The organism is Sulfurimonas sp., from assembly GCF_023229105.1.
Taxonomy (GTDB): Bacteria; Campylobacterota; Campylobacteria; order Campylobacterales; family Sulfurimonadaceae; genus Sulfurimonas.
This window is the reverse complement of sequence record NZ_JALNZY010000010.1, coordinates 1-43,079: the sequence shown is the minus strand read 5'-3', so window position 1 is coordinate 43,079 and position 43,079 is coordinate 1. Positions and strand designations below refer to the sequence as shown.

Here is a 43,079-nt window from a genome sequence, read left to right as displayed (position 1 = left end):
ACTCCTCCATTTTCAAGCTGCTTAAGGGCAAAAAACTCCGTAATGTTTTGTGACTCTTTATAAAAAGGCACGCTTCTTTGGAGCATATCATCAAAGACGGCAGCAACCTCTTCATCAAATTCAAACTGTTTTTTTATTGGCTTTGTAAATACTTTATCATTCATTTTTCATTTCCTAGGCTGAAATTTTAACCAAAATATTATGATACTATTCCTATAATTCATCAAAAAACTAAAAGGATAAATATATGGGCATCTCAACATCATCACTTATGCTGATATTTTTTATACTACTTTTTGTAGTTAGCTTTTGGAAAATATATGCATTTTTACCAAACAAACAGCTAGAAGATGACGACACAACAAAAGAGGCTCAAGAACAACTTCAACATCTAATGATAAAAGCTATAAAACAAAAGAGTGGAGATTTGGACAGCAAAGAGCTATATGAGCTTATAATCGCTGATGAAGAGTTTGATAAAAGACGGTTTTGGAGATTCAATCAAAACAGATTAAACAAGCTGCTTGCCCTGTTTTTTTTGCAAAATCCGCATCTCAAAAATATCAAGGATATATATAAGAGCGGAAATTAAAATATAATATGCAGGAGTCTGTGCATATTATAAATTTTAGTTTCTGCCTATCGCGTTAAGATCTGAGAATGCAACCTCTACTCTATTTACCAAAGTAAGCTGTCCAGCTCTTAACCATTTTCTTGGATCATAGTAGTTTTTATTAGGCTTATCTTCCCCCTGAGGATTTCCAATTTGCCCCTGAAGATACTCCCTATTTTTCTCATAATACTCTTTAACGCCTATCCATGTAGCCCACTGTGTGTCGGTATCGATATTCATCTTTATTACGCCATAACTTATTGCCTCACGTATCTCCTGCAGAGTCGAACCAGAGCCTCCGTGAAATACGAAATTAACGGGCTTTGCGCTAGTGCCGAATTTGTCTTGAATATATTTTTGAGAGTTATCTAAGATTTTTGGAGTAAGCACGACATTTCCTGGTTTGTAAACGCCGTGAACATTGCCAAAAGATGCGGCGATAGTAAAACGCGGAGACACTTCGCTCAACTCTTTGTAAGCATATGCCACATCCTCCGGTTGAGTGTAAAGAAGCGAGTTGTCAATGCTTGAGTTATCTACTCCATCCTCTTCCCCTCCAGTAACGCCCAGCTCTATCTCTATGCTTATATCGATTTTACTCATTCTTTGGAGATACTTTTTACAAATAGCAACATTCTCCACTAAAGGCTCTTCAGAGAGATCTAACATGTGAGAGGAGTAGAGAGGTCTATTATGCGTTTTGTAATGTTTTTCACTCTCTTCAAGAAGCGCATCTATCCAAGGAAGAAGTTTTTTCGCCGCATGGTCAGTATGGAGGATAACGGGTACGCCGTAGCTTTGTGCCATCAAATGCACATGCATTGCACCTGAAACTGCACCTGCAATCGCTGCTTTTTCCCCTTCGTTACTTAAGCCTTTTCCCGCATAGTATGAAGCTCCGCCATTACTAAACTGGATAATTACGGGAGATTTTACTTTAGCCGCAGCCTCTAACACCGCATTTATAGAGTCAGTTGATACAACATTGATTGCGGGAATAGCAAACCCACTTTCTTTAGCATATTGATAAACTTTTTGCACATCATCACCAAATAACACACCCGGCTTTACAATATCTAAAATACCCATTATTAAACTCTTTTTATAAAATTTGTTCTGAATTATATTATAGGCTTCATTTAAAATAACTTTCATAAAAACTTTATTATGCTAAAATATCTAAAAAATGATCGGAAATTCAGATGAGACTAACAGTAGATGAATATTGTAAACATTTTAAGATGTCTAAAGAGATGCTCAACTCGAAGATTAGAGCAAAAAAACTAAATTATGTTATTGAAGAGGGTAAAACTTACCTCATAGTAACAGATAGCTCTCTTAAGAGAGATGCAAAAGAAGAGATTTATGAAGAGACAAAGAGCGCTGCACCTGAGAAAAACCAGATAGCAAAGCCAAAGACAACAGTGGCAATTGTTTTAGCACTCTATCAAAAAGAGAATAACTTTTTAAAAAACAAAATAGTGCAACTTGAGGCTAAAATAGATAGACTTATAGATGATAAAGAGCAGATGCTCCGTGCTGAGAGGGATAAAATAGAACATATTTACAGCTCGAAAGATGAGCAGCTAAAAAATATTTTAGAACTTGTAAATAAAAAGATACAATTTGAGCAAGAAGCAACTACTGTTCATACCATCCATGAAATTGAGAGCTTTGAGCATCAAGACAAAATTAAAGCTCCACACAATCTTGAAGTAGTAGAATTAAAAGAGTATTTAAAGCTTCTAAATCTTAAGTCATCGCAGAGAAAAATAATAAAAAAACGATTTTTAGATGCTTATGACAATGACATAAGAGTGATACATAAAGATGGCAAACTCTACTTAGACTTCTCAAAATACGACTATAGTGATTTGCTTGCTTATTAAAAAATTTAAAACAAAAAATATCAGCGCTACTATAAATAAGTTTGCCGCAGAAAACGACCGTTCTGCACTTGAGTTCTCATTTAACCTCAATGGTGTAGAGACCTATATAAAAACAGTTTCTGATGAGAGTTTTGTGCTCTACAACGAAGATATACGCAACTACTACAAAAACCATGACAAGATGGTAGATGAGCATGTTAGGATTAAACAGTTATATATCATAACAGTAAAACAGACTCCAAAAAAAATAGTAAAATTAAACTACAGTATAAACTTTTCCGACAACAACGTCTCTGCTGAAATCATTCTGCATCCAGAGTCGCAGATTCCTTATAAAAAATATCAGCCAAAAGAGATTTATCTGCTTTTGCTTAAGGAATTAAACAACATAAAAGCCATGAACGGTATTTTAATAAATATTTTTGACACGCAAATGAAAGGAAAACTAAAAGCCTTTGTTAAATATCTCTATGGCGGCAGATTTGTCAAAAAAGTAAAGATTCCTCTTTTTAACGGACTTGAACCTGAAATAAGAAGAAACAGCAAACTTATTATGCGCTTTTTGCAAAAAGAGACAAAACATCAATTTATAGAAGTTGATGAGGGGGAGGTTTTAGTCCAGTTTATAAAACCTATTTTTGGAAAAAACGGGCTTAATGTATTTGGCGAAATCATAAACAATACCTACGAAAAAAACAACGAAGATTTAAAGTGCCCTGTAGATGAAAATAGTATAGAGATTATTGAAGATGATGATAGAAAAATTTATAAAAGCAAGCTAAAGGGTTATGTCCATTTTAATGAAGATAGCTTTCGTGTCGATAACAAAATTAAAATGCAATTTCTCTCTCGTGTCCAAGAGAGCGTAGTAAAAGATGAAGCCAACAACATAGAAGTTATAATCTCTCAAAATGATACCTCTCTAGACAGTCTAGGAGAAGGTGTCATACTTACATCAGAGACAATTCATATAAATGGACATGTAGGCGCAAAATCGACCCTTAGGGCAGTCCATTTGACGATAGAAGGTGCGACACACAAAGACTCTACTCAAGAAGCAAAGTTCGCGACAATAAACAGGCACAAGGGAAAGCTCAGATGCAATAGCGCAAAAATAAAACTTTTAGAAGGCGGGGAGGTTCACGCTACAAACGTTGAGATAGAAAATTCTCTCGGCGGAACGATTTATGCAGAGAATGTAACTATAGATCATGTAAAGAGCAACCTAAAAGTTTATGCTTCCAACTCCATTACTATAAAGCGTGTTAGTGGAGAGGATAATCTATTTAAGATAAGTTACAAAGAGATTCCCACTTTAAGCAGTAGATATAATTTTATTACTCAAGAGATGGAAGATTTAAAATATAAACTAGAGGGGGCTTTAAAACACTCCCCTTTGGAAGTTCCTGTACTAAAAGAGGAGATTGATAAACTAAAAACTAAACAAGATAAGATTATAAACTGTACAAAAAATGCAAGAATAAGCGTTAAAGAACCTTTTAAAGGTTTAAATACTATCGCTTTTGTTTTTGCTAACGGCAATGAACTTATCTATAAAACGCAAGAGAAAGCTTATGAACCATTTTATATAGTTGAGTCAGAAAACTATATTACTCTTCATCCTACAAACAAAAGAATTGCCCTAGAATCATAAATTTTTTTCCTCTTTTTTAGTTTTTTCACTAAATTAGAGGATTTTTTTTAATAATATTATACGTAAAACCGTGTGTTTTAAGAATTATATATATTTTTATGTCTTATTTAATAGATACAATATCCTTTAATCTACGCGTAATACAAATTTATATGTATATTAACAATGATTAAATTTATAATTAAGTATTTTTTTCGTACAATCTTTCATGCAAATCAATGACCTATTTAATATTCTTCATAACTCATTAGAGTCTCAGAACAATGGAAAAAAGATATCTCTTAAAGATATGGCAAATTCATTAGGGATATCTATGCGTACATATCAAGATTGGAAACTAGGACGCGCCAAGCCGCAAGCTGCTATTACGGTTATGCAAATGTTAGGCAGACTGGAAGATGATGAAATCATTAGAACAGTAAGAAAAATAAATAAACTTAAGGATTGAACTTATGGGTACGCTTAGTAAACAGGAAAAAGATGCTTTAGAGGATGTGTTTTTATCTATACATATAGGCAAAAACAGATATGAAAAGGTAAAAGAGTTATCGCCTTTTATTATAGCTAGTGGTATCAGTAGCGTTGTTTCTAAACTACTCAAGCGTGCAAAATTCGGACTAAAAGAGAAGAAATATATGAGTTTTTTCTCTTTTTTTGATAAAAAGAAGAAATATTTAAGCAAATAAACTATAAAGTGTCTATAGCTGAATTACTTAACTTGTTAAATTGTATTTTTAAGTTTTGTAGTTTCGGAAAATCTTTATAAATTCAAGGGTAGATTTATGAATAAAGCTCAATTCGTTGAACTAGTACAAGCAAGCGGTAATTACAAAACTAAAGTTGAAGCTGAAGCAGCTATCAAAGCATTCACAGATGCAGTAGCGTCTGCATTAGTAAAAAAAGAAGATGTTTCTCTTGTTGGTTTTGGAAGTTTTAGCGCTTCCCTACAAAAAGGGAAAAGCGGTAAAGTTCCTGGTACCGACAAAACTTATACTACAAAAGATAAGATGGTTCCTAAATTTAAAGCTGGCAAAGGTCTTAAAGACCGCGTTGCTGCTGGAAAATAAAACTTCATTTTGTCGCAAATTTTTTGCGACAAAATTCTTCATAAAATAAACTTTCCTTTTATTTAAAATAATACTATTTTTTTTCAAAACAAAATCCTTGAGATTATTTATAATTTCAATAAAAATAGGTACAATATAATTATTATAACTAGGAGATAGAATGAAAAAAAATCTACTTATATTGTTAATACTTTTTTCCATAAATATTAATGCACAAAGCAGTGAGTCTTATGTTGTGCTAGAGACAACTCAAGGAGTAATTGAACTTGAGATGCTTCCTGATGTTGCTCCCCTAGCGGTAGAAAATTTTATGACACATGTAAAAAATGGCTACTATAACGGTGTTATTTTTCATCGTATTATCAAAGATTTTATGATTCAAAGCGGAGATCCTACCGGAACCGGCAGGGGCGGAGAGAGTATTTGGAAAAAAGATTTTAAAGATGAGTTTACGAACAAAACATTTCAAAAAGCAGGCATCCTCGCTATGGCAAACAGAGGTCCGCATACAAATGGCAGTCAGTTTTTCATAACAACGGCTCCAACCCCTTGGCTAAACGGCAGACACACAATATTTGGTCAAGTAAGCACACAATCACTAGGTATCATAAATAAGCTTCAAAATGTTGCTACAGCAGCAGATAGACCGATAGAGGAGCAAAAAATTATAAAAGCATATATAAAAGAGTAGCACTTATGCTACTAAATGATAGTTTATAATTAGTTTTACTATATAATCGCACCAACAAAAAAAGGTATTTAATGGAAATTCGTACTGTCGATAAAATTCAAAAGAAGGCACTAAAAAAGAGTGCTACAGATTTTACGAGGCTTGGATTTGCTCTCTTTTTTATGATAGGTGTTTTAACATTTAGTTTTTTAAGTAACGGTGGTGTTCCTAACAACCTGTTTCTTGCTGTAGCTGCGCTTATCGGCGCTTATATGGCAATGAATATAGGGGCAAATGATGTTGCAAATAATGTCGGTCCTGCAGTTGGGGCAAAAGCACTTACTCTTACTGCAGCAATTATAATAGCTGCAGTCTTTGAGACTGCCGGTGCACTTATTGCCGGTGGTGACGTTGTTAAAACAATTAAAAATGGAATTATTGACATCTCTGCTTTTGGTGGAAATGCAGATCAATTTATCTGGGCTATGATGGCAGCTCTTCTCTCCGCAGCACTATGGTTAAATTTTGCAACAATGATGCGAGCACCAGTCTCCACTACCCACTCAATCGTAGGTGGCGTAATGGGTGCGGGAGTCGCAGCAGCAGGATTCAGTATTGTCAACTGGACAACTATGGGAAGTATAGTCGCTTCATGGGTTATCTCTCCTGTTTTGGGCGGGGTTATTGCAGCAGTTTTTCTTTTTGCAATCAAAAAATCAATTATCTTTAAAGAGGATAAAATCAGCGCTGCTACGACCTATGTGCCGATTTTTGTTGCAATTATGTCTTGGGCATTTGTTACCTATATTATATTAAAAGGCGTAAAGCATATATGGCCTAATATATTGGGATTTCTTAACACTCTCCCCTTAATCTCGCTAGAGATAACAAATAAGCCATCTTTTGTTACTACTTTTACAATTGCTTTATTAGTGGCTATATCTGTTTATCTTTTTGTAAAAAAAAGAGTCTCCTCCAACACGACTGCTCTGCAAAACACAAGAGAATCTGTTAACACACTTTTTACAATTCCGCTTATTTTTGCAGCTGCTCTTCTTAGTTTTGCCCACGGTGCTAATGATGTTGCAAATGCCATCGGTCCTTTAGCCGCAATTAATGACGCTATTGTTAACGGCGGAGTCTCATCTGATGCTTCTATACCACTTTGGGTTATGGCTGTAGGCGCTGTTGGAATATCTTTAGGCTTAGCGCTGTATGGTCCTGGATTAATTAAAACGGTTGGCAGTGAAATAACAGACCTAGATCAGATAAGAGCCTTTTCTATTGCTATGGCAGCTTCTATTACAGTTATCATCGCTTCACAACTAGGCTTACCTGTAAGCTCTACGCATATAGCAATAGGCGGAGTATTTGGCGTTGGTTTTTTAAGAGAGTGGCTTTACATTAAAGATGAGAACAACCACACAGTTGAAGATGATATACTTAGTATTGAAGATGAAAAATTGACTAAAAGCGCATATGAACATGAGCTAAAAGCAGTAGAAGAGAAAGATGAGAAATCTCAAAATGATTACACTAGAATTGCTGAACTTTATAAGCTTATTGCAAATGAAAAAAAGATAATAAAATCAACTAAAAAGAGCATCAAAAAAGCTAAGAAAATACAGTATGTTAGAAGAGATGCAATTAAAAAAATTGTTGCTGCATGGCTTATCACAGTACCGGCTGCCGCAGTGCTCGCAGGGATGTTGTTCTTTACAATCAAAGGTATTATGATTTAGAAAAATGAAGTAAATTATAGGGATAGTAATGAAGCATAAATTTGTAAAATATTTTAAAGAGATACTCTTTTTTATTTTAGTTATGACTATTTTTGCTAACCTTTTAAGTTTCTATAGAAGTAGTGAAGTAAACAAAGAGCCTCTTTATTTGTCCAGCGTAACGCTTCTAAACAATACTCCATACAAACTTCCTGAAAACGAACCCGTTCTTATCTATTTTTGGGCCACTTGGTGCCCTGTATGTAAGGCTCAAGCTCAAAATATCCAAACAATTTCAGAAAATTACAATGTTTTAACCATTGCTCTTAAATCAGGAAGCGATGCAGAGATAAGTGAATATTTAAGAAGCCGTAACTTAGACTTTAAGGTTATAAATGATTTTAATGCTCAAATAACGCAAAAATATTCTGTTTTTGTTTTTCCTACTACTATTATATATGACAAGAATGGAGATGAATTTTTTAGTGATGTAGGTTATACAAGCACTTTTGGATTGCGCCTTAGGATGTGGTGGGCAACTCTATAAGAGTTTATAAATAAAAGGTAAGTAAAAAAGCCAGCCCCTTCTGGGGCCTATAGGCTTATTTAGTGATTTTAACTGTGTATGCCTCACGAGTCAGAGGCACCCAAGGACGTTTTACATGAAGAGGACGACGAAGCGTAGAGTTGTCATCTAACCCACGAGTAAGTTCATCTCTCCACCCTTCATAAACTTTGAAGTTATTATCATAATTTACAAAGATATCCCCTATCTTGTCGCCAGCTTGAGCAGGTTCTAAGATAACTTTTTGATGCCAACAATGCATACCTGAAATAGGGTCAGGATGTGCAGCAGCAACAGCATTTTGCCAAGAGCCACTTAAACCATCCCACCAGATATTTCCACTGTCTCTGTTGTAATCAGCAAAACGCTTAGCATGAAAAGGCTTGATGCCCTCTATATATTTGAGTTTACCGACCTTACCATCCATTTGAAGCTCTGCAGTTGGAACACCAAAGCTATTTATTCCGCCCGTTCCGTCATAATCTTCAATTTTAATCTGCCCTGCTGCCGTACCAACATTTTCAGGTGAGTGAGCCATAAATTTAGGGTCATTCATATTTCTCACAACAGGCTGAGAATCTACTTTACCGTCCGTTACGCCGTTTGGAATAGACACAGCATTTACAAGTTTCCAGCGACCGCCATGGTGCGAACAAGCTAATGTACCTGGCAAAACACCCTCTGTTGGAACTGCCATTGCCACAAAGTAACCAGACTCTAGTCCAGTTACACTATCTACAATCTTAACCCGGATAGCATCACCTCGTTTAAACCCTTGACGCGCTGCATCTTGAGTTGATATCCAGATAGGGTCATGGTTTTGCGAAATCTCCATCAAATGTTTAGAGTTTGCAGAACGTGTATGAATATTGTACGGTAATCTAAATACTGTATTTAACGCATACGAATTTTCTTCAGTCATATAAGAGTGGTTTACATGCGATACGATATGAACCATCTTCTTCTTTTCCTCTTCATTTCTTGGATAAAAAGGAATAGCATACTCTGGCCATTTCCAATCATCCGCCATCCACTCAGCAAAAAAGTCAAGTTTTTTATCAAGCGTTGCAAAACCTTCCATCTTCTTACCGTCAATTTCAATACCAATAGCTTTTTTATCGCCATGAGACTCAGCTGTCATAACGCCTGTGCGTTTGTTAATACTAACATGCTTTTTATCATATTTATGACCATGTGAAATATAATTTTCACCGTCATCTTTGACCTCACGCTCTTGTGGAGAGTAGATATGATTCTCTTCCATCCAAGCACCATGATCCCTCATATACTCATAAACAGGAAACTCTGAGTTTTTATATCTATCATCTGATGTTGCTGTCGCTTTAAGATTTGGTAAGTTATCGCCAAACGCCGCATCATACCACTCAGATATAGTAACCGGCTTTCCAGGATTCTTTTTAGATTCCCACATTGATTTTATGCTCTTTGTTTTTGCAGCATCTAAGAAAATATCACCTTTTGGATCAATATAGTTTACACACATATCAAACCAAAACTCATTCTCTTCCCATACTTCCCCAAGACCGGCTTTTATATGCGCTTCAAGCGTAGCACGATTAGGGTTATTAGGCTTCCATCCCATTTTTTCTAGAGCAACTCTCATAACCGGTTGGCGAAAAGATGTCCAACGAGCCGGCATAGTAGCTTCCGAGTGTTGGTCATGTCTCTCACCTGCAAGTCCAACAGGCAAGATATAATCTACATACCAATTAGTCTCACTCCACACTGGAGATAAGTTCATAGTAAGTTCCATTTTAGACTCATCTTTTAAAGTCTCTATCCATCTAAACCCGTCTGGGTTAATCCACACTGGATTATACATACGAGGAATATAAACAGATAGTTTTTGCGGAACACTAAAACCTTTGTCTATCCACTTTTTCTGCCATTTAGTATCTGAAAGAAGGTGAGGTAAAAGAAATGACATCTCATAACTTGACAAAGGCCACTCTGGCGGATATGTAAGTTCATTATATACATCTATTTTAGGAATATCAGCACCTCGTTTACCTTGACCAACCGTTGAACTTCCACCTTTACCAGCAACAGAGATAACATGCCAATGATGGAAAAATGTACCGCCCTCTGGTCCAATTGCACCGCGAAGAGCAAGTGAAAAATATCCTGTACGACCTGCCGTCCAGCCACCTCTATTTCCTGCAGCCGATGCTCTCCAAAAATATGTAGAAATAGCAGTTCCTGCCCATATAAACATATCATAGAGTTTTTCAAGTTTATAGGCAGGTACATGTGTCTCTTTAACGGCAAAATCAAGAGTATAAGGAGCATAAAGCTCTTTTAAGAGATCCATAAAATCTTCAAACTCATTACCTGCAGGAAGTTTTGATATATACCCTTTACTAACCATAAATTCAAGATATTTTCTATTATCTAAAAAAACTTCCCAATTTATCCATTTTTTGACAAAATCTTTATCTACTTTGTCTTCATTTAAAATTCTTTGCGTCAAATAAAGATAGATAGCAGGCTCCGTTCCTGGCCATACGGCAATCCAGAGATCTGCCATTCCCGCAGAATTAGATAAACGAGGGTCCATAACTACAAGCTTTGCTCCTTTTTTTCTTGCATCTGCTATAAATGATGCGGACTGTTGAAAGTAGTGCCCTGCATCAGCGGCGTGCGAAGAGTTTAAGAATATAAGTTTAGCATTTGCCCAGTCTGGAGAAGTTCTATCATCATTTGCGAAGTTAATCGTACCCGTACGACCATTTGCTGAACAAATATTAGTATGAGAGTTATAAGCATCAAGCCCTAGTGTATGCCAGATAGCAGGAACAAAACCATTTTCATTTGGTCTTCCGACATGAAACATTACTGATTTTTTTGAAACTTCATCCCCGTTTCTTATGGTATCGCCCATCTTCTTACCGATAGTTGTCATAGCTTCGTCCCAAGTAGTACGAATCCACTTACCCTCACCACGAGCAGAACCCGGAGCACGTTTAAGCGGGAATGCTATACGATCTGGGTCATACATTTGTGACTGAGAAGCATAACCTTTAGCACAGTTGCGTCCACGAGAAGCAGGATGAAGAGGATTACCCATATACTTTTTAACGGTAAATGATTTTTTATCAATCCAAGCTGTCAATCCACAAGAAGCCTCACAGTTTGAACATGCAGTCGGTACTATTGCATAATCATTAACTTCTATACCTTCAGGATTTGAAGCACTTCTAACACCATGACGATCTATACCGCCTCTTTTCCAGTCATTTCCATCTAGCTCTTTAAAATCATCCCACTCACTCATAGGAGGATAAAATGATAAGGAATCTGGAGTATTTGTAAACTTACTGTCGCTGATTGAATCTGCTATAACATCAGTCGTAAATACACCTTTTGCAATTGAGGCGCCTGCCACGGTAAATGCGGCACCTTTTAAAAATGTTCTTCTACTTTGTAAATACATTAAAATCTTCTCCCTAACTCATTGGTAATAATTGTGGAATCATCAGCCATACATGTTTGACCATAGCTAGACCCACCAACGCTAAAATAGCTGCAAGTTTTAAAATACTTTCACTTTTGCTAACTCTGCTTAACAGAATAAGAAGCATTGGTAAAAGATAAGCTATCCATTGACCTAGCCAGAACATAACCGTATATTGCCCATCGCCTTTGACATAATCAAGAACAGCAGCAACCTCTTCTGCTTTCATAGGTCCAAATATATACTCTGACATATATATAATAAATGCCATTAAAGCACTAAGTCCTAATACAACGCCTAATGTATTTTTAGCTTCACTGCTTAACTTATCTCCGCCAAGTAAAATCATAGTCGCAGAACCCGCTAGAAGTGCTGCTAGTATCATTTGAGCCGCTTCTGTAGGCATTTGCCATAGTTCACGAGCTGTACATTGAGCCATCAGAGCAGCTGTATAAAGAGTAACCGGGATTGCAAGGATTGCTACCCATAGTAGTAATTTATCATAAGCTTCATCATTTTTCTTCCATGCAAAAAACATAAGAAGGGTAAGAAGACCTAAGAATATTGTTGCCATCCATGCACCGACAGTAATTGACGATGTCAAATGAGAGTGAACAAATATATGCCACATTCTAAACGGTTGATGCAGGTCTGCAAGCGTAAAGAGTAAGAAAATATTAATAAAAATAAACGCAACTATAGCAGTTGAGAGTCTTAAGCTTTTAGCAGATTCCGGATGCATTCTAAGAAGCATAAAAAGCATAAATATTACGCCCGTACCTATACTTTTTGCCCACATATTTACTGTAACAAGCCAAGGCCATACGATTCCAGGAAGCGCTACGTCTAAAGTAACTACAGCATTTGTAGCTGCCAATGTTTCATGTACCATTAGTGGTGTCCTCCTACTGGAAGTGTTGTAATTTTAGTAAATAATGAGTGTCCGTCTATTCTGTGAGAAGCTAAAGGATTCAATGTGACATTACCGCCGCCAACATAGTAATGATGCGGATTTGTCCCTTTTTCAGGCTTACGAACTTGAATTCCGCCTTGATGCACTTGAATATACTTAGAAATATTTGAAGTTGGATCTTCTAAATCCCCGAAAATATTTGCCTGAACAGGACAAGCAACAACACATGCAGGCATCATACTTGAAGCAACGCGATGCGCACAATATGTACACTTATCTGCTGTTTGCGTTTGCGGGTCAATATAGATTGCCCCATAAGGACATGCCATAACACAACCTGAACAACCTATACAGCGCTCTTTGTCAATATTAACAATACCATTTTCAAGATAGTGAAGCGCACTAACAGGACATATTCTCTCACATGGTGCATTTTCACAATGATTACATCTAAGCGGTGTAAATGTTCTTCTTGTTTCAGGAAAAGTCCCCACATCTACATATTTAACACGAAGTCTCCATGTGCTAAGTGGAACTTCATTTTCCACTTTACATGCGATTTCACACCCTTTACATCCCATACACAGATGTAAATCAACCAGGAAACCTAATTGCATATACCCTCCTCAATAGTCTTTAAATAGACAAATATTTAGTAATTATAACTATGGTTAATCTTTATAACAAGACCTTCTTATCTTTAATAAAAAGGAGTTCTTACTACGAATATACTATCTATAAAAAGCTTAAATTAGTTATAAAAATGTGATAATATTATAATATTTTCTATAATTGGGAATATTTGAGAACTAAAAATTGGGCAGCACTTTTACTTCCTTAGTCTTACTCTGACTGACTGCTCATGTGCACTTAACCCTTCCGTTTTAGCAATTAGAGCACACTCTTCACCTATCTCATTTATTGCTCTTTGGCTAAAGGAGATTATTGAAGATTTTTTCATAAAATTTTCAACTCCAAGAGGGGAGTAAAATTTAGCCGTTCCTCCTGTTGGAAGTGTATGATTTGGACCTGCTACATAATCGCCTATCGCTTCTGGCGTATTATGCCCTAAGAAAATTGCTCCTGCATGTTTTATGCTAGCTAGCAGTTCAAAAGGGGACATTGTTGCAACTTCTAAGTGTTCGGGTGCTATCTCATTCATTAGCTCCACTGCTTCATCCATATCAGACGTTACAATAATTGCTCCGCGCTCCTCAATCGACTTTCTTGCAATCTCCTGACGAGAAAGCTTTTTTAACCAATTCTCCAGCTCAATCTTAACCTCGTCTGCTAATTTTTGCGACGGGGTTATTAGGATTGAACTTGCCATCTCATCATGTTCTGCTTGTGATAACATGTCAATCGCTATATGTGAAGGATTTGCGCTATCATCCGCCAAAATTCCAATCTCACTAGGACCTGCTATCATGTCTATGTTAACCTCGCCAAAAACCATCTTTTTTGCAGTTGCTACAAAAATATTACCCGGTCCCGTAATAACATCTACTTTGGGGATGCTTTGTGTTCCATACGCCATAGCCGCTATTGCACTCGCACCTCCAACTTTGTAAACTTCACTTACTCCGCATAGATGACATGCCGCAAGAAGAAGCTCATTTGGCTCATTATCCGGTGTCGGTGTACAGATGACTATATTTTTAACTCCAGCAACCTGCGCGGGAATAACATTCATAAGAAGTGATGAGGGATAAGCTGCCTTTCCTCCAGGTATATAAAGACCTGCGCTATCAACAGGAGTAACCTTTTGACCTAAAATAGTTCCGTTTTCTTCGGTATCAAACCAGGATTTAGGTTTTTGTTTTTCATGATACTTTTTTATTCTATCGTATGAGAGATGCAGAGCATTTTTTAACTTTTCATCAATATCGTTATACGCTTTTTCCATAGACTCAACAGATATTTTTAAATCTTCGTCGCTCTTTGGAGTCCATTTGTCAAATTTAATAACATGGCGCTTAATTGCATCATTTTTATCACTTTTTATTTCGGCAATGATACCTCCGACTATAGCAGTAACGGACTCTATATCCATTTTGCCTCGTCCAAGAAGTTCGCTAAAATCTGCTTTAAAACTACTGCTCTTTGAGTTTGTAAGAATCATTTTTCGCTCTTTTGTTTCTTAAACTCTTCTTCAACAACAAGGAGCGCTTTTAAAAAATTCTCAGCATTCATAGCACCCATAAGCGGTTGGTACATCGGTTCTTCACTTGGCATTAAAAACCAAATAGCAGGAGTTCCAGGTTGCCATAACTCACGCGGCATATAATCATTTTCATCGCTATAGGATATGATAGAGATGAAGTTTTTATTTAACTGCTCTATCACTCTTGCATCTTTAAATGTAGTTTCATCTAAAATAACACAATATTTGCACGAGTGTCTTGAGGAGACAAAAAGTACGGGTTTTTGCTTTTCTTGTGCATTTTTAATACCCTCATTATAATCTTTCGCCCAATTAATCTCTGCACCAAATAGATTAACCACAACACCAAACACTAAAATTATAAAAATATTACGCATGTTTTTTTACCTTTTCTAAAAGTTCCTTAGCACACTCAAGTGCGCTCTTATCAGTCACGTCAATCACAATATCAGCAACAGCCATATACTCCGGCAAACGCTCCTTATAGAGCTCCCTTGCCTTTTTCAAATCCTTTAACAGCGGTCTTTTTTTAAGTTTTTTTGACGCATTTGGATGATTTTTTATCCGTTTGAGTATTTTATCAAAAGAGGAGTTTAGAAAAACAACAACTCCTATATCTTTGAGATTATTCTGCTTAAAAAATCCACCACCTGTTGAAATAAGAGTATTTTCTACACAATTCTCAAGCCAATATGAGATTTTTTTCTCTAAATTTCTAAAATATACTTCACCCTCTTGCTCAAATATCTTCTTAATGGTTCTATTTTCCATACTCTCTATCAAGTCATCCGTATCTACCGATATATAATCAGATATTTTTATAACCTCACGGGCAACGCTGCCCTTGCCGACACCCATAAAGCCTATTAGAATAATATTTTTACGACTCGGCACTTAACGCCTCCTTACATTTAACTTTTAGAAGTGCTAACCAATGGCACTTTGCACTTTGAATTCTTATCACTTTTAGTTTTCTACTTTCATAGCAAACATACTCATGTCAAAATCAGGTTTGGTTTTGATAGTTTTTAGATATATCAAAGCCGCAATAACGATATTGTACTCTAATATTAACATGCTTGTTATAAAGCTAAGAGCAAAAAGCGGTAAAAGATATGGCACAAAAAAGGAGAAAATAAAGCCGATAAGGGAGACTATAAAGAGCATAAATTGTGCTTTTGCAAGTTTTTTATTTATCATCTCGTTCATTGTAGGAATACTCATGTATCCCTTTGCATTAAGATGAAACCAGATTAAAAACGGAACTATTTTGTAGAGCATCCCCGACATTATAGAGAAGATAAATCCTCCGCCTATAAAAATGGAGACAAGCACTATATATTTTTCATTGAAAAAGTCATCTATAACCCATGAGAAAGTACCCAGAGTCATAAAAATAGCCGCACTTCTCCAATACCAAATTGTTATGTCGCTTACTTTTCTACGGCGAGCGTTTAGCTTTATATATACGGTTGTAGCAAATGCCCAAAAAAATGTAGCTATCCAGATCTTAGCCACCACCGCATATGAATCAAAAAAGAGGTTAAGCAGCAGCCAGAGAAGTAGTCCCGTGCTTATAAGCCAGGCAACTTTCTGCTTACAAAATCTTTTAAACTTCGGTGCAACATAAAACATAGGCAAAATATGAAAAGCGACCCCGATTATTAAAACTCCCGCAAAACCAAAAATTGCCCAAACGCTATGAATATTTGCAAGAAGCAGATGTGAAGCAGAAAAATTTCCAACTCCATAGGATGCCAAAAGATGCACTCCCATAAATGTTATAAAAAGAGCAAAAATAAGAGCGGTAATCATGGCTCTTATGCTTGCAGTAAAATTTATAACATTTCTAAGGGCAATCAGCATGGAGATAATTATTGTTAAAAAACCGACACCGAGCAAGGCAGATGCACTCAACAACAAGGTAGCTATATTGAACCATAACCCAAAAATCATGCAAAGAGTGCCTGTTGCCAATAATATATATGATATTTTAGAGATTATAGTTACTTTTGTTATTTTAACTCCGGCTAAAACCGGCAACATCTGCATCAGAGCTCCAAACATCACAAAACTTAAAAAACCGATAGTTACTGCATGCGTAATTGCAATTGTCTGCATAGAGTATCTGCTTGTAAGAGTAGCGGCATCACTAAAGAGGATTAAAAACCCTGCTAAAATGGCAAAAAGTGGTGCCGTTAGAAAAAATGTAAGAGGTGCCCATATCGGCGGTGCTTGATCTACAGAGAGTCCGTCAAAATCCAAATCTGTATCTTTTTATCTACTGCACAATCATAGAGCGCATCATATCTATAATACGCTCAGACTCTGCACTTAGATGCTGCTGTGCCATGATGTAGAGCATCTGCTCCTCTTTCATGTTGTGCTGCTGCATTAAAATCATCAATGTTTCGCTGATGCCAAAAAATTTATCTTTATCTTTAGCATCAATTGCTTTACCCATGTCTGAGATTAGGTTTCTCATCTGCGTGTGCTCATGTCTCATCATAGCGGTTGGGCCTTGCGTCATTCCTGTTTTTTGTTCAAACTCCAAAAACATAATTCGCTCCTCCATCTGGAAGTGTCTCTCTGTCCGTTTTGCAAACTCCTCATAAGAGGCTTTTGCGCTACCTATATCTTTTGTTACAGCATCTTCCATGCTTGCAAACAGTTCATCGCAATGACCATGATCTGCGCTTAAATACTCTTTTATCGTACTCATTATTTATATGCCCTAATTATTTAAATTTTTCGTATTATATTAAAAATAATTTAAATATAAATTACTCTACATCAATTTTGCACACGTTGTTATTTAAACAGCTTTTTACTATAATGTCCTTTTTAATTGACATAGGAAAAATAATGAAAAACAAAAAGTTACTTACTCTTGGTTTTGCCTCTGTAACGGTTGCGTTAGCTTTGCTGTTTTCTACAAATCTTCTTGCTTTTTCTGAGGAGAAAAACCAGAGCAAAGAGTCCTCTAGACTAGAGTCTTTAGCAAAGTTTACAAAAGTTATAAGTATTGTTGAGCAGTACAATGTAGATAATGTAAATATTGAAGAGCTTATAGACAAGGCACTTGCGGGGATGATGAATAACCTAGACGCGCACTCAAGCTATCTATCACAAAAAGATTATAAAAATTTAAAAGTTCAAACAAACGGTGAGTTTGGCGGTCTTGGTATCACAGTGGGTGTACGAGACGGTGCGCTTACGGTTATTGCACCGATTGAAGGCACTCCGGCAGACAAAGCAGGCATAAAAGCAGGCGATATTATTTTAAAAATAGACAAAAAATCCACTCTTAATATAACGATTGATGAAGCAGTATCAATCATGAGAGGCAAAGTCGGTACTCCTATTGAGTTAATGGTTGTTAGAGAGGGGGAGAATAAGCCTCTGACAATTAAGATAGTAAGAGGAATTATTACAATAGAGTCTGTATATGCAAAATCAATAGGCAATGATATACAGTATATCCGCGTAACGAGCTTTGATAAAAAAGTCGTTGAAGAAGTCGCAAAAGCTATTAAAAAAAGAAAGTCCTCAACAAAAGGTATTGTTCTTGATTTAAGAAACAACCCTGGAGGGCTTCTTGATCAAGCTGTTGGACTTGTGGATATCTTTGTCAATAAAGGAGATATAGTCTCTCAAAAAGGCAGAAACAAAGCTGATGATGAGATATACTCTGCAAAAAGTGAAAATACTCTAACAAACGTCCCTTTAGTAGTGCTTGTAAACGGGGGAAGTGCAAGTGCGAGTGAAATTGTAAGCGGATCACTTCAAGACCATAAGCGAGCTATTGTCGTGGGGCAAAACACATTCGGAAAGGGAAGCGTTCAAGTAGTGCTTCCTATAACCGAGGAGGAGGCTATCAAGTTAACGATTGCTAGATACTACCTTCCAAGTGGACGAACGATTCAAGCTCTTGGAGTAAAACCGGACATAGAGGTTTTTCCGGGTGATGTCACTACAAACAAAAATGAATTTGCAATAAAAGAGGCTGACTTAAAGAAACACCTAGAAGAAGAACTGGAAAAAGTTGACGGTAAAGAGAAGAAGCAAGAGGCGCAAAAAGACTCAAAACATATCATAACAGATGAGATGATAAACAAAGACATGCAGCTAAAAGTTGGCATTGACATTGTAAAAGCATTAATAATTACAAAAGGACTATAAAAAGATGCAAAAGAGAGAACTGCTTTACGAAGGAAAAGCAAAAAAATTGTTTACTACTGATGATGAAAATCTTCTCATATCAGAGTTCAAAGATGACTTAACTGCGTTTAACGGAGCGAAGAAATCAAGTGAAGCGGGCAAAGGTGCACTTAACAACAAGATTTCAACAGAACTTTTTAAGCTCTTAGAAGCAGAGGGCATACATACTCACTTCGTAAAAATGTTAGACGACAATCACATGCTACACAAAAGAGTGGATGTTATACTTATAGAAGTTATTGTTCGCAATATTGCAACTGGTAGCTTAAGCCGCAACTTAGGCATTAAAGATGGAACGGTTCTTCCTTTTACCCTTGTTGAGTTTGACTATAAAAATGATGCCCTAGGCGATCCAAAGCTCAATGATCAGCATGCGCTTATCCTCGGTTTGGTTGATTTTCAGGATGAGCTTGATAAACTTCGCAGAATGGCAAGACAAGTCAACGATATTCTTAAGCCATATTTTGCCGCTAAGGGTCTTAATCTGGTTGACTTTAAGCTTGAGTTTGGAAAAGACAAAAGCGGCAATATTATTCTCATAGATGAGATAAGCCCTGATAATTGCCGTTTTTGGGATATGGTAAGCGGTGAGAAGATGGACAAAGATAGATTTCGTCAAGGTTTAGGCGGATTAACCGTAGCTTATGAACAAGTTTTAAATAGAATATTAGGAAAATAATAATGATAAAAGTAATAGTAAACGTATTTTTAAAAGCCGGAGTATTAGACTCTCAAGGTAAAGCCGTCCACCATGCGCTAGAGTCTCTACACTTTAATAATGTCAGTGATGTCCGTGTCGGAAAACAGATAGTGCTAAATCTTGACGAGAGCGATGATAAAAAAGCAATGGCAGACGTTACAAAAATGTGCGAGGAGCTTCTTGCAAATACCGTAATTGAAGATTATACGATTGAGCTGATAAAATGAAAGTAACAATATTACAGTTTCCGGGTACAAACTGCGAATATGACGCGCAATATGCTTTTGAAAAACTTGGGGCTAAAACAGAAATCTTATGGCATAAGTCAGAGAGTATCCCCTCTGATACCGACCTTTTGGTTGTAGCAGGCGGCTTTAGTTACGGTGATTATTTAAGAAGTGGTGCTATTGCAAAATTCAGCCCCGTTATGAAAGCTGTAACTGCCTTTGCAAATAGTGGCGGAAAAGTTTTAGGCATCTGCAACGGTTTTCAAGTTCTTACCGAAGCCGGTCTTCTTCCAGGCGCACTTAAAAGAAATGAGAGTCTGCACTTTATCTCAAAATACCATCACCTAAAAGTCATAAACAATGATAATATATTTTTAGAAAAGTTAAACAGCGACGATATCGTAAATATTCCTATAGCTCATCATGATGGAAACTACTATATAGATGAGAGTGGACTAAAAGAGCTTTACGCAAATAATCAAGTTCTTTTAAAATACTGTGATGCGAGTGGAGATGATAAGAAAAATCCAAACGGCAGTATAGATTCGATTGCCGGCATCTGCAATAAAGAGAAAAATGTTTTTGGACTTATGCCGCATCCTGAGAGAGCAATAGAATCTCTTCTTGGAAGCGATGATGGAGTTAAAATGCTGCAAGGATTCTTAAAAGCGTGAAAATATTAGCATGGTTTTTTCTTTTTACGGCTCTGTTGTTTGCAAATACAACACAAGAAGTAAATTTAAGCAACTTTGCTGAGCCTCAAAATAGTGATCAAACTACTTTTACGGATAATCAAGAGATAGAAAATCTTCCAAAAGTAATATATCTAAACTACGAAAAAACTCCATCAAGAGTGCTAAAGGGCGAAATATTTTCCGTTACCATAAAAGCTCTCTCTACCGTTAAAGAGTTTATGGATATTACTTACGCCCTCTCCGATTCAAAAGGGTTAAAGCTTCTTAGTAACTCTCCTCTGCGAGGAACTGATTCCAAATACTACTATGAAACTTTTCACTTTTTGGCAACTTCAGACACTATAAGACTTCCCGATATTACAGCAACTCTTATCGGATATAAAGATGAAGTATATAGAACAACAACTCTGCAGGGTCGAGCATTAAATGCTATTTTGCTCAATCCAAAAAAAAATTTCTCAAATATAGTAGCCAACTCCTTTGAGATATTAGAGTATAAAACTACAAATTATGACACCATACACAACATAGTTATATTTGTTGCAACCGCTACAAACTGTGATATCTCTGCTTTAAATTTGAGCGGTGTTTACAAACAAGGAATTGAGTCTATTACTGAATCATACTTTGACTCAAAAATTACATATTATGCAATAATTGACAAAAAATTGGAAAATTTATCATTCTCGTACTTTAATTTAGAAAAAAATAAATTTATTCCCATTTATATACCAATCATAGTTGAGGATGACAGCGTAACGACGCAGAGCGATTTAAAACCAAAAAACCAATCCCACGAAATACTCAAAATGGCAGTTGCCGCTGCTATTGCCATAGTTGCTTTGCTTGTTATATTACTGAGAAAAAAATATATCTATCTTGTTTTTGTTATATTACCGTTGGCATACATTGTATATCTCGGTGTTCCCTCAAAAGAGATATGCATAAAAGAGAACTCAAATATCTATCTTCTTCCTCTGGCAAACGGAACAATATTTGAGACAACTTCAAGCAGATATCATCTGCAAAAAGAGGATGAGATAAAGGGCTGGATAAAAGTACAGCTTAAAGATGAAAAGATAGGTTGGGTTAAAAATGAAGATATTTGCTCACGTTAGTTGGCTTTTTGCAACAATCATAATAGCAACATCCCTTATTATTATGATACTTACATTTCATATTTTACCTAGACCATATAGTAGAAAACTCGCTGCATGGCTTATTAGAATAGGAATCTTTTTTACAGTTGAAGTAGAAGGCAAAGAAGATCCAAAGGCTCAGATGTTTTTGCTAAATCACCAAAGCAACTTAGACATTGTAGTAATGGAGACAATTACTACAAGAGATATTACATGGGTTGCAAAAAAAGAGCTTTTTGACATTCCTCTCTTTGGCTTAATTTTGAAAATGCCTCAAGATATAGCAGTTGAGAGAGAGAGTAAAACATCTCTTATAAAGCTTCTTAGAGATGCAAAACGAACTCTTAAAACAAACAGGGTTATAACCATGTTTCCAGAGGGTACACGCTCTACAAAAGATACAATGCTCCCTTTTAAATCCGGAGCAAAAATCGTAGCTGATGCTAACAAGCTTTGCGTGCAGCCTATAGTTTTAATGCAAACATCAAAATACTACAATACAAAAACCTACTACTACAAACCGGGGCGAATAAAAGCGATTTTTCTAGAGTCATTTGTAGCGGACAAAAATAATGAGAATTGGTTAAGTGATTTACGCAATAAAATGCAAAAGGTGTATGACAATGAGCTGGCAAACAATCCTAGCCATAGGTAGCGGCGGTTTTATAGGAGCACTCTTAAGAGCTTATTTAAGTGGAGTGATATCAAATAAAATGCCGCATGATTTGCCTTTTGGAACTCTTGGCGTAAATCTTCTTGGCAGTTTTATCATGGGTCTGCTCATAGCCTATTTTATGTATACGACACTCTTTTCACTTCATGTCAAATCTTTTCTCTCTACCGGAATTTTAGGTGCGCTTACAACCTACTCTACGTTTGCCATAGAGAGCTTTTTCCTGCTAGAGGGCGGGCACATCCTCTTAGCGGCACTAAATATATCTCTAAATGCCTTTGGTTCTATTTTTATGGCTGGAAGCGGTTTTTATGTGGCAAAGCTATTTATAAAATAAATAACACTCAAATCATAATAATCTCATCTGCGCACCATTTAGCCAAATCCAAATCATGCGTAATAAGCAACATTCCCATTCTATCAAGATGTCGGATTAACATACTCATGACCTCAAGCTGAATAACATTATCAAGTGCGGAAGTTGGCTCATCAAGCAGAAGCAAATCCGGCTTCATAAGCATAGCGCGAAGAATGGAAGCGCGTTGAAGCTGCCCGCCTGAGAGTTCATGCGGGAGTTTTAAAAGCAGCTCATAATCAAGATTTATATTTTTTAAATATGTATCTATATCATCGAGTTTTGCAACATCTTTTATCTGGTTTAAAAGCGTATAGCTCGGATGAAAAGAGCTGTAGGGGTCTTGAAAAACTTCAGAACAAAACGAACTTCTGATGCTTCCAAAAAGAGGTTTTAAGTTACCCTGTATAAGCTCAAAAATAGTGCTCTTTCCCGCTCCGCTAGCTCCGACAATCGCTTTAATCTCCCCCTTTTTCAAAGAAAATGAAAGATTCTCAAAAAGCAGCAGCTCTTTTTTATATCCAAATGAGAGATTTTCAACTTCTAGTATGGTGCTCAAATATTAGCTCTTATTTAGCGCCAAATAGAGTTTGGTAAGCTCTCTATAAAGAGCATCAGGCTTTATGCCGCTATTTTGCTCTAAGATTCTTTTCATTATAACATTATCCTCTTCGCCTGCCCATATTTTAATATATGTGCCGTTTTTGTAGCCGTTGTCTTGTCTAAATTGGTTTAGGATATTTTTTCCCATGTAAAGCTTGTAGAGACTCTCGAGATTCAGTCCACTCATAAGCACCAAATCAAAGAAGTCTGATATAAGCTTTTCAAGGTCAAGGGAACCTCTTGAGAGCGTGTCTATCATAATCGACTCTATCTTTTGGATAATCTCATCTTGTTTTGCAAAATGCTCACTGCTTGTATTTATCTTTTTAAAATTCTGCGACTGTGAGATATTTATAGCCAAATCTTCAACCTGCCCTCTTAAGGTTTGAGAGTAATTCTCTATAGCCAAACTCATAACAAAGTGCCAAACATCTACAACCTCAACCTGAAGATTATTCCAATCCGTCTCTTGGTCTATGTTTTTCCAATGCTTCCAGGTAAAGCTATCTATCATCTCGGCGCACTCCATATAGATACATCGCCTCCAGTTGATAACTTTAGAGTTTTTGGTAATTCCACTAGTCCAATTCTCGCCGTTTGTAGCCTCGTTTAAATCGGCCTGAAGCTGCAGCATCAATAATATTTTATCCATCTTTTTTCCTTAATCTACTTACTTTAACGCTCAAGTTTACTCAGCGTAAAGCTCTCGCGACTTGTTGCTTTATTTTATGGAAGTATTGTACCAAATATGCTAAAATAGCGCACTTAAACAAAGAGCTCGCATGAAAAGAATTAACTGCAGAAGATGCCAATACTATTATGTTACATGGGAAGCGCAAAGACCACATGGATGTAAAGCCTATGGGTTTAAATCCTCCCAAATCCCCTCCCTGCTCGTCTTTCAAAGCACTGGAAGCGACTGCACGATGTTTAAAGAGAAGAATCCTTCCAAATAATTTTTTTGCCAAATCCCAAAGTATTGTCCGTAAGTTTAAAATATTCAACTTTTATCTGCCAGAGTTTCGCATTCATAGCAAGAGCATAGGGAAAGGTTTTAAAGTAGAGTCTCCTTAAACACTCATCCTCAAGCTCCAAAAACTCGCCCTTAAACTGAACTCCCTCAATCTTGCCCACAATTTTTGTCTCCAAAACAACCGTTCCGGCAACTTTTTTATTTTTAAAGATATTTTTTATGTGTGTGGTATCATCGCTGCTTGCAACAACAAACGAGACTTTTTCTTCATCAAAAGCGTAAAAAAGATTACATGCATTTAGCTCTAGGGCATCAGAAGTAGCAAGAGTTAAAACATGATGCTTAGCTAAAAAGGAGGCTATCTTTTTTAATTCAAGGGGAGACATTAAAGTTTCTAAAGAGATGTTTTTGCAGTGCTTCTACACTATTTAGCTCTCGCTTGTTTAGCATCAACTGGGCAATATCGTCATTTGCCATTGTCTCATACATCTCTTGTATATTTGTCATAAGATAGTGGCTTTTTAAAAAATCCAGCAATACTTCAAAATTATCGCCTTTTTTAGTGCTGTATTGTTTAAAAAATTTAAACTCGTCCCAATCTATATCAATCAATCTTATTTCCTATTCTTTGCAATGCTTTTTCCAAATGTTTGATTACTAATAACATTTTAGCAGAGCAAAGCGCAAAATTCAATCTCATAAAACCACTTCCCTCCCTGCCAAACGATATTCCTGCACTTAATCCCAATCCCGCTTCCTTTACAAAAAAATCTCTCAACTCTTTATCACGCAAACCCAAACCTCTACAATCAAGCCAAGCCAAATACGTACCCTCTACCGGGGTAATTTTTATGGGATATCTCTCACATAACTCCTCTAACATGGAGTAGTTTTTCTTAAGATGCACCTTTAGCTCCTCAAGCCATACTTTACCCTCTTTATAAGCAGTTTCAAAGGCTACATGCGAGAGGGAACTCCCTTGCGCAAAGTGGATGCGTTTATATACTTTTAGAAACTTATCTCTTAAGATTTTGTTTGGAATTGCTACGCTGCTTATCGCAAAACCTGCCATGTTAAATGTTTTTCCAACACCCATTGCAGTCACGGTAATGTCTCTTGCTTGCTTATTTAAAGAGGCAAAGGGTACATGTGTGTTTGGTTTATATACTAAATCACAATGAATCTCATCGCTAAAAACAACTATATTATGCTTGATGCAGAGTGCTAAAATCTCTTTAAGTTCCTTTGTTGTCCATACGCGTCCAACTGGATTGTGAGGGGAGCACAGAAGTAAAAGTTTGGTTCTCTCATCTATCTTTGATTTTAAATCCTCTATGTCAAAAGTGTAACTTCCATCATCTCTTAACTTTAAAGGGTTTTTAACAAGTTCTCTTTTATGCTCTATCACGCTTTTAAAAAATGGCGCATAAACGGGTGTTTGCACAATAATTTTATCGCCCTTTTGCGTAAATGCCTCAATGGCGACATTTATACTCGCAACTACCGAGTGTGAGTAGAGCATATCTTCAAGCTCAAACTCCACTTTGTGCTCTTGCTTTATCCAAGCTATCTGAGCTTCAAATGCACTACGAGGCATCTCTTCATAACCAACAATAGGATGCTCTAGTCGTTTTTTAACTGCACTAAGTACAAAATCAGGCGTATCAATATCCATATCCGCAACCCACAAAGGCTCCACATCATCGGTACCAAAAAGCTCTTGTCTTAAAACATACTTCTCAGCATTTGTATCGTCTCTGGGCGCAGAAGTTGAAAAATCATATCTCATTTTATTATCTCACTTATTGTATTTTAGCCTTAGTATAGTTCTGCAACATTGCAGAATATAAAATAAATACTAAGCCATTTACAAAATCTTCTACAGCGCTTTTGCGCTTTTTGCTAGTTGTGCCCATGCTGATGCTGGCTCAGCATCTATGGCTTCTTGGTACGCTTTTTGTGCCGCGTCATCTCTCCAGAGTTTTTCAAGAGCTGTTCCTAGGAGATATTTTTGTCTTGCTCTGTTGTTTTTGCTTAACTCTCTTGCATCTAAAGATTGTATAGCCTCCAGCGCTTTGTTGTAATTTTCTTTGTCATTATAGGCTTGATAAAGCGCAAACTCTACAAACGGGCTTTGCGCATATGAGTCTGAACTCTGCTGTATGTGCATTATCTTTTCGGCGTACTCAATAACCATATTGTTATCTTTTATCTCGCTTCCTACTGCCATAACCGCCATATATCTCTCGATATCTATATAATCATCCCTATATGCTTTTAAAAGCTCACTCATGGACTCTATCATCTTCTCTTTGTTTTCAAGTCTGTGATAGGTGTCAAATAGAGTTCTGTAAATATCCTTGTACGGAGACTCTTTGTCATCTTTTATAAGTGCTACAAGCTCCTTGGATGCTTCTATGACATTTGAGTAGTTTCCTGTAGCAAAATCAACTTTTATATATCTGTAGAGCCACTTTTCTCTCTGCTTTATATCTTTTGATTTGAGATTTTTATCTGCCATTTTTTTAGCCAGCGCAAAATCCGCACCCTTCATAGCACACTCATAAATCCCATCATCCCACTCGTCTGAGAGTTCGATTTTATACTGCGAGGAGATAACAAGCACGCTGTTACACTCTTTTACTTTAAGTGCTTGCTTCATTGTTCCAATAGCCGCTTGAGTGATTTGCTCCTGCGTATCTTGGTACTCTTGTTGATTTAGCTTTAGAAGCTCTTTTTCCATAGCAAGCGCCTCTGAAAATCTCTCATTTTTAATAAGAAGTTTTGCTTTTTCATATATAGCTTTATTTCCTATGCTATCACTTTGATACTCTTGCATGAGCTTGTCATATGTCTCAAGTTTTACCGAAGCATTTTCATCGCTGACATCAAAAAAGAGTCCGTCTTTTGCGATTTGAACCTCTTGTGCATACATACCGTCTTTAAAGAGTTCAAGATATCTCTTTAGCGCAGAGAGAGCCTCTTTTTTCATCTTAGTCTTACTTAGCCAGATTCCTACATTTCTAGTAAGCTCTTCATACTCATTTTCTGTCGGATTCATATGCTCTATCAAAGCTTTTGCTATCGCGGCAGCTTGAATGAGCTCTGCATTATCTGCTAAATCATACATCATGTCCATAGATTTATATATGTTAATACTAGAGAAGTATTCAGGCTTTGCTTTTGCTATTTTATCTATCTGAGTGGCTGCCTCTTTCGCATTTGAATCAGCCATGAAATTTTGCGCCAATCTAAATGCGGCCTCTGATGCAACATCTATGTCATTACAATGTGTAAGCACCCTCTCATAGAGTGTTCTGGCTTTTGATGCGCTTCCTGAGAGTTCTAGAGACTCAGCCATATATATATATCCCCAATCGGTATAAACGGAGTCTGGATGCTCACTAAAAAGTCTGTCAAAAAAGTAATCGCCATCACTGGTTAAACCTACTTTTGTGTAAGCTTTCGCTATCAAAGATAAAACCTCTGCAATATTTTCATCTGAGGAGTATTCTCTTAAATACTCTTTTGCAGCTTCGATAAGTTTTTCATTTTCATCTAGTTTTGAAAAGACTCTAATCTTATAAAAAAGTAGTTCGGCTCTAAAGAGCGAGTTTGGATACTCTCTCATAATATTATTTATTAACTCTAGTGTAAACTCATAATTTTTCTCTTCATAAAACTTTTTAATTTTTATATATTCGGTTACATCGCCGACTTTTTTAATATGAACCGGATTGCCCTTTATATCTAAACTGCCGACATAAGGGAGCATATTTTCGGAATATGAAAAAGGGAAATTTATAGCGGCATCTGAGTATTCAAATGTTTTAATATATGGCATCTCATCCATGTATCCCACAATCATCCAGTGATTTGAAAGCTTGACATCTGCGCCAAAAGTTGCCTCCTCTTTAGCCAAATCAAAAACCATAGCAAAGAGTTTCATCTTCTGATATGGTTTAATTATTAAAAAAAAGGTCTCTTTTTTTGTTTCGCTATCTATCTCAAAAAAATTATTTTGAAGTTTTTTTATCTTTTGCGAAGGGGATTTGGGAAATGCACAGACAATCTTAGAAACAGTGCCAAAATCATCTTTAAACTCTTGGCATAAAAATTTATCAGCATCTTTTATATGAAATGTAGAGTATGATTTATGTTCCTCTTTTGCACCTTGAATTGAGATTTCAAGAGCAAAAGCATTAAGTGACAAAAAAACAAGAAGCACTGTTTTTAACAAATTAGATACCCCTATTTACTGATGTTATGCAGCAAAACAAACGCGTCCGTTTTACTGGCAGGGACATCTTGTCCCTTGCAACCCCCTAAAGCTACGAAAACAAGCTAATGCGGTTTTCACGAAGTGAAAATGTTTCTTTAGCAAAACAAATTTTTCGAGATTTTCAAGGTAGTTTAATAACCGCTATTATATACAAACACCGTAATAAAATCTAAAAGCTGGTTTACCGCTAAAAAAGCAAATATAGTTCCTATAGCTGCTACCCCGATGATAGTTTTGAGCGGAAGTGTAGCATTTGCGCTAAAAACACGTCCATCATATTCAACAACGGGTTCTTTCATAAACATATATACGATAAGTTTTAAGTAGTAATACCCTGCTATAGCGGAGTTTAGTGCCATAATAAGTGCTAAAACCGTGTATCCACCTGTAATCGCCGAGCTTATCATATACATTTTACCCCAAAATAGAGCAAACGGAGGAACTCCTGCTAAACTTAACATAAACAGAGCCATGATTGTAGCCGCAACCGGAGATGCTTTAACCATTCCCGCAAATTTATCATAACTATGATCAGACTGCTGATGCGCAGGAAGATTTTTCTGTCTGCTTATCCAAAGCATGGAGAACGATCCTAAGTTTGTAAAGCTAAAGAGTATCCAGTAAAGAAATAGTGCACTGTTTGACTGTGTGGTACCGATTAAAATCGCTGCCATAACAAAACCTGCATGCGAGATTGAACTATATGCAAGCATTCTCTTTACATCCGTTTGAACCAATGCCCAGATATTTGCCATAGTCATAGTTAAAACAACGCCCATGTAGAGAATAACCTCTAACCAAACAACCCCGCTGTGGATTAAAAACTCAAAAAGTCTCATAGCAACAACAAAAGCCGCAATTTTTGGAACGATTGACATATACCCTGCAAGTGCGGCGGAGGAGCCCTCATAAACATCCGGCGTCCATGTATGAAACGGAACCATTGAGAGCTTGAAGCCGAGTGATGCAAGCAAAAATACAACCCCGATAAGAACAAAAGCTATATCTTCATAGTTATTCGCACTCAATACAGCAGCAATCTGGTTAATCTCAACAGAACCCGTAAGTGCATAAAATATCATGGAACCGAAACTAAAAAATCCAGCTGCAAGGGCACCCATTGTAAAATACTTAACAGCCGCCTCAAACGACTTGTCACGGTTGTGCATAGCAATTAGAGTATAAAGAGCCAAAGAAGCCGTTTCCAGCCCTACAAAAATCAGTATAAGATTATCTGTTGCAACCATAAACTGAAAGCCTGCAATCATAAATAAAAATAGTGCAAAGAACTCAGGGTATGAAAATTCATGGAATCTCTTATGAGTAAGTGCCAATGGGATAAAGAGCATAGATGCCCCTACAATGATAAACTGCGATAAAATCGCCAAACCATCTATGAGCATCACATCAAAAACACCCATTACAGTGCCGTTTTTCTCAAATACGCCTGCAGAATCCATTAGTGCTACAAAGTCAACTCCTAAGACGAGAAGGACTAACATTACATATAAAGACTTGTGTTGATCACTATTAAAAAGATCAATCACTATGATTAATAAAGCGCCGATGATTGGAATTAACATAGGCACAAGAGTCATTAAATTTAGCGACTCAATCGAAACATTTACCGGTGATAACATTAGTGTGCCTCCTTAGCCGAAGTTTTATTTATGAGAATATTCAAACTAGGAATTCTTGTTTTTGCTTCCTCTGAGAGTGCTTTTTCATGCATTAGTTGAACTACAGACTCAACGCTTGTATTAATTGTTCCCAAAAGTGGCTTAGGGTATATTCCCAACCAGACAGTTATAATTACCAAGGGAATAAGAGCAAGGAGTTCTCTTTTGTTTACATCTGGGAGATTTCTATTCTCCTCCTTTGTAACTTCACCAAAGAACATCTTTTTGTAAGCGGCTAACATGTAGATAGCACCGACTATAATAGCTATACCCGCAAGAAGCGTTAATATGTGTGACTGCTTATAAAAACCTAGAAGACTTAAGAATTCACCTACAAAGTTAATAGTCAAAGGAAGTCCAACAGCAGCCATCAACATAAGTCCAAATATTGTTGCATATCTAGGCATAACATGTGCAAGTCCGCCAAATTCACTCATAAGTTTAGTATGTCTTCTGTCGTAAATTACGCCTACAAGAAAGAAGAGCGCCCCTGAGACGACACCGTGAGCTATCATAAGAAAGATTGAACCCGTTATACCCTCAACATTTAGTGCAAATGTACCAAGGATGATAACACCCATATGTGATACTGAAGAGTAAGCAACAACCTGTTTAATATCTTTTTGCGCATACGCAACCATCGCCGTATAGATAATCATGATTATTGCTAACACTGCTATAGGATACATGAAGTAAACAGATGCATCCGGAAACAGTGGAAGCGAAAAACGGATAAATGCGTATGTACCCATTTTAAGCAAAATTGCTGCAAGAATTACCGAACCGATAGTTGGAGCTTGCCCGTGCGCATACGGTAACCATGTATGAAATGGAAACATTGGAACTTTAATAGCAAAACCAATAAAAAATGCAACAAACAACCAAATCTGAAAAGATTCAGGCAGAATCAGACGATACCAATCAAGAATCGCAAAACTCCACTGACCTGTCGCCTGATAGTAGAAGTAAGCCATAAAGAGCATCCCGACTAGCATCACAAGTGAGCCTGCAAAGGTATATAAAAAGAATTTAACAGAAGCATAAATTCTAAGAGGTCCACCCCAAGCACCGATTATGTAAAGCATTGGAACAAGTGAGAGTTCCCAAAATACATAAAATACAATAGCATCAAGAGCAGCAAATACACCAACCATAGTCATCTGCAAAAATAGAAGCGTGATTATCATATTTTTAATATCTTTAGTCTCGCCAAGCGAAGCGATACCTATCATCGTAAAGAATGCCGCAAGTATAATGATAAAGAGTGAAATTCCATCAACTCCTACAATATAGTTGATACCAAAGGTAGGAACAAGTGCGACCTGCTCCATAAACTGCATTCCTGAGACATTGCCATCAAATGCAAACCACAACCAGAGTGCAAGAAAAAACTCAATAGTAGCAACAGCAATACCGTAAGAGCGCATGCTATCCTTGTTAACTACAAATCCAAGCATCGCTGCGAGTGCCGGGAAGAAAATTAAAATCGATAAGATATGATCCAACATCTATTAAACTCCTAAACCTGAGAGAAACATCTTGATTTCTCCAGAATGTCTTGCTGCAAGTCCAAAAACCACAGCCAATGAGAGCAGAACAACAGTTCCTGCTACCATCCACTTAAGCATAGTCGATAGATTACCGCTTTGCATAACTCTTGTTTTCTCGCCTGTTTGGTAAAATACATTTGCGATTCCATCAACAGTTGCATCAACAATCTTCTGATCTACTTTTATCCAAAATACCTCTGAGAGATCCCTATATGCTTTTATAATATAGGTCTCATAAAAGTATGGAATATAATACTGATTTATAAGTAGTTTATACACAAAGCTATTCTCCATTTTAGAAGTTCCATCTGGTACCTTGATATCTTTTCTTGTATATTTTTTGTATGCGTAAGCTATTGCTGTAATTACAAAAAGTTGAGTTCCGATAATCATAGTCCAATATACGGCTGGATGATGAACGTGATACTCAATAATCGGAAGCAGTTTAGTTATCATCTCAAAGTATGATAGTTTTAATGAACCCGCAATAATTGCAAGAATTAAAAGAGGACTCATAGCAACTAGCATAAATTTGTATGCCTCATGCGGATGGATGCCAAAGAGTTTATATCTATCTTCGCCATGAAATATAAGCGCCACAAGTCTAAAAGAGTAAAATGCCGTCAGACCAGCAGTAAAAAGAAGCACGGTATAGATAATATAGTGTTGCTCAACAAATGCAACTTCTAAAATCAAATCTTTTGAGAAGAATCCCGCAAGAGGAAAGATTCCCGCAAGTGCGACCGAAGCGACTGTCATCATAACAAACGTTCCCTTCATAACCTTTCTAAGTCCGCCCATCTTAAACGGGTCAAGCTCATCATGCATAGCATGCATAACATTTCCTGCACCCAAAAATAGAAGCGCTTTAAAAAATGCGTGAGCCATAAGATGAAAAAGAGCAACCCAGTAAGCGCCCAGACCTGCAGCTGCAAACATATAGCCTAGTTGTGAAAGAGTTGAATATGCGATAACCCTCTTCATATCACGGTTTACCAGTGCCATTGATGCGGCAAAGAGTGCCACAAACGCGCCTAAGGATGCAATGAATAACCCAACGTTTGGAATCAAATCATAAAGCGGATGTGCGCGAACAACAAGATAAACACCCGCTGTAACCATTGTAGCTGCGTGGATAAGAGCCGAAACAGGAGTTGGACCCTCCATCGCATCAGCTAGCCAAGTATGTAGCGGAAACTGAGCCGATTTACCCATAGCACCGATAAATAAGAAGATACCCATCCATGTCAATACGTCATGTTCTAGTGATGGCATCACAGCAAAAGCCTCTTTATATTGAAGAGTGCCTGTATTCCAGTAAATCATAAAGATACCGATAAGCATTCCAAGGTCAGCAATACGGTTCATAATAAACGCTTCATTAGCTGCCCAAGATGCGCTCTCTTTATGATACCAAAACCCGATAAGAAGCCAAGAACATAGTCCAACGCCTTCCCATCCGATAAAAAGGCCGGCAAAGTTGTCACTCATAACAAGTATCATCATTGAGAAAACAAAAGCAGAAAGGTAAGAGAAAAATCTGTTAAATCCTTTATCATGCTCCATATAGCCAATAGCATAAACATGAACAACGGTTGAAACTAATGTAACAACTATCATCATGGTAACGCTTACCTGATCCACAACAAAGCCAAACGGAATATAAAGATCTCCAGTTGCCATCCATGTCATCATCTCAACATGTATAGTATGTCCTGTTACCATAACAAGTATCAGAAGTATAAAACTGCTTAAAAATGAGACTCCAAGCAAAATACTTGGAACAATCCCTGCAATTTTTGTCTTTGGCGAAGCTCCAAAAAGTGCTGCAAACAAAGAGCCTACTAGCGGCGAGAATAGTGCGGTATATAAAAATAGTTCCATCTTTTATCCTCTCATCGTTGACATGCTGTCTAAATCAATATTGTTATGTTTTTTATGCCAAACAATCAAAAGACCAAGACCTACTGCAACTTCTGATGCAGCAATAGCAATTACAAAAAATGCAAACATCTGCCCAGTCAAATCACCGTAATAGTGTGAAATCGCGGCAAAAGAGATATTTACGGAGTTTAGAAGTATCTCTGTTGCAAAAAAGAGCATAAGAAGATTCTTTCTTCTCATAACGCCAACCAAACCTATTGCAAACAGGATTGTTGATAGTACGAGATAGTGATTGAGTCCTATTTCCATCATGAGAGCACCTTCTTAGTTTTATCTTCTTCTCTCATTTTTAAAATTTCTTGTTCATTCATAAGAGTAAGAGAGAGATCCATTTTTTTCCCAGCGAGTACAATTCCCGAAATCATAGCAACCAAAAGCATTACGGCAGCTACTTCAAAAGGAACAAGGTACTTTGTAAAAAGAACCATCCCGACCTCTTGAGTATTGCCTGCACCTTCAGTAATAGGATAAAGTGCCTCAATATTGCTGCCAACTATTGGAGCCCCAACTATGAGAACAATCAAAACAGCACTTATAATGCTTAGTCCAATGACTATCACTTTATTACCATGCTTCTCTTTTACATCTCTTGTTGTATCAAAAAACATCATACCAAAAGCATAAAGAGCCATGACGGCACCGGAGTAAACGACGATCTGTATCGCACCTAAAAAATCTGCACCTAAAATAAAGAAAAATGCCGATATAAAAATCATTCCTGCTGCCAATGAGCTAATAGCATATAGCGCCTGCGAGGTCGTTACTGCTATATAGAACATTGAGATAGTCAAAAAAGCAAACAGATAAAATGCAACTGCTTCAAACATAATCAAACTCCTTAATATGCTAGAGGTGTTTTTTTAACACGCTCATCTTCATGTGGTGTAATTGCGCCAAAACCTTCAAACTCTTTTTGAGTTCCGGCTTTCATCTTTTCTAGTGGCGTTAACATATCTTGAAAAATCAAGAATTGCTCTCTTTGATCACTTGCATTTTCATACTCGCCGCCGTGAGTAATCGCAAGTTCGGGACAAACTTCCGCGCAGTAACCGCAGAAGATACAGCGCCCTAGATTGATGCTGTACTCTGTTACCTCTTTGCGAGAATCTTCATCTAGTTTTGTATCTATTCTAATACAGTTACTTATACAAATTTTCTCACAAAGACCACACCCGATACATCTTTCAGTATCTGACTCCCAAAGTCTTTTCATCTCATGCACAGCTCTATATCTTGGACCAATTGGCATCTTCTCCTCAGGATACTTTACCGTGTGAATGTTAAATCGTATCATCTCACGAAGCACAACCCAAAGACCGACAAAAAGTTCGCCTCTAAAACTTCTTTTTACTACTCTCTTAAACTTACCCCAGCCATCTGTCGGATAAGGCGCAATATCTACCATAAAGTAGTTACTATCTGCCTCCGTAACATTTCTGTTATTAAAATGTTCTTGTATCTGTTCATTATGCATATTTACCCCTTACATCATCACAATAGCTGTGACAAGTATATTTATCACGGCTATGGGCATTAAAACTTTCCAGCACAGCCACATCAGCTGATCCGGTCTAACATCTGGCCAAGCCGCTCTTGTCCACAAGAAAAAGAAGAAGAAAAATGCAGCCTTAACAAGTAATCCGAGTGCGCCTAAGAAGCTTCCGTCTCCATATCCACCTAAGAAGATAAGGGCCAAAACAAAAGAGATAAAGAACATATTCGCGTACTCGCCGATAAAGAAAAGTCCCCATCTCATACCAGAATACTCTGTTCCAAATCCGTCAATAATCTCATGATCATTTGCTATTAAGTGAAACGGTGTACGACCGGTCTCCGCAAAAGCTGCTATCCAAAAGAGAATAAATGCTACCGGCTGAGACCATACAATCCAATCCGTAATGCCGCCCGCTTGATACTCGTTAAAGTCTATAAGCGATAAAGAGCCTACCATCATGATAGGTGCAAGAAGTGACAACCCCGTAATAACCTCGTAAGAGATAAATACAGCCGCTCCCCGTGCTGCTGAGAGAAGTGAGAATTTATTTGCCGAAGCCATACCGGCAAGCAAAGGACCGTAGAGTCCAACTCCCATGATTCCGAGAATATATAATATACCGATATTTATATCAGCTACAATAGGATGAACTTCATATCCAAATAGTGTAAAAGATGGTAAAAACGGAATTGCCGCAGCTGCCATAAAAGCAGTTGCTGCCGTAATTACCGGTGCAATTTTAAATATTCTGCCAACTACATTTGTAGGGACGATATCCTCTTTTGTAAAGAGTTTAATACCATCAGCCGCAACTTGCAGTAGTCCAAAAGGACCGACATATACAGGTCCTAAACGACGCTGCATAAATGCAAGAACTTTTCTCTCAAAATATGTTCCAATTCCCGCTAACGCAGAAAATATAAGTAAAATAGCGACGATTTTTATAACCGTCTCAATTAAATATGCTGTTTCCATATATTACACCTTTTCAATCGAAGCTGTTGCAAAGCGGTATGAACTAAACAGTGCCCCTGAATTTATTTTAGAATCAAATGTCGGCATAAGTATGATATCGCCGCTAATTTTATTATCGCTTACGATATTTGCTACAAGCTCGCCGTTATCGCTCTTAACTCTCACGCTATCCCCCTCTTTTAAATCAGATTTGCTAAGAAACTCCTCACTCATGTAAACCCCGCTTACCTCATCAAGATTGGTAGCTTTATTGGTAAAATCAGTGAACTGTCTTACAGGATTTGCCATGTATATAAGAGTTCCCTCTAGTTTTATCTCGCTAAAAGCAGCAATCGACTCATCGCCGCTTACTTTAACCGCTACATTATCAAGAACATAACCGCGATGTTCCGTGCCGTCATTGTCATAGTGGTTTGGCAAATCATCAAACATCTTAGCTTTAAACCCTTTGTCTGTAGGCAGCATAGGAGTGTAGTTTATAACTAATTCAGCTTTTAAACCAAGCGCATTTGCTATATCGTTTAGCTCATAGCCTCCGTATCCGATAGCGGCATTTGTCGGATTTACTCTCTTGTTGATGCTTGTTAATGTCCCCTCTTGCTGATTAATAGCGGGCATATCCAAATCGCCATCGCCTAAAGCCGATAGCGTAAAATCGCCTTTAGTGTTATAACCGATTCTCATAGAACCCTCTTCCTCGTCAAGTTCACAAATTAGCGCAACACCTAGAGAGTTTGTAAGCGTAGGTATCATTGTAATCTCAAATGCACTGTACTTTTCAATAAGCGCTAAGAGACGAGCAAGATTTTTTGAATTTGGATGTGTATATAAATCTGCTCCCGCAATCAGAGCAAATGTATCTTTTTTTGCAAGGTTTTTCTCTAACGCTTCCATAAAATTATCATCAGCACCCAAAATATCTAAAAGACGGTTATCATCTACTTCAACCTCTTTTGAGATTTTTTTAGGAACCATCTTTTTCTTCTCTTCTTCTACCTCTTCCTCTTCGCCGCTCTCCTCGTTTTTCTTCATAACCTTAACTATCTCAGTAATCTCTTCTTTGATTATCTCCTCGACAGTTATTGTTTTTTTCGAGTGAAATGAAGCCAGATACTCAACTACCTCAGAGGGGAGTTTCTCTTTATCCCCAAACAGATCAAGTATCAGATACAAAACAACCTCCTCTTGAAGCGGAGCGTGATACATGGTCATGATGCTCTTACCAAGCCCCTCTATAACTGGATCTTTTACGGGGTGGAAGTAAATACCCGCACCTTTGTTTACTGTCATAGAGTTGTTTAGTGCATATCTTGCATTTGGATTGTCGCTTTTAATCGCAGTTCCTACAGAGATAACAAAGTTTGCATTGTGAGTTGCTTCAAGGTCATAACCATAAAGTTTTGTGCCACTAATTTCGCTGTAATCATTCAAGAAAGTTTGAAATGCTTTTGCCTCGTTATTTACAAGTCTGTAACCAAATTTTTCTTTTAGTTTTTGTAGCAGGTACGCCTCTTCATTTGTAATAGTAGAAGTAAACTTTATTGTGTCTGCTTTTTTAAACACTTCTATTGCCTTAGTAAATGCCGCAGCATCCTTTGATTTGACTTCGTTTTGATAATCAAATCCATATCTTCCCGCACCACAGAGTGAAACATAGTTCCACTCATTCATAACACGATAGATTTTTTCCTCTGTATTGTCGATGCTGGTATGTTTTACATCATAACTTATCTGACATCCAGCAGAACAGTGTCCGCATGTTGCGGGAATCTGTTTTAACTCCCACGCATTTGATTTATAGATAAAGTGAGTATCAACAAGTGCGCCAACAGGACAAACTGCCGCACATTCGCCACAGCTTGTACAATCAAGCATCTCTTCGCCACTTGTAAGCCCAATAAGAGATTTGTTGAGTTTATTCCACATAGCATATGCATCTTTTGGCATGCTCTCTTTATACTCAGCTTCGAGTGCATCAGCACCACGTGGTACTGTTTTTAAAGCGTTGTCGCCTATCATATCTTTACAAGTAGTTACACATCTCTCACAAACGATACACAGACCCGGATTGTAGTGAATATGTCCCCAATCAACATCACTTCTATCTACATCTTTAACTGCATAATGCTGTGCATCAACACCCATCTCTAAAGTATAGTTTTGAAGTTCACACTCGCCTGATTGATCACAAACACCGCACTCTAATGGATGATTTACATCATATACTTCCATAATTGCGCGACGCTCTTTAACAATACTCTGAGTTGATGTTACGACGCTCATACCCTCTTTTGACTTTGCGTTACAAGCATATACCTGCTTGCCGTCTGCTTCAACTAGACATAACCTACATGCAAGAGTAGGGCTGCATCTTGTTAGGTAGCAAATTGCCGGTATAAAGATATCATTTGCACGAGCGGCATTGAGTATATACTCGCCCTCTTGCGTCTGAATCTCTTTTCCATCAATATTTATAGTAATTTTACTCATTACATTACTCTCGCTATTTTGGATTTTTCAAATCTGTATCTGCTTGCATCTACACTTATATCAAAGGTAGGGTTTAGAGCTATAGTTCCTTTAAGTTCCTCATCTAACTTAAATTTTCTCTGGATTTTTGTTCCCCCAAAGTTAATCTCAACCATATCCCCATCACTTATTCTAGCAGCTACACTAAACTGAGCAGAACCTCGTAAAAAGTTCTCCTTAGGAAGTTGCTTTGTTTTTAATGTATAGTTGTTAAACTGAAGAACTGGGTCGCACTGGTAGATAATCGTACCGTTAAACTCAGGCAAATCATCAAGCTCTTCAAGATTACCTTCAGCTCTACATATAATCTCATCAAGAAGATACCCGCGGTTATCTTCGCCCATTGATGATAAAAAGTTCTCTAAATCATCAAAAGCTATCTCTTTAAAGCCAGCGTTTTTATTTAACTCTTTAGTATATTCAACTGTCTCTGCTTTATCAATACCAAAAGAGCGTGCTATATCATTGAGAGTATAACCCTCAAACTCCAGCGAAACATTTGTCGGAAGCACTCTGTTATCTATGCTTACGACAGTTCCCTCTTGTTGATTTAGCGCTGGAACTGCCAAATTAGCACCCTCTAATGAAGAGATTACAAACGAGCCTTTTGCATTGTATCCAACTACATTTGAGATATTCTCATCACAATCAAGCGAATTAATAAGTGACACACCAAGAGTATTTACCTCACGAGGCACAACGACTAAAGAGAAGTCGCTGTATTTCTCTATAAGTGCGGCAAGTTTAGCTATATTGTTTGCTCGCTTATGTGCAATTAAATCATTGCCTATTATAAGTGTTCGCTTTTTTGCTCTTGCAAAAGATTTCATCATTAAAGAGAACTCCTCTTCCCCGATATTTGTCTCTGCACACAAATAACCAAAATCAAGCTCCTTAAAAAATGCTCTCTCGCTATCATCTAAGTCGGCATCTTGAAGTATTGCATGAGCTAAAAGCGCCATAACGCCCTCTTCTGTTCCCACTTCATACTTCATCATCTGAGTAATTACGTTTTGCATCAGAGCATCTTCCATAGGATGCGCATATAAAATCTTTGCACCATTATGTTTTGCGGCGGTAGTTAGCGCATATCTAACACCTGGATTATCAGTAGCAATTCTGCTTCCTATAATTATGCACGCATCTGATTGCTTGATTGCATCAAGAGAGCCGCTGTGATGAAGCTTGCCACTTATAGAGCTGTATGATTTCATAAACTCTGCAAACACTCTCGCATCTTCATTAAATAGTTTTATGCCGAGTTTATCTTTTAAAAGCTCTAAGATATGCGCCTCTTCATTTGTTATAATTGAAGAGAATCTTATAGCTTTTGCTTCTTTAAGAGCCTCAATAGCGCTGTTAAATGCACTCTCATTACTACTTACTCTATTTTCAAAGTCAAAACCAAATCGTCCTGCTCCACAAAGTGAGGTAAACTCAAAGTTGTTTTTAATTCTGTATATCTCATCTGCACCGTTAATTGAGCTGTGTCTTGTTTCATACTCTAACGGACATCCAGCCGAACAGTGCGCACACGTTGCAGGAACACGATTTAGCTCCCACGCGTTTGCTCTGTATTTAAAGCCACTGCTAGTAAGCGCTCCCACAGGACAAACCGCAATACATTCGCCACAAAATGTACAATCAAGAAGCTCGCTACCTTTTGGAATGATGGTAGATTTGTAACCGCCAAATTGAACCTCGATAGCATCATCGCCTATAACTTCGTTACAGACATGAACACACTTCTCACACATGATGCACAGCGAAGGCTCATAATCTATAAGTCCCCATTTTTTCAAGGGGCGGAGTTGATCACGAGCGGAGAAATTTTGACGCTCAACATCAAATTCCAAAGTCTTATTTTGTAAATCACACTCCCCTGATTTGTCACAAACTCCGCACTCTAGAGGATGATTTACATCATATAGTTTCATAATATTTGTGCGCTCATGGTTAAGAGCTTGAGAATTTGTAGTTATCTCTACTCCCTCAATAGGAGGCGTATTACAGCTAAGCACAAAGCCATCCATACCACTTGCTTCAACAACGCACATACGGCACGATGCGCAAGGTGATGTTTTTGAAATATAGCACATTGTTGGGATATAGATGCCATTTTTGCGAGCGACATTTAAGATGCTCTCACCTTTTTGGGCAACTACCGAGATGCCGTCAATTTTAAAACTAACTTCTTTATTCATCTCACCCATCCTTTATGCCTGTACCATTGCTATATAGTAACAACGCATACAGCGCTCTGCTTCACTTAGCGCCTCTTCTTGAGTGAAGCCTAGGTTAACTTCTTTATTGTTGTATTTACGATCTTCTGCTTCAAGAACTTGACTATGCTCTCTAGGAATTCCAGCCAGCCAACCTTTAACTTTCTCTTTTTTATCATAAACACGAAGTTTTCTAAGGTGATCTTCCATAATCTCATCATCACTTAGAGTAACCTCACCACTCTGGACATAGCGTGCCATAACAGATGCTGCACGCTTTGCCTGTCCCACGGCATTTACAATAGTCATAGGACCATATTCACAATCCCCAGAAGCAAAGATACCTTTACGAGATGTCATGTAATCCTTACCGTTTGTTTTGATAGTCGCCCAGGAAGTCTTCTCAATCTCCCACTCAGGAGGAAGTAGTTTTAAATCAGCCGACTGCGAAACTGCAGGGATAAGATAATCCGCCTCTATCTCAAAAGATGCTCCCTCGACTTTAACAAGCTCTGCACGACCGCCATCAGGATTTGGAACTAGCTCAAACTTATCGATTAGAAGAGATTTTATTATATTGTCTTCATCTCTTAAATCAGCTACTGCCGAATGAAAGATAAACTCAACACCCTCTTCTACGGCTTCATGATACTCTTCGTATGTAGTATTGCGAATAATCGTCTGCTCATCTCTACGATAAATCATATAGACCTTTTTCGCATTTGCACGAATTGCGCATCTTACAACGTCCATAGATGTAAAACCGCCTCCTACACAAACAACTGTCTTACCTGTCAAATCAACATAAGGAGTTGTTAAGAGGTTCTCCTCTTGCTCCTCTTTTGAGATTGTATAGCCATACTTCTCATAAAGGTTTACTTTATCAAGAAAGTCTATCGCACCCCAGTAGCCCTTTATCTCAGCTCTTTCGTTGTTACAATAAACTTTTTTTGAGATTCTAGTACCTGTTGCAATCATAACCGAATCGTACTCATTTTCAAATCTTCGCATATCATCGGCATTGATTTTAGCGTTGGTTATAAAGTTAACGCCCATATCTCTGACACACTCAATATCTTGATTATACTTAGCTATGGGCATTCTATATTCAGGTACACCAACGGCAACTTCACCACCAAGAACAGGGAGTTCCTCGTAAACATCACACTCAATACCCTCAGCTGCCAAATAATAAGCCGTTGTAAGTCCGGCAGGTCCTGCTCCAATGATTGCAACTCTTTTTCCGTTGCTAGGCTTCTTCTGCATCGGGTGGAAAAAGTCATACCCATGGTCGGTTTCCCAATCAGCACCAAGACGTTTAAGCGCCATGATAGAGACAGGCTCATCAAGGTTTGTACGGCGACATGCATCTTCACATGGATGAGGACAAACACGACCGCAAACATGTGCCAGTGGCATTGTCTGGCGAGTTGCCATAAGCGAGTCATCCATTCTAAGATCTCTTACACCCTCTATATAAGCAGGAATATCTACATGCGAAGGGCAAGCATCAGTACACGGTGCAGTTATTTTTGCAATATATCCTATCTTCTCATGATAATGCTTAGATGGCTTTTGCTCGTTTATACACTCTAAAAATGTATCCTCAAAGTGCCTCATCAGATCAATAATAGGGTTTGGAACCGTTTTTCCAATCTCGCATTTTGAAGTGACCTGCATACTTTTACCAATCTCTTTTAAATGGTCCAAATCAGCTATACTTCCCTCACCTCTAGCGATTTTATCGAGCTGATCATATAAAATACGTCCGCCCCAGCGCCCAGGTGCACATCTTCCGCATGCTTCTGAATACTCTTGATACTGCGCAGCGTACTCCATCGCTAAACGGATTACATCTACATCCTTATCAAAAAGTGCCACCCCGTCCCAGCCTATAAAAGCTCTGGATTCTCGGTGAGAATCATATTGTGCAGGCAGGTTATAAGCTGATTCTTCCCACTCCTCTTGCGGCTTGTTAATATTGTTTATAAACTCGCCGTTCCAAGTAGAAAAATATACTTTACTCAAAATTCAAATCCCACTTATTTTTTTGTTACGATAGTCCAGTCGACTTCGTTGAACTTTA

The 43,079-nt window shown here is 37.5% G+C and carries 42 protein-coding genes and 1 pseudogene; 17 read left to right on the top strand and 26 right to left on the bottom strand.

The window, feature by feature from the left end; genetic code table 11:
- A pseudogene (locus M0Q17_RS02650) lies at positions 1-164 on the bottom strand (carboxy-S-adenosyl-L-methionine synthase CmoA); the annotation flags it as partial.
- Positions 165-247: 83 nt separating this feature from the next.
- Here M0Q17_RS02650 and M0Q17_RS02645 point away from each other — a divergent pair.
- Entirely contained in the window at positions 248-592 is a 345-nt protein-coding gene (locus tag M0Q17_RS02645; protein WP_295083019.1) for a hypothetical protein, read from the top strand.
- Between the two features lie 36 nt (positions 593-628).
- Here the strand turns inward: M0Q17_RS02645 and fbaA are convergent, their stop codons facing one another.
- Complete coding sequence (gene fbaA, locus M0Q17_RS02640) at positions 629-1,702, bottom strand: class II fructose-bisphosphate aldolase (RefSeq protein WP_295083017.1); 1,074 nt, start codon at positions 1,700-1,702, stop codon at positions 629-631.
- Between the two features lie 113 nt (positions 1,703-1,815).
- Between fbaA and M0Q17_RS02635 the strand changes: the two genes are divergently transcribed.
- The 8 genes from M0Q17_RS02635 to M0Q17_RS02600 all read left to right on the top strand — a co-directional run bounded on the left by M0Q17_RS02635 (position 1,816) and on the right by M0Q17_RS02600 (position 8,161).
- Positions 1,816-2,502, top strand: coding sequence for a hypothetical protein (locus M0Q17_RS02635; RefSeq protein ID WP_295083015.1), 687 nt, complete (start codon positions 1,816-1,818; stop codon positions 2,500-2,502).
- Positions 2,483-4,156, top strand: a complete 1,674-nt coding sequence (locus M0Q17_RS02630) for a flagellar assembly protein A (protein ID WP_295083013.1) — start codon at positions 2,483-2,485, stop codon at positions 4,154-4,156. Before M0Q17_RS02635 ends, M0Q17_RS02630 begins: the two co-directional genes overlap by 20 nt.
- Before the next feature lie 208 nt (positions 4,157-4,364).
- The gene (locus tag M0Q17_RS02625) at positions 4,365-4,604 is read left to right on the top strand and encodes an XRE family transcriptional regulator (RefSeq protein WP_295083011.1); all 240 of its coding nucleotides are present in this window, start codon (positions 4,365-4,367) and stop codon (positions 4,602-4,604) included.
- 4 nt (positions 4,605-4,608) lie between these two features.
- Positions 4,609-4,842 (top strand): hypothetical protein, encoded by a 234-nt coding sequence (locus M0Q17_RS02620; RefSeq protein WP_295083009.1) that lies wholly within the window; start codon positions 4,609-4,611, stop codon positions 4,840-4,842.
- Positions 4,843-4,938: 96 nt separating this feature from the next.
- Positions 4,939-5,223 (top strand): HU family DNA-binding protein, encoded by a 285-nt coding sequence (locus tag M0Q17_RS02615; RefSeq protein WP_294930233.1) that lies wholly within the window; start codon positions 4,939-4,941, stop codon positions 5,221-5,223.
- Between the two features lie 160 nt (positions 5,224-5,383).
- Positions 5,384-5,914, top strand: coding sequence for a peptidylprolyl isomerase (locus M0Q17_RS02610; protein ID WP_295083007.1), 531 nt, complete (start codon positions 5,384-5,386; stop codon positions 5,912-5,914).
- Between the two features lie 71 nt (positions 5,915-5,985).
- A complete protein-coding gene (locus M0Q17_RS02605; RefSeq protein ID WP_295083004.1) occupies positions 5,986-7,635 on the top strand; it encodes an inorganic phosphate transporter in 1,650 nt (549 codons plus the stop codon).
- A gap of 28 nt (positions 7,636-7,663) precedes the next feature.
- Positions 7,664-8,161, top strand: a complete 498-nt coding sequence (locus M0Q17_RS02600) for a protein disulfide oxidoreductase (RefSeq protein WP_295083002.1) — start codon at positions 7,664-7,666, stop codon at positions 8,159-8,161.
- A 55-nt stretch (positions 8,162-8,216) separates the two neighbouring features.
- On the opposite strand, the gene M0Q17_RS02595 is transcribed toward M0Q17_RS02600, so the two are convergent.
- From M0Q17_RS02595 to M0Q17_RS02560, 8 genes are all read right to left on the bottom strand, one after another.
- Positions 8,217-11,633 carry a molybdopterin-dependent oxidoreductase gene (locus M0Q17_RS02595; RefSeq protein ID WP_295082999.1) on the bottom strand — a complete coding sequence of 1,139 codons (3,417 nt, stop codon included), beginning with the start codon at positions 11,631-11,633 and terminating at the stop codon, positions 8,217-8,219.
- A gap of 13 nt (positions 11,634-11,646) precedes the next feature.
- Positions 11,647-12,546 (bottom strand): NrfD/PsrC family molybdoenzyme membrane anchor subunit, encoded by a 900-nt coding sequence (gene nrfD, locus M0Q17_RS02590; RefSeq protein ID WP_295082997.1) that lies wholly within the window; start codon positions 12,544-12,546, stop codon positions 11,647-11,649.
- Positions 12,546-13,184, bottom strand: a complete 639-nt coding sequence (locus tag M0Q17_RS02585) for a 4Fe-4S dicluster domain-containing protein (RefSeq protein ID WP_295082995.1) — start codon at positions 13,182-13,184, stop codon at positions 12,546-12,548. Before M0Q17_RS02585 ends, nrfD begins: the two co-directional genes overlap by 1 nt.
- Positions 13,185-13,396: 212 nt before the next feature.
- On the bottom strand, positions 13,397-14,689 hold the full coding sequence (hisD, locus tag M0Q17_RS02580) for a histidinol dehydrogenase (protein ID WP_295082993.1): 1,293 nt from the start codon (positions 14,687-14,689) through the stop codon (positions 13,397-13,399).
- Complete coding sequence (locus M0Q17_RS02575; RefSeq protein ID WP_295082991.1) at positions 14,686-15,108, bottom strand: DUF255 domain-containing protein; 423 nt, start codon at positions 15,106-15,108, stop codon at positions 14,686-14,688. The genes hisD and M0Q17_RS02575 overlap by 4 nt, the downstream gene beginning before the upstream one ends.
- Positions 15,101-15,589, bottom strand: a complete 489-nt coding sequence (locus M0Q17_RS02570; RefSeq protein ID WP_295083023.1) for a shikimate kinase — start codon at positions 15,587-15,589, stop codon at positions 15,101-15,103. The genes M0Q17_RS02575 and M0Q17_RS02570 overlap by 8 nt, the downstream gene beginning before the upstream one ends.
- Before the next feature lie 108 nt (positions 15,590-15,697).
- Positions 15,698-16,996 (bottom strand): hypothetical protein, encoded by a 1,299-nt coding sequence (locus M0Q17_RS02565; RefSeq protein WP_295082989.1) that lies wholly within the window; start codon positions 16,994-16,996, stop codon positions 15,698-15,700.
- Between the two features lie 16 nt (positions 16,997-17,012).
- Positions 17,013-17,453, bottom strand: a complete 441-nt coding sequence (locus M0Q17_RS02560) for a hemerythrin domain-containing protein (RefSeq protein WP_295082987.1) — start codon at positions 17,451-17,453, stop codon at positions 17,013-17,015.
- 143 nt (positions 17,454-17,596) lie between these two features.
- On the opposite strand from M0Q17_RS02560, the gene M0Q17_RS02555 reads away from it, so the two are divergent.
- Genes M0Q17_RS02555 through crcB form a run of 7 tightly spaced genes read left to right on the top strand, consistent with a single transcriptional unit; the run spans position 17,597 to position 22,723 of the window.
- A complete protein-coding gene (locus tag M0Q17_RS02555; protein ID WP_295082984.1) occupies positions 17,597-18,913 on the top strand; it encodes a S41 family peptidase in 1,317 nt (438 codons plus the stop codon).
- A 4-nt stretch (positions 18,914-18,917) separates the two neighbouring features.
- Positions 18,918-19,631, top strand: coding sequence for a phosphoribosylaminoimidazolesuccinocarboxamide synthase (gene purC / locus M0Q17_RS02550; RefSeq protein ID WP_295082982.1), 714 nt, complete (start codon positions 18,918-18,920; stop codon positions 19,629-19,631).
- Between the two features lie 5 nt (positions 19,632-19,636).
- Positions 19,637-19,879 (top strand): phosphoribosylformylglycinamidine synthase subunit PurS, encoded by a 243-nt coding sequence (purS, locus tag M0Q17_RS02545; protein ID WP_295083021.1) that lies wholly within the window; start codon positions 19,637-19,639, stop codon positions 19,877-19,879.
- Complete coding sequence (purQ, locus tag M0Q17_RS02540) at positions 19,876-20,553, top strand: phosphoribosylformylglycinamidine synthase I (RefSeq protein ID WP_295082980.1); 678 nt, start codon at positions 19,876-19,878, stop codon at positions 20,551-20,553. The genes purS and purQ overlap by 4 nt, the downstream gene beginning before the upstream one ends.
- Positions 20,550-21,692, top strand: a complete 1,143-nt coding sequence (locus M0Q17_RS02535) for a hypothetical protein (RefSeq protein ID WP_295082978.1) — start codon at positions 20,550-20,552, stop codon at positions 21,690-21,692. The genes purQ and M0Q17_RS02535 overlap by 4 nt, the downstream gene beginning before the upstream one ends.
- Entirely contained in the window at positions 21,670-22,368 is a 699-nt protein-coding gene (locus tag M0Q17_RS02530; protein WP_295082976.1) for a lysophospholipid acyltransferase family protein, read from the top strand. The genes M0Q17_RS02535 and M0Q17_RS02530 overlap by 23 nt, the downstream gene beginning before the upstream one ends.
- Positions 22,337-22,723, top strand: a complete 387-nt coding sequence (gene crcB, locus M0Q17_RS02525) for a fluoride efflux transporter CrcB (protein WP_295082974.1) — start codon at positions 22,337-22,339, stop codon at positions 22,721-22,723. Before M0Q17_RS02530 ends, crcB begins: the two co-directional genes overlap by 32 nt.
- Positions 22,724-22,730: 7 nt before the next feature.
- Here the strand turns inward: crcB and M0Q17_RS02520 are convergent, their stop codons facing one another.
- Together M0Q17_RS02520 and M0Q17_RS02515 are read right to left on the bottom strand one after the other, a co-directional pair.
- The gene (locus M0Q17_RS02520) at positions 22,731-23,300 is read right to left on the bottom strand and encodes an ATP-binding cassette domain-containing protein (RefSeq protein ID WP_295082972.1); all 570 of its coding nucleotides are present in this window, start codon (positions 23,298-23,300) and stop codon (positions 22,731-22,733) included.
- 3 nt (positions 23,301-23,303) lie between these two features.
- Positions 23,304-23,996 (bottom strand): dUTP diphosphatase, encoded by a 693-nt coding sequence (locus tag M0Q17_RS02515; protein WP_295082970.1) that lies wholly within the window; start codon positions 23,994-23,996, stop codon positions 23,304-23,306.
- A 130-nt stretch (positions 23,997-24,126) separates the two neighbouring features.
- Between M0Q17_RS02515 and M0Q17_RS02510 the strand changes: the two genes are divergently transcribed.
- Complete coding sequence (locus M0Q17_RS02510; RefSeq protein WP_295082968.1) at positions 24,127-24,300, top strand: uracil-DNA glycosylase; 174 nt, start codon at positions 24,127-24,129, stop codon at positions 24,298-24,300.
- On the opposite strand, the gene M0Q17_RS02505 is transcribed toward M0Q17_RS02510, so the two are convergent.
- From M0Q17_RS02505 to M0Q17_RS02440, 14 genes are all read right to left on the bottom strand, one after another.
- Complete coding sequence (locus M0Q17_RS02505; protein ID WP_295082966.1) at positions 24,275-24,703, bottom strand: pyridoxamine 5'-phosphate oxidase family protein; 429 nt, start codon at positions 24,701-24,703, stop codon at positions 24,275-24,277. The genes M0Q17_RS02510 and M0Q17_RS02505 overlap by 26 nt on opposite strands.
- On the bottom strand, positions 24,690-24,929 hold the full coding sequence (locus M0Q17_RS02500) for a hypothetical protein (protein WP_295082964.1): 240 nt from the start codon (positions 24,927-24,929) through the stop codon (positions 24,690-24,692). Before M0Q17_RS02500 ends, M0Q17_RS02505 begins: the two co-directional genes overlap by 14 nt.
- On the bottom strand, positions 24,922-26,106 hold the full coding sequence (locus tag M0Q17_RS02495) for a PatB family C-S lyase (RefSeq protein ID WP_295082952.1): 1,185 nt from the start codon (positions 26,104-26,106) through the stop codon (positions 24,922-24,924). The genes M0Q17_RS02500 and M0Q17_RS02495 overlap by 8 nt, the downstream gene beginning before the upstream one ends.
- A 90-nt stretch (positions 26,107-26,196) precedes the next feature.
- Positions 26,197-28,557: a flagellar protein gene (locus tag M0Q17_RS02490; protein WP_295082950.1), complete on the bottom strand. Its 2,361-nt coding sequence runs from the start codon at positions 28,555-28,557 to the stop codon at positions 26,197-26,199.
- A gap of 173 nt (positions 28,558-28,730) precedes the next feature.
- Entirely contained in the window at positions 28,731-30,239 is a 1,509-nt protein-coding gene (nuoN, locus tag M0Q17_RS02485) for an NADH-quinone oxidoreductase subunit NuoN (RefSeq protein ID WP_295082948.1), read from the bottom strand.
- Complete coding sequence (locus M0Q17_RS02480) at positions 30,239-31,786, bottom strand: NADH-quinone oxidoreductase subunit M (protein ID WP_295082946.1); 1,548 nt, start codon at positions 31,784-31,786, stop codon at positions 30,239-30,241. The genes nuoN and M0Q17_RS02480 overlap by 1 nt, the downstream gene beginning before the upstream one ends.
- A gap of 3 nt (positions 31,787-31,789) precedes the next feature.
- Entirely contained in the window at positions 31,790-33,712 is a 1,923-nt protein-coding gene (gene nuoL, locus M0Q17_RS02475) for an NADH-quinone oxidoreductase subunit L (protein ID WP_295082944.1), read from the bottom strand.
- Positions 33,713-33,715: 3 nt separating this feature from the next.
- The gene (gene nuoK, locus M0Q17_RS02470) at positions 33,716-34,024 is read right to left on the bottom strand and encodes an NADH-quinone oxidoreductase subunit NuoK (protein WP_294927830.1); all 309 of its coding nucleotides are present in this window, start codon (positions 34,022-34,024) and stop codon (positions 33,716-33,718) included.
- Complete coding sequence (locus M0Q17_RS02465) at positions 34,021-34,599, bottom strand: NADH-quinone oxidoreductase subunit J (protein WP_295082943.1); 579 nt, start codon at positions 34,597-34,599, stop codon at positions 34,021-34,023. Before M0Q17_RS02465 ends, nuoK begins: the two co-directional genes overlap by 4 nt.
- Before the next feature lie 11 nt (positions 34,600-34,610).
- On the bottom strand, positions 34,611-35,246 hold the full coding sequence (gene nuoI, locus M0Q17_RS02460; RefSeq protein WP_295082941.1) for an NADH-quinone oxidoreductase subunit NuoI: 636 nt from the start codon (positions 35,244-35,246) through the stop codon (positions 34,611-34,613).
- A 9-nt stretch (positions 35,247-35,255) separates the two neighbouring features.
- Positions 35,256-36,242 (bottom strand): NADH-quinone oxidoreductase subunit NuoH, encoded by a 987-nt coding sequence (gene nuoH / locus M0Q17_RS02455; protein ID WP_295082939.1) that lies wholly within the window; start codon positions 36,240-36,242, stop codon positions 35,256-35,258.
- A 3-nt stretch (positions 36,243-36,245) separates the two neighbouring features.
- Positions 36,246-38,732, bottom strand: a complete 2,487-nt coding sequence (locus M0Q17_RS02450; protein ID WP_295082937.1) for an NADH-quinone oxidoreductase subunit G — start codon at positions 38,730-38,732, stop codon at positions 36,246-36,248.
- Entirely contained in the window at positions 38,732-40,975 is a 2,244-nt protein-coding gene (locus tag M0Q17_RS02445) for an NADH-quinone oxidoreductase subunit G (RefSeq protein WP_295082935.1), read from the bottom strand. Before M0Q17_RS02445 ends, M0Q17_RS02450 begins: the two co-directional genes overlap by 1 nt.
- A 12-nt stretch (positions 40,976-40,987) precedes the next feature.
- Complete coding sequence (locus tag M0Q17_RS02440) at positions 40,988-43,021, bottom strand: FAD-dependent oxidoreductase (protein ID WP_295082933.1); 2,034 nt, start codon at positions 43,019-43,021, stop codon at positions 40,988-40,990.
- Between the last annotated feature and the right edge of the window lie 58 nt (positions 43,022-43,079).

What these genes read in the sequence shown, in the direction of transcription:
- crcB (WP_295082974.1), top strand. Translation starts at nt 22,337, where the DNA reads ATGAGCTGGCAAACAATCCTAGCCATAGGTAGCGGCGGTTTTATAGGA.
- M0Q17_RS02515 (WP_295082970.1), bottom strand. Translation starts at nt 23,996, where the DNA reads ATGGATAAAATATTATTGATGCTGCAGCTTCAGGCCGATTTAAACGAG.
- M0Q17_RS02635 (WP_295083015.1), top strand. Translation starts at nt 1,816, where the DNA reads ATGAGACTAACAGTAGATGAATATTGTAAACATTTTAAGATGTCTAAA.
- M0Q17_RS02480 (WP_295082946.1), bottom strand. Translation starts at nt 31,786, where the DNA reads ATGTTGGATCATATCTTATCGATTTTAATTTTCTTCCCGGCACTCGCA.
- M0Q17_RS02495 (WP_295082952.1), bottom strand. Translation starts at nt 26,106, where the DNA reads ATGAGATATGATTTTTCAACTTCTGCGCCCAGAGACGATACAAATGCT.
- purC (WP_295082982.1), top strand. Translation starts at nt 18,918, where the DNA reads ATGCAAAAGAGAGAACTGCTTTACGAAGGAAAAGCAAAAAAATTGTTT.
- M0Q17_RS02605 (WP_295083004.1), top strand. Translation starts at nt 5,986, where the DNA reads ATGGAAATTCGTACTGTCGATAAAATTCAAAAGAAGGCACTAAAAAAG.
- M0Q17_RS02570 (WP_295083023.1), bottom strand. Translation starts at nt 15,589, where the DNA reads ATGGGTGTCGGCAAGGGCAGCGTTGCCCGTGAGGTTATAAAAATATCT.
- M0Q17_RS02620 (WP_295083009.1), top strand. Translation starts at nt 4,609, where the DNA reads ATGGGTACGCTTAGTAAACAGGAAAAAGATGCTTTAGAGGATGTGTTT.
- M0Q17_RS02465 (WP_295082943.1), bottom strand. Translation starts at nt 34,599, where the DNA reads ATGTTTGAAGCAGTTGCATTTTATCTGTTTGCTTTTTTGACTATCTCA.
- M0Q17_RS02625 (WP_295083011.1), top strand. Translation starts at nt 4,365, where the DNA reads ATGCAAATCAATGACCTATTTAATATTCTTCATAACTCATTAGAGTCT.
- fbaA (WP_295083017.1), bottom strand. Translation starts at nt 1,702, where the DNA reads ATGGGTATTTTAGATATTGTAAAGCCGGGTGTGTTATTTGGTGATGAT.
- M0Q17_RS02615 (WP_294930233.1), top strand. Translation starts at nt 4,939, where the DNA reads ATGAATAAAGCTCAATTCGTTGAACTAGTACAAGCAAGCGGTAATTAC.
- nrfD (WP_295082997.1), bottom strand. Translation starts at nt 12,546, where the DNA reads ATGGTACATGAAACATTGGCAGCTACAAATGCTGTAGTTACTTTAGAC.
- nuoK (WP_294927830.1), bottom strand. Translation starts at nt 34,024, where the DNA reads ATGATGGAAATAGGACTCAATCACTATCTCGTACTATCAACAATCCTG.
- purQ (WP_295082980.1), top strand. Translation starts at nt 19,876, where the DNA reads ATGAAAGTAACAATATTACAGTTTCCGGGTACAAACTGCGAATATGAC.
- M0Q17_RS02450 (WP_295082937.1), bottom strand. Translation starts at nt 38,732, where the DNA reads ATGAGTAAAATTACTATAAATATTGATGGAAAAGAGATTCAGACGCAA.
- M0Q17_RS02505 (WP_295082966.1), bottom strand. Translation starts at nt 24,703, where the DNA reads ATGTCTCCCCTTGAATTAAAAAAGATAGCCTCCTTTTTAGCTAAGCAT.
- M0Q17_RS02575 (WP_295082991.1), bottom strand. Translation starts at nt 15,108, where the DNA reads ATGCGTAATATTTTTATAATTTTAGTGTTTGGTGTTGTGGTTAATCTA.
- M0Q17_RS02645 (WP_295083019.1), top strand. Translation starts at nt 248, where the DNA reads ATGGGCATCTCAACATCATCACTTATGCTGATATTTTTTATACTACTT.
- M0Q17_RS02600 (WP_295083002.1), top strand. Translation starts at nt 7,664, where the DNA reads ATGAAGCATAAATTTGTAAAATATTTTAAAGAGATACTCTTTTTTATT.
- nuoI (WP_295082941.1), bottom strand. Translation starts at nt 35,246, where the DNA reads ATGCATAATGAACAGATACAAGAACATTTTAATAACAGAAATGTTACG.
- hisD (WP_295082993.1), bottom strand. Translation starts at nt 14,689, where the DNA reads ATGATTCTTACAAACTCAAAGAGCAGTAGTTTTAAAGCAGATTTTAGC.
- M0Q17_RS02610 (WP_295083007.1), top strand. Translation starts at nt 5,384, where the DNA reads ATGAAAAAAAATCTACTTATATTGTTAATACTTTTTTCCATAAATATT.
- M0Q17_RS02585 (WP_295082995.1), bottom strand. Translation starts at nt 13,184, where the DNA reads ATGCAATTAGGTTTCCTGGTTGATTTACATCTGTGTATGGGATGTAAA.
- M0Q17_RS02595 (WP_295082999.1), bottom strand. Translation starts at nt 11,633, where the DNA reads ATGTATTTACAAAGTAGAAGAACATTTTTAAAAGGTGCCGCATTTACC.
- nuoN (WP_295082948.1), bottom strand. Translation starts at nt 30,239, where the DNA reads ATGTTATCACCGGTAAATGTTTCGATTGAGTCGCTAAATTTAATGACT.
- M0Q17_RS02560 (WP_295082987.1), bottom strand. Translation starts at nt 17,453, where the DNA reads ATGAGTACGATAAAAGAGTATTTAAGCGCAGATCATGGTCATTGCGAT.
- M0Q17_RS02530 (WP_295082976.1), top strand. Translation starts at nt 21,670, where the DNA reads ATGAAGATATTTGCTCACGTTAGTTGGCTTTTTGCAACAATCATAATA.
- M0Q17_RS02555 (WP_295082984.1), top strand. Translation starts at nt 17,597, where the DNA reads ATGAAAAACAAAAAGTTACTTACTCTTGGTTTTGCCTCTGTAACGGTT.
- M0Q17_RS02445 (WP_295082935.1), bottom strand. Translation starts at nt 40,975, where the DNA reads ATGAATAAAGAAGTTAGTTTTAAAATTGACGGCATCTCGGTAGTTGCC.
- nuoL (WP_295082944.1), bottom strand. Translation starts at nt 33,712, where the DNA reads ATGGAACTATTTTTATATACCGCACTATTCTCGCCGCTAGTAGGCTCT.
- M0Q17_RS02510 (WP_295082968.1), top strand. Translation starts at nt 24,127, where the DNA reads ATGAAAAGAATTAACTGCAGAAGATGCCAATACTATTATGTTACATGG.
- nuoH (WP_295082939.1), bottom strand. Translation starts at nt 36,242, where the DNA reads ATGGAAACAGCATATTTAATTGAGACGGTTATAAAAATCGTCGCTATT.